Origin of the sequence: Aeromonas sp. 603757 (assembly GCF_049171255.1) — a bacterium.
GTDB classification, from domain to species: Bacteria; Pseudomonadota; Gammaproteobacteria; order Enterobacterales; family Aeromonadaceae; genus Aeromonas; species Aeromonas veronii_A.
Map to the genome: position 1 here is coordinate 287,350 of NZ_JAAKOE010000001.1, position 56,278 is coordinate 343,627.

The 56,278-nt window shown below is 58.7% G+C and carries 53 protein-coding genes, 1 tRNA gene and 2 pseudogenes (2 of these 56 running past the window's edge); 14 read left to right on the forward strand and 42 right to left on the reverse strand.

Translation table 11 applies throughout. The annotated features are described in order from the left end of the window. The 17 genes from hypF to G5332_RS01300 form a co-directional block, all read right to left on the reverse strand. A protein-coding gene (hypF, locus tag G5332_RS01220; RefSeq protein ID WP_421249255.1) for a carbamoyltransferase HypF crosses the window boundary here: on the reverse strand, positions 1 to 2,431 show its 5' portion. Its footprint begins 26 nt before the window's first position; only the first 2,431 of its 2,457 coding nucleotides appear in the window; the start codon lies at positions 2,429 to 2,431; the stop codon falls past the left edge of the window. Then, complete coding sequence (gene selB, locus G5332_RS01225) at positions 2,428 to 4,323, reverse strand: selenocysteine-specific translation elongation factor (RefSeq protein ID WP_263083739.1); 1,896 nt, start codon at positions 4,321 to 4,323, stop codon at positions 2,428 to 2,430. Before selB ends, hypF begins: the two co-directional genes overlap by 4 nt. Positions 4,324 to 4,327: 4 nt before the next feature. Next, complete coding sequence (gene selA, locus G5332_RS01230; protein WP_421249256.1) at positions 4,328 to 5,794, reverse strand: L-seryl-tRNA(Sec) selenium transferase; 1,467 nt, start codon at positions 5,792 to 5,794, stop codon at positions 4,328 to 4,330. Positions 5,795 to 6,108: 314 nt separating this feature from the next. After that, a tRNA-Sec gene (locus tag G5332_RS01235) sits at positions 6,109 to 6,200 on the reverse strand. A gap of 213 nt (positions 6,201 to 6,413) precedes the next feature. Continuing rightward, complete coding sequence (gene hycI / locus G5332_RS01240; RefSeq protein ID WP_421249257.1) at positions 6,414 to 6,905, reverse strand: hydrogenase maturation peptidase HycI; 492 nt, start codon at positions 6,903 to 6,905, stop codon at positions 6,414 to 6,416. Beyond that, the gene (locus G5332_RS01245) at positions 6,905 to 7,318 is read right to left on the reverse strand and encodes a formate hydrogenlyase maturation HycH family protein (protein WP_421249258.1); all 414 of its coding nucleotides are present in this window, start codon (positions 7,316 to 7,318) and stop codon (positions 6,905 to 6,907) included. Before G5332_RS01245 ends, hycI begins: the two co-directional genes overlap by 1 nt. Beyond that, a complete protein-coding gene (locus G5332_RS01250) occupies positions 7,311 to 8,126 on the reverse strand; it encodes an NADH-quinone oxidoreductase subunit B family protein (protein ID WP_005333324.1) in 816 nt (271 codons plus the stop codon). The genes G5332_RS01245 and G5332_RS01250 overlap by 8 nt, the downstream gene beginning before the upstream one ends. Further along, on the reverse strand, positions 8,126 to 8,704 hold the full coding sequence (locus G5332_RS01255) for a formate hydrogenlyase complex iron-sulfur subunit (protein ID WP_005333322.1): 579 nt from the start codon (positions 8,702 to 8,704) through the stop codon (positions 8,126 to 8,128). Before G5332_RS01255 ends, G5332_RS01250 begins: the two co-directional genes overlap by 1 nt. Before the next feature lie 9 nt (positions 8,705 to 8,713). After that, positions 8,714 to 10,432, reverse strand: a complete 1,719-nt coding sequence (locus tag G5332_RS01260; protein WP_421249259.1) for an NADH-quinone oxidoreductase subunit C — start codon at positions 10,430 to 10,432, stop codon at positions 8,714 to 8,716. Between the two features lie 80 nt (positions 10,433 to 10,512). Then, entirely contained in the window at positions 10,513 to 11,466 is a 954-nt protein-coding gene (locus tag G5332_RS01265) for a respiratory chain complex I subunit 1 family protein (RefSeq protein WP_421249260.1), read from the reverse strand. Between the two features lies 1 nt (position 11,467). Further along, complete coding sequence (hyfB, locus tag G5332_RS01270) at positions 11,468 to 13,339, reverse strand: hydrogenase 4 subunit B (protein WP_421311049.1); 1,872 nt, start codon at positions 13,337 to 13,339, stop codon at positions 11,468 to 11,470. Then, positions 13,339 to 14,004 (reverse strand): 4Fe-4S dicluster domain-containing protein, encoded by a 666-nt coding sequence (locus G5332_RS01275; RefSeq protein ID WP_005351526.1) that lies wholly within the window; start codon positions 14,002 to 14,004, stop codon positions 13,339 to 13,341. The genes hyfB and G5332_RS01275 overlap by 1 nt, the downstream gene beginning before the upstream one ends. 608 nt (positions 14,005 to 14,612) lie before the next feature. Continuing rightward, the gene (gene kup, locus G5332_RS01280; RefSeq protein WP_013723794.1) at positions 14,613 to 16,481 is read right to left on the reverse strand and encodes a low affinity potassium transporter Kup; all 1,869 of its coding nucleotides are present in this window, start codon (positions 16,479 to 16,481) and stop codon (positions 14,613 to 14,615) included. A gap of 547 nt (positions 16,482 to 17,028) precedes the next feature. Then, on the reverse strand, positions 17,029 to 18,321 hold the full coding sequence (locus G5332_RS01285; RefSeq protein WP_421311050.1) for an anti-phage deoxyguanosine triphosphatase: 1,293 nt from the start codon (positions 18,319 to 18,321) through the stop codon (positions 17,029 to 17,031). 119 nt (positions 18,322 to 18,440) lie between these two features. Beyond that, positions 18,441 to 18,854 carry a hypothetical protein gene (locus G5332_RS01290; protein ID WP_279496116.1) on the reverse strand — a complete coding sequence of 138 codons (414 nt, stop codon included), beginning with the start codon at positions 18,852 to 18,854 and terminating at the stop codon, positions 18,441 to 18,443. Positions 18,855 to 18,884: 30 nt separating this feature from the next. Then, positions 18,885 to 19,580 (reverse strand): HNH endonuclease, encoded by a 696-nt coding sequence (locus G5332_RS01295; RefSeq protein WP_421311051.1) that lies wholly within the window; start codon positions 19,578 to 19,580, stop codon positions 18,885 to 18,887. A 283-nt stretch (positions 19,581 to 19,863) separates the two neighbouring features. After that, positions 19,864 to 20,094 (reverse strand): hypothetical protein, encoded by a 231-nt coding sequence (locus G5332_RS01300; protein WP_421311052.1) that lies wholly within the window; start codon positions 20,092 to 20,094, stop codon positions 19,864 to 19,866. Positions 20,095 to 20,109: 15 nt separating this feature from the next. Between G5332_RS01300 and G5332_RS01305 the strand changes: the two genes are divergently transcribed. The 5 genes from G5332_RS01305 (at position 20,110) to fdhD (ending at position 26,795) form a co-directional block, all read left to right on the forward strand. Continuing rightward, positions 20,110 to 20,709: a 4Fe-4S binding protein gene (locus G5332_RS01305; protein WP_040065709.1), complete on the forward strand. Its 600-nt coding sequence runs from the start codon at positions 20,110 to 20,112 to the stop codon at positions 20,707 to 20,709. Between the two features lie 46 nt (positions 20,710 to 20,755). Continuing rightward, positions 20,756 to 22,900, forward strand: coding sequence for a formate dehydrogenase subunit alpha (gene fdhF, locus G5332_RS01310; RefSeq protein ID WP_421311053.1), 2,145 nt, complete (start codon positions 20,756 to 20,758; stop codon positions 22,898 to 22,900). 95 nt (positions 22,901 to 22,995) lie between these two features. Next, positions 22,996 to 23,394 carry a hypothetical protein gene (locus tag G5332_RS01315; RefSeq protein WP_319889776.1) on the forward strand — a complete coding sequence of 133 codons (399 nt, stop codon included), beginning with the start codon at positions 22,996 to 22,998 and terminating at the stop codon, positions 23,392 to 23,394. Between the two features lie 417 nt (positions 23,395 to 23,811). After that, positions 23,812 to 25,941, forward strand: coding sequence for a sigma 54-interacting transcriptional regulator (locus G5332_RS01320; RefSeq protein ID WP_421311054.1), 2,130 nt, complete (start codon positions 23,812 to 23,814; stop codon positions 25,939 to 25,941). Continuing rightward, positions 25,938 to 26,795, forward strand: coding sequence for a formate dehydrogenase accessory sulfurtransferase FdhD (gene fdhD, locus G5332_RS01325; RefSeq protein ID WP_421311055.1), 858 nt, complete (start codon positions 25,938 to 25,940; stop codon positions 26,793 to 26,795). Before G5332_RS01320 ends, fdhD begins: the two co-directional genes overlap by 4 nt. Before the next feature lie 105 nt (positions 26,796 to 26,900). Here fdhD and asd read toward each other — a convergent pair whose 3' ends face one another. The 4 genes from asd to G5332_RS01345 all read right to left on the reverse strand — a co-directional run bounded on the left by asd (position 26,901) and on the right by G5332_RS01345 (position 31,493). Further along, positions 26,901 to 28,013 carry an aspartate-semialdehyde dehydrogenase gene (gene asd, locus G5332_RS01330; protein ID WP_005345266.1) on the reverse strand — a complete coding sequence of 371 codons (1,113 nt, stop codon included), beginning with the start codon at positions 28,011 to 28,013 and terminating at the stop codon, positions 26,901 to 26,903. A gap of 330 nt (positions 28,014 to 28,343) precedes the next feature. Beyond that, positions 28,344 to 29,651 carry a D-amino acid dehydrogenase gene (locus G5332_RS01335; RefSeq protein WP_421311072.1) on the reverse strand — a complete coding sequence of 436 codons (1,308 nt, stop codon included), beginning with the start codon at positions 29,649 to 29,651 and terminating at the stop codon, positions 28,344 to 28,346. Between the two features lie 157 nt (positions 29,652 to 29,808). Then, on the reverse strand, positions 29,809 to 31,329 hold the full coding sequence (locus G5332_RS01340) for a cryptochrome/photolyase family protein (protein WP_421249267.1): 1,521 nt from the start codon (positions 31,327 to 31,329) through the stop codon (positions 29,809 to 29,811). Next, on the reverse strand, positions 31,329 to 31,493 hold the full coding sequence (locus tag G5332_RS01345) for a DUF2256 domain-containing protein (protein ID WP_080741246.1): 165 nt from the start codon (positions 31,491 to 31,493) through the stop codon (positions 31,329 to 31,331). Before G5332_RS01345 ends, G5332_RS01340 begins: the two co-directional genes overlap by 1 nt. A gap of 441 nt (positions 31,494 to 31,934) precedes the next feature. Here G5332_RS01345 and G5332_RS01350 point away from each other — a divergent pair. Then, positions 31,935 to 33,251, forward strand: a pseudogene (locus G5332_RS01350) (tryptophanase); the annotation flags it as partial. A 144-nt stretch (positions 33,252 to 33,395) separates the two neighbouring features. Here the strand turns inward: G5332_RS01350 and cdd are convergent. The 3 genes from cdd to G5332_RS01365 form a co-directional block, all read right to left on the reverse strand. Next, positions 33,396 to 34,280, reverse strand: a complete 885-nt coding sequence (gene cdd / locus G5332_RS01355) for a cytidine deaminase (protein ID WP_421249268.1) — start codon at positions 34,278 to 34,280, stop codon at positions 33,396 to 33,398. A 197-nt stretch (positions 34,281 to 34,477) separates the two neighbouring features. Then, a complete protein-coding gene (locus tag G5332_RS01360; RefSeq protein ID WP_227094596.1) occupies positions 34,478 to 35,164 on the reverse strand; it encodes an LrgB family protein in 687 nt (228 codons plus the stop codon). Then, positions 35,161 to 35,517 (reverse strand): CidA/LrgA family protein, encoded by a 357-nt coding sequence (locus G5332_RS01365; RefSeq protein ID WP_005333279.1) that lies wholly within the window; start codon positions 35,515 to 35,517, stop codon positions 35,161 to 35,163. Before G5332_RS01365 ends, G5332_RS01360 begins: the two co-directional genes overlap by 4 nt. Positions 35,518 to 35,681: 164 nt before the next feature. Here G5332_RS01365 and G5332_RS01370 point away from each other — a divergent pair, with 164 nt between their 5' ends. Then, positions 35,682 to 37,391 carry a glycoside hydrolase family 36 protein gene (locus tag G5332_RS01370; RefSeq protein WP_421249269.1) on the forward strand — a complete coding sequence of 570 codons (1,710 nt, stop codon included), beginning with the start codon at positions 35,682 to 35,684 and terminating at the stop codon, positions 37,389 to 37,391. Between the two features lie 78 nt (positions 37,392 to 37,469). On the opposite strand, the gene G5332_RS01375 is transcribed toward G5332_RS01370, so the two are convergent. Beyond that, entirely contained in the window at positions 37,470 to 37,970 is a 501-nt protein-coding gene (locus G5332_RS01375) for a hypothetical protein (RefSeq protein ID WP_005360277.1), read from the reverse strand. A gap of 155 nt (positions 37,971 to 38,125) precedes the next feature. After that, positions 38,126 to 39,541, reverse strand: coding sequence for an exodeoxyribonuclease I (gene sbcB / locus G5332_RS01380; protein WP_421311056.1), 1,416 nt, complete (start codon positions 39,539 to 39,541; stop codon positions 38,126 to 38,128). Between the two features lie 188 nt (positions 39,542 to 39,729). Here sbcB and G5332_RS01385 point away from each other — a divergent pair, with 188 nt between their 5' ends. Both G5332_RS01385 and G5332_RS01390 read left to right on the forward strand, forming a co-directional pair. Beyond that, positions 39,730 to 40,377: an Arm DNA-binding domain-containing protein gene (locus G5332_RS01385; RefSeq protein WP_227340633.1), complete on the forward strand. Its 648-nt coding sequence runs from the start codon at positions 39,730 to 39,732 to the stop codon at positions 40,375 to 40,377. Positions 40,378 to 40,464: 87 nt separating this feature from the next. Beyond that, positions 40,465 to 40,708, forward strand: a pseudogene (locus G5332_RS01390) (IS5/IS1182 family transposase); the annotation flags it as partial. An 80-nt stretch (positions 40,709 to 40,788) separates the two neighbouring features. On the opposite strand, the gene G5332_RS01395 reads toward G5332_RS01390, so the two are convergent. The 4 genes from G5332_RS01395 to G5332_RS01410 form a co-directional block, all read right to left on the reverse strand. Next, positions 40,789 to 40,992 (reverse strand): CPXCG motif-containing cysteine-rich protein, encoded by a 204-nt coding sequence (locus G5332_RS01395; RefSeq protein WP_005336871.1) that lies wholly within the window; start codon positions 40,990 to 40,992, stop codon positions 40,789 to 40,791. 271 nt (positions 40,993 to 41,263) lie between these two features. Then, complete coding sequence (hxpB, locus tag G5332_RS01400) at positions 41,264 to 41,923, reverse strand: hexitol phosphatase HxpB (protein ID WP_139741909.1); 660 nt, start codon at positions 41,921 to 41,923, stop codon at positions 41,264 to 41,266. Between the two features lie 126 nt (positions 41,924 to 42,049). Continuing rightward, positions 42,050 to 43,228, reverse strand: coding sequence for a formate-dependent phosphoribosylglycinamide formyltransferase (gene purT, locus G5332_RS01405; protein ID WP_216978854.1), 1,179 nt, complete (start codon positions 43,226 to 43,228; stop codon positions 42,050 to 42,052). A gap of 85 nt (positions 43,229 to 43,313) precedes the next feature. Beyond that, positions 43,314 to 44,204 carry a DMT family transporter gene (locus tag G5332_RS01410; protein ID WP_224967576.1) on the reverse strand — a complete coding sequence of 297 codons (891 nt, stop codon included), beginning with the start codon at positions 44,202 to 44,204 and terminating at the stop codon, positions 43,314 to 43,316. A gap of 226 nt (positions 44,205 to 44,430) precedes the next feature. Between G5332_RS01410 and G5332_RS01415 the strand changes: the two genes are divergently transcribed. Further along, a complete protein-coding gene (locus G5332_RS01415; protein ID WP_005352326.1) occupies positions 44,431 to 45,018 on the forward strand; it encodes an FMN-dependent NADH-azoreductase in 588 nt (195 codons plus the stop codon). A gap of 184 nt (positions 45,019 to 45,202) precedes the next feature. Here the strand turns inward: G5332_RS01415 and G5332_RS01420 are convergent, their stop codons facing one another. The 4 genes from G5332_RS01420 to G5332_RS01435 form a co-directional block, all read right to left on the reverse strand. Further along, complete coding sequence (locus tag G5332_RS01420) at positions 45,203 to 45,382, reverse strand: hypothetical protein (RefSeq protein ID WP_421172327.1); 180 nt, start codon at positions 45,380 to 45,382, stop codon at positions 45,203 to 45,205. 163 nt (positions 45,383 to 45,545) lie between these two features. Next, a complete protein-coding gene (locus G5332_RS01425; protein ID WP_019445848.1) occupies positions 45,546 to 45,734 on the reverse strand; it encodes a DUF4250 domain-containing protein in 189 nt (62 codons plus the stop codon). Positions 45,735 to 45,736: 2 nt separating this feature from the next. Further along, the gene (locus tag G5332_RS01430) at positions 45,737 to 46,201 is read right to left on the reverse strand and encodes a MarR family winged helix-turn-helix transcriptional regulator (RefSeq protein ID WP_005336856.1); all 465 of its coding nucleotides are present in this window, start codon (positions 46,199 to 46,201) and stop codon (positions 45,737 to 45,739) included. A gap of 170 nt (positions 46,202 to 46,371) precedes the next feature. Further along, positions 46,372 to 47,586: a UPF0149 family protein gene (locus G5332_RS01435; RefSeq protein ID WP_421172328.1), complete on the reverse strand. Its 1,215-nt coding sequence runs from the start codon at positions 47,584 to 47,586 to the stop codon at positions 46,372 to 46,374. 231 nt (positions 47,587 to 47,817) lie between these two features. Between G5332_RS01435 and G5332_RS01440 the strand changes: the two genes are divergently transcribed. Together G5332_RS01440 and G5332_RS01445 are read left to right on the forward strand one after the other, a co-directional pair. Beyond that, entirely contained in the window at positions 47,818 to 48,696 is an 879-nt protein-coding gene (locus tag G5332_RS01440) for a CvfB family protein (RefSeq protein ID WP_005345791.1), read from the forward strand. Position 48,697: 1 nt separating this feature from the next. Next, the gene (locus tag G5332_RS01445) at positions 48,698 to 49,009 is read left to right on the forward strand and encodes a DUF1289 domain-containing protein (protein ID WP_108614012.1); all 312 of its coding nucleotides are present in this window, start codon (positions 48,698 to 48,700) and stop codon (positions 49,007 to 49,009) included. Between the two features lie 55 nt (positions 49,010 to 49,064). Here G5332_RS01445 and G5332_RS01450 read toward each other — a convergent pair whose 3' ends face one another. Then, positions 49,065 to 49,388 (reverse strand): HI1450 family dsDNA-mimic protein, encoded by a 324-nt coding sequence (locus tag G5332_RS01450; RefSeq protein ID WP_005336851.1) that lies wholly within the window; start codon positions 49,386 to 49,388, stop codon positions 49,065 to 49,067. Positions 49,389 to 49,535: 147 nt separating this feature from the next. Here G5332_RS01450 and G5332_RS01455 point away from each other — a divergent pair, with 147 nt between their 5' ends. Next, positions 49,536 to 49,664 carry a hypothetical protein gene (locus tag G5332_RS01455; protein WP_019445852.1) on the forward strand — a complete coding sequence of 43 codons (129 nt, stop codon included), beginning with the start codon at positions 49,536 to 49,538 and terminating at the stop codon, positions 49,662 to 49,664. 3 nt (positions 49,665 to 49,667) lie between these two features. On the opposite strand, the gene mtgA is transcribed toward G5332_RS01455, so the two are convergent. From mtgA to minC, 5 genes are all read right to left on the reverse strand, one after another. After that, positions 49,668 to 50,459: a monofunctional biosynthetic peptidoglycan transglycosylase gene (mtgA, locus tag G5332_RS01460; RefSeq protein WP_410489648.1), complete on the reverse strand. Its 792-nt coding sequence runs from the start codon at positions 50,457 to 50,459 to the stop codon at positions 49,668 to 49,670. Then, positions 50,444 to 50,770 (reverse strand): HI1450 family dsDNA-mimic protein, encoded by a 327-nt coding sequence (locus G5332_RS01465; RefSeq protein ID WP_005352317.1) that lies wholly within the window; start codon positions 50,768 to 50,770, stop codon positions 50,444 to 50,446. The genes mtgA and G5332_RS01465 overlap by 16 nt, the downstream gene beginning before the upstream one ends. Before the next feature lie 197 nt (positions 50,771 to 50,967). Beyond that, positions 50,968 to 51,234: a cell division topological specificity factor MinE gene (gene minE / locus G5332_RS01470; RefSeq protein WP_005336848.1), complete on the reverse strand. Its 267-nt coding sequence runs from the start codon at positions 51,232 to 51,234 to the stop codon at positions 50,968 to 50,970. Positions 51,235 to 51,236: 2 nt separating this feature from the next. After that, complete coding sequence (minD, locus tag G5332_RS01475) at positions 51,237 to 52,049, reverse strand: septum site-determining protein MinD (protein WP_005336847.1); 813 nt, start codon at positions 52,047 to 52,049, stop codon at positions 51,237 to 51,239. Positions 52,050 to 52,067: 18 nt separating this feature from the next. Then, entirely contained in the window at positions 52,068 to 52,787 is a 720-nt protein-coding gene (minC, locus tag G5332_RS01480) for a septum site-determining protein MinC (protein ID WP_013723728.1), read from the reverse strand. 107 nt (positions 52,788 to 52,894) lie between these two features. On the opposite strand from minC, the gene G5332_RS01485 reads away from it, so the two are divergent. After that, positions 52,895 to 53,173: a YcgL domain-containing protein gene (locus G5332_RS01485; RefSeq protein WP_270904862.1), complete on the forward strand. Its 279-nt coding sequence runs from the start codon at positions 52,895 to 52,897 to the stop codon at positions 53,171 to 53,173. Between the two features lie 851 nt (positions 53,174 to 54,024). Here G5332_RS01485 and G5332_RS01490 read toward each other — a convergent pair. Together G5332_RS01490 and G5332_RS01495 are read right to left on the reverse strand one after the other, a co-directional pair. Further along, the gene (locus tag G5332_RS01490) at positions 54,025 to 55,395 is read right to left on the reverse strand and encodes an L-serine ammonia-lyase (protein ID WP_005336844.1); all 1,371 of its coding nucleotides are present in this window, start codon (positions 55,393 to 55,395) and stop codon (positions 54,025 to 54,027) included. A gap of 275 nt (positions 55,396 to 55,670) precedes the next feature. Continuing rightward, on the reverse strand, positions 55,671 to 56,278 hold the 3' end of the coding sequence (locus G5332_RS01495) for an L-serine ammonia-lyase (protein WP_421208999.1). It continues 778 nt past the right edge of the window; only the last 608 of its 1,386 coding nucleotides appear in the window; its start codon lies off the right edge, out of view; its stop codon occupies positions 55,671 to 55,673.

Consider the following 56,278-nt stretch of genomic DNA (forward strand, 5'->3'; position numbering starts at 1 on the left):
TTTTTATGGCAGCAAGAGAGGAGATGGAGGGCTGGTGCGCCGCAAGATGGTGGATGGCAAACCAGAGCTGACCGGCGGCGATGCCACCGTCATTGAGCGGCAGGGTTTCGCTGGTCAATACCTGCCGACCGGCTGCTTCGAGAGCGGGCACCAGCTGGTCCATCAGCACCCGGTTTTGAAAGACGCCGCCCCCCAGCGCCACCGGATAGCCGGGGAAGCGCTCGGCCAGAGCGATAACCAGATTACTGATGGCGCGGATAAAACCGGCGGCCAGGCTGGCGGTGGAGGTGCCTTGGCGCCGCTCGCTGACAAGGGTATTGATGAGCTCGGCCCACTCGATCTGCAGCGGCCCTTCCGCTGATTGGTTGAGATCAAAGGTAAGGGGGAAGGGCTGTTCATCGGGAGCCAGCTGCAAGGCGGCCGCCTCCAGCAGGAGCCCTGCTTCGCCCTCGTAATCGGGGGTGTCGATCACCCCCAAGAGCGCCGCCACCGCATCGAACAGACGGCCGATGGAGCTGGTGTAAGGGGCGTTGCGGCCCAGCTGCCAGAGCTGGTGCAGGTTGCTGATCCGCTCAAGGGGCAGTTTGTTGATCAACGGAATATCGAGGGCGCTGATCTGCTCAGGGCTGTGCGATTCAAACAGCAGCCCCAGCAGCTGGCGCACCGGCTCGCGGATGGCCGCTTCGCCGCCGATCAGCTTGAAGGGTGCAAGGTGGGCAACCCGCTCAAATCCCTGAACGTCTGCCAGCAGCAGCTCGCCACCCCAGAGGGTGCCGTCATCGCCAAGGCCGGTGCCATCGAAGGCAACACCCAGCACTGGGTCCGTGATGTCGTGCTCGGCCATCACCCCCAGCAGGTGGGCGTGATGGTGCTGCACCTCGAGGTGGGTGGCACCCTGATCCTGGCAATAGCCCTTGGCCCACTGATGGCTGAGGTAGCCGGGGTGGCGATCCGAGACCAGCAGTTCTGGCTTGAGGTCGTAGAGTTCGCGAAAGGTGGCCAGGGTCTGCTCGAAGTGCTCCTGCATCGGCAGGCTGTGCAGATCGCCGATATAGGGGCTGTAGATGCGCTGGCGGCCGAAAGCGAGCGCCAGCTGGTTCTTCTGCTGCGCCCCGACCGCCAAGAGCGGCACCCTGACCGCCTCTTTCAGGCTGGGGGTGCAGGGGGCATAGCCTCGGGCGAGGCGCAACGTCTGGCGTCGCCCACCCGCCCACTGCACCAGACTGTCGTCGCAGGGGTGCAGGATTGGGCGGTTGTGATCCAGGATGCCGTCAATCTCGCTGCCGAGTTCCCTGACCACCGCCTCGCACTCGATAAGGATTGGGCTGCCGCGACCATTGGCACTGGTGGCCACCAGCGGCATGGCGCAGGCATCCAACAGCAGCTGATGGAGCGGGGTATAGGGGAGCATGACGCCAAGGTAGGGGATGCCGGGGGCAATCCCCTCGGCCAGCGGCGCGATTGTCAGTTGGGATTCTGACGGTCGATCATCGTTTTTTCGCTTGCGCAGCAAGGTGATGGGTCTGGCCTGAGAGGCGAGCAGCTTCCACTCGTCTTCGCTGCCGGTGACATGCAATTTGGCCTCGGCAAGGGAGCCCATCATCACCGCCAGCGGCTTGCGTTCGCGCCGTTTGAGCATTCGTAATCTGGCAACACTCTGTTCATTGCGGGCATCACACATCAGGTGATAGCCCCCCATCCCCTTGACCGCGATAAGCTTGCCTGCTTGCAGGGCGCTTGCAGCTTCTTGCAGGGCATCCTCGCGCTCGGCCAGCGTATCGCCATAGCCATTTCGCCAGCTGAGATGGGGCCCGCACTCGGGGCAGCTCACCGGCTGGGCGTGGTAGCGTCTGTCCAGCGGGTTTTCATAGGCCGCCGCGCAGCGCGGGCACATGGCAAAGCCCGCCATGGCGGTGTGGGGGCGGTCGTAGGGGAGGCGGCGGATGATGGTGTAGCGCGGGCCGCAGTGGGTGCAGTTGGTAAAGGGGTAGCGATGGTGGCGATCCGCGGGGTTGGCCACATCCCGGGCGCATGCCTCGCACATCCCCTGATCTGGCGAGATGGCGACCGTGGCCGCGCTCTGCTGCTGGCTCGCTTTAATTCGAAACTGGCCATGAAATTGGTCATCGAAGTCGGGATCATGAGCAAGGGGCAGTTCCCGCTCGCTGAAATGATCGATACGGCTCAGCGGCGGCGCCAATTCCCGCAGTTCGCGGGCAAAGGCGGCCAGCTGCTCAGGCGATCCTTCGGCACCTATGGTGACGCCGTTGGCATCGTTCAAGACATAACCGGCAAGGCCGTGGCGCAGCGCCAGCCCATAGACGAAGGGGCGAAAGCCGACCCCCTGAACTATGCCGTCGATATGAAATTCGCGGCGCAGCCGGTTGGCCACTGGATTGGAAGAGCCAGAGGGGGCGATGGTGGTGCTCATGCCGGCTCCATCTCATCTTGAGTCTGCGGCAAACGCAGCACCCGGCGCTCGTTCTCCTCGCGCCGTACCCAGCCATCCATCTCCATGCGCAGGCAGAACGGAATGGCGTATTTGCGCGACAAACCGGTGATCTCCTTGAGGGATGCCATGTCGATCAGATCTCCCACCTGCTGGCCCGCCAGCACTTCGGCGACCATCTGGTTGTAAAGCTCGGCGTCGTAGTAGATGGGGCCATCGAGCTGCACCAGATACTTGAGTCGCGCCAGATTGCGCAGTTGCTTTTGCAACGCGCCTTTTTGCTGCAAGCCCTGCTGCAGGGCGGCGGGCAGCTTGCGGGTGATAAAGGGATCCAGCTCCACGCCGCCGGGGCCCAGTTTACCGGGCTCGTAACCCTCCTTGCCTTGATCTCGCACCACCTTGAGCACCAGCTGTGCTTCTTCCCCCAAATCATCTTCTGACTCGCCGCTGCCTTGCTGCCACTTGTCATGGTGCAGGCGTATCAGCTGCTCGCTCTTGAGCTGCTGGAGCAGGGCCTGAGTGACCGGCAGGGCGATGCCGAAGCGGGTTGCCAGCTCGGCGGCACTCAGCGGTTCGCTGGCCAGCGTGCCGAGCAGCTGGTCGCGGCTCTGGGCCAGCCAGCAGTTATCCAGCAGCCACTCACCGAGGGGGGTGACCTGCTCGGGCCGCTGGTCAAAGCGGCTGGCCAGCACATAGCCATTGAGGCCAAGCTGCAGGGTGGCCGGGTTGTAGTGCTCGAGCTCATCAGGCAGCTCACCGAGCAGGGTGTGCAGCGCCTTGCGTCTGGCGGGATGGATGTCGCCGCACCAGACGATGCGGGCGCCGTGCAGCAATTCGCTGCTGCCGTGGCGAATGATGGCGAGCGGCTGGCCAAAGAAGCAGGGGATGGGGCTGGCAAAGATCAGCCGCGCCAGCCGGGAGTCCTTGATCGGCACGAAACGGGCCCGGCCATGCCAGCTGCCAAGGGCCACCTCGACCTCCTTGTTGTGCAGAGAGGGGCGTAGTGCCTTGCCGCTCAGGCTCTCGGTGTTGAGCCGCACGATGAGGTGAGTCGCCGCCTCGCACTGGCCAGCTGCGCTGGTCAGGCAGTGGCCGCGAGCCACCTCCTTGTGGGGCACTTTTTTCAGGCCCACCGCCACCCGGCAGACGGCGCCGATCTCGTCGACGCTCTGGTGATAGGCCTGCAGGGAGCGCACCTGCACCTCCCGATCGGCGGGGTAGAGGCGCAGCTTGTCCCCCACCTTGAGGCTGCCCTGCTGCAAGGTGCCGGTAAGCACGGTGCCGGTGCCGTTGGCGGTAAAGACCCTGTCTACATACAGTCGCGGGGCGGCCTGTTCGAGGGGAGCATGATGCTCAGCCATATCTCCTAGCTGGCAGACGATGGCGGTGTGCAGGGCTGCCATATTGGCGCCGGTTTTGGCGCTGACGCTGACGATATCGGGCACCATGCCGCTCTCGTCCATCACCCGCTCCAGCAGGCTCTCTTCCAAAAGCAAAAGCTCGTTGGGGGAGACCAGATCGCACTTGTTGATGCAGACCAAGAGGCGCGGTACCCCCATCGCCTTGAGCAGGCGCAGGTGATCGCCGGTCATCGGCATCCACCCCTCGTCGGCGGCAATGACCAGCAGCACCAGATCCAGACTCCAGAGCCCCGCCACCATATTGCGGATATAGCGCTCGTGGCCGGGCACGTCGATGACGCCTATGGTGTTGCCCTGACCGTCGTCGAAGTGGGCAAAGCCGAGATCCTGGGTCATGCCGATGGCCTGCTCGTGGGCGCGGGCGGTGGTGATGCCGGTGAGGGCTTTGATAAGCAAGGTCTTGCCGTGATCCACGTGGCCGGCAAGACCGATAACGGCGCGATAGGGGGTCATGGGATCAGGGCTCCTCGGTCGCATTTGTTGCATTGAACGGGGCGGGGAGAAGCAACTCCCTGAGTTGGGCGATCAGCAGTTCCATCTCGGTCGGCAGCAGGGTCGCCATATTGAGCAGTACCTTCTGCTGGCGCACGGTGGCGATGACAGGGACGGGGAGTTCGCGCAGAGCATCAAGCAGCTGCTGGGCCGGACGCGGGTCGGTGCACTCGAGCGCGGGCGCCGGATAGAACTCGTCCGGCAATGTGCCGCCGCCCACCACCAGTTGGGCGGGAACCGGCACAAAGGAGCCAGGCAGGGCGGCCATCAGCTGGGAGGCTCTCGCCTCCATGGCAGCCGGGTTGCTCAAGGTACGCTGGGCGATACCCTCGCCGACGGGAGATTTGTTGAGCTTGTGGATGAGCAGACGTTCGAGCAGGGAGTAGACGATGCGGCTCGGGCGGAAGGTGCGCATCATGGGGTGTTTTTCCAGCCGCTTGATAAGGTCGCTGCGGCCGCTGATGATGCCCGATTGCGGGCCACCAAGCAGCTTGTCGCCGGAATAGCAGACCAGATCCGCCCCCGCCTTGATGTACTGGCGCACCGAGGTTTCATCCGGTGCAAACTCTTCGGTGGTCAAGCCCGACCCCTGATCCACCGCCAGCACCACATGCTCGGGCAGGGCGCGGGCCACCTCGCCGATATCGGGGGATTCAGTAAAGCCGCGAATGGCGAAATTGGATCTGTGCACCATCAGTACCAGCGCGGTCTGATCGGTGATGGCATCGAGGTAATCCTTGGCGGTGGTGATATTGGTGGTGCCCACCTCCACCAGTTTGGCGCCGGAGAGGGCCAGAATGTCGGGGATGCGAAAGCCACCGCCAATCTGGATCTGCTCGCCGCGCGAGACGATTACCTCGCGCCCTTTGGCCACCTCCTGCAGCAGCAAAAAGAGCGAAGCGGCGTTGTTGTTGACCACCAGCGAATCCTCGGCCTGGGTGAGGCAACGGAGCAGGGGGGCGATCAGCCCCTTGCGCCCGCCGCGCTTGCCGGTGGCGAGATCCAGCTCCAGATTGTTGTACCCGGTGTTGAGGTCACGCACCTCGTCCCACAGCTCGTGACTTAATGGCGAACGCCCCAGATTGGTATGCACCAGGGTGCCGGTGGCGTTGATCACCCGGGTTTGACACTGGCGCAACTGCTGTTGGCAGCGTTTGGCAATCAGCGCCTCGATCTGCTCGGGGGCGACCCCATGCTGGCGAAAATCTTCGCTTTGGCGCAGCTCGCTGAGGGTGTCGCGCACCGCCTGGGTCACCAGCGGGCGGCTCAGCGCTTCGATAAAACCGGCGAGAAAGGGTTGCTGCAGCAGCTGTTCCACTTGCGGCAAACGGCGCGTTTGTTGCTGGCCGGGCTGTTGCTGTGAATCGTCGGCAGCCTGACCTGATGAGGGCTGGCGGTGGGGGATGGCTGGCGCGTGAGACGAGTTCGGCATGGGATTACCAGTGCAGTGCGTGGGTTCGGGATGCGCACCGGTTTGCCGATAGAGAGGCCGAGCTGACGGGTTATGGCACTGCTGGCGATTTGCGGATGACTGCAAACTGGGTGCATCAATGAGCGGGTATAAATCAATGCTGCATCGATGCTGATAAATTAATTTTTGGCCAGCGAGATAACCTGAGTTCGGATTATATTGGCAAACGGCAAGCACCTTTTTCAAGGTATTATTTCATACATATTGAACAAACAATGGAAATAACATCCAGGCCGAAAAATTCAGCGAGAGAGTATTTGTTCAATAGATAAATTTGGCGGAAGAGGCAGGAATCGAACCTGCCAAAGCCTTCTCGGCTCACATCGGTTTTGAAGACCGAGGAGGCCACCAGACCCCATCAACTTCCGTAATGGTCGCCATTTTGTGGCAAATTTCTGTGACTGGCAACGCTTTTTTTGTCATAAAAAAGCGAGAGTTAGCGATTTTTTGAAAAAATCAAAGAACCTTGTTTTATATCAAGTTCAGCACAGTTGGCCCGATGTTTTTAATTTAACATCGGGCCTCGATCACATTGCCAAAAGCGTCAGTCAATAACGGTCGTTAACAACTCGATAAATAATCACCGCTTGGCGTTGTAAATATTCCACTGGTCCAGTTTCTCTATTAACAAGTCGGTATCCTTGGCGGCATCAAGGTGCTGATAAAGATAATCCATCGCCTCCCTCACCATCTCGGTCATCGGGAAGGAGAACGCCACGATGGCCGGTTGTACCCCGACAAAGATCACCTCGGGGACAAAGGTCTTGAGCTCGTCGATCAGGAAATTGAGCGGCATATTGTGGGTCGAGAAGATAAACATCTCGGCGATGGTCTCGGGGGGGATCACCTGCAGGGTTCCCGCCTTCTCGCCGATCTCGGCGGCATCCACCAGCACCACCCGCTCCGGTTGCAGCTCCCGCACCTTGTAGACCACATTTTCCGGCGCGATGCCGCCGTCGATATGGATCCAGCCGGGCAGGGGGGCGGCTTGCAGCTTGTCGGCGAGGTAGGGGCCGGCACCGTCGTCCCCCATCATGGCATTGCCCACGGTCAACACGAGATTGCAGCCCATCAGCGGCTCCTTATCATCAGGTACATATGGGGGTCGTTAAAGAGGGCGGTGAGCTGATCCATAAAGGTGTTGGTCCAGCCCAGCTCCTGCTCATCGAGTAGATTGTCGGCTTTGCGCAGTCGGTCGAAGGCGCAGGCCAGCATATGGCAGTGCTCGCGATAGATGGTGATTTCGCCAAAGGTGAGAAATCCCTCCATCTTGCGGCGCGCTTCACTCCCCTCTGGCAGCTTGGCCACCCAGTCGCGATAACCGATCAGCGAGCAGACCAGGTCTGCTCGCAGGCAATCAACGATGCCAAGGTGATGGCCGATGGCGAGGCTGTAGTACATCACCTCTTTGGCCTCTTCCGGCACGTCGAACTGCTCGTCGACGAACTTGCGCGAGAGTCGATAGAAGAAAACCTCGTCAGCCATGCACCGCCTCTCCCTTGCCGGCCGCCCGGTTGAGGCAGGCGTTTGCGAGGTTGTTGACGATCTCCGAGAGGCGCGGATCGTCGTGCTGATCGAGGTAGCTCTGGATGCGCAGATCCACATCCTGCTGGGTCGCCCCTTCGAGCAGGGCCATGAATTCGTCGGCAATGATCCGCCCCTGACGATAACCGGCCATGCGGCGCGCTTCGCGCTCGATCATCACCCGGATTTCATTGGGGATGCCGGTGTGGCGCAGCTCGACCCGCTCACCCGGTTGCACCTCGTGGCTGGTGGCTTTGAGTTTCTGCTCAAGCAGACCGAGCGCCACCGCAAAGCCGTAGATGGTGGCTGCCGGTGTGGGGGGGCAGCCGGGGATATAGACATCTACCGGCACGATCTTGTCGGTGCCGCCCCAGACGCAGTAGAGATCGTGGAAGATGCCACCGTCACAGCCGCAGGCGCCGTAGGCGATGCAGATTTTGGGATCGGGCGCCGCCTCGTAGGCACGCAGGGCCGGAACCCGCATCGCCCGGGTCACCGCGCCGGTAAAGAGCAGGATGTCGGCGTGACGGGGGGAGGCGACCACCTTGATGCCGAAACGCTCGGCATCAAACAGCGGGGTGATGGTGGCGAAGATCTCGATCTCGCAGGCGTTGCAGCCGCCGCAATCGACCCGGTAGACATAGGCTGAACGGCGAATGTCCTTGAGCAGGGTCTTCTTGAGTTTGGTGATCTCGGGATCCTGTGCCAGCGGCACGGCGCGGGTATGGGCATGGCCGACAACCGGTTCTATGCCTTTGATCTTGCTCATCACATCCACTCCTTTTGTGCGGCCATCGGTGTGGCTATCGGTGTGATCAGGGCCGAGTCAGGCTGGCTCAGCATGCTCTGTTTTCGTTTGCAGTCGGGGCAGTGGTGCAGCCGCTCTGGCGGCGCTAGCGGCTTGGCATCGCGAGCCAGCGGCGTGCCCGCCTGCTTGAGGGTGTCTTCCACCAGCGCCACCAGCTTGCTCGGGGCAAAGTAGGTGCCGCACAGGGTGCAGGGGGCCAGCGCGAAGCGGGCCTCCTCATAGAGATCCGCCTTGTTGGTCACCGCCAGTTCGAACTCGGGGGAGAGGGCGATGGCGCGGGTCGGGCAGACCTCCTCGCAGCGGCCGCAGAAGATGCAGCGCGCCATGGAGATCTCCCAGCGCCGTTCGCCGGTCTCCATGTCCACTTCCATCACCAGCGCATTGGCCGGGCAGGCCTTGGTGCAGGCGGCGCAGGCGATGCACTGATCCGCCTGATATTTCGGTTTGCCGCGAAAATCCCGGTTCACCTCGTAAGGGGCGAAGGGGTACTTGGCGGTCGGGGTGCCAGCCTTGAGGATGGTCTTGAACAGCTTGATCATGATGACCCCTTATTTCAGCGGAGAGTTTTTGCGATCGATGCCGTAGCGCTCGATCTCCTTGTAGGAGACCACGGTGGATTTGCCCTTCTTGGGGTCGACCAGGGTGACCCGGTCGGTACAGGAGTAGCAGGGATCCAGACTGCCGATGATGAGCGGCGCATCCGCCACGGTATTGCCGCGCAGCATGTAGCGCAGGGCAGGCCAGTTGGCGTAGGTGGCGGCGCGGCAGCGCCAGCGGAACAGCTTCTGGTTGTCCCCGGTCATGCTCCAGTGGACGTTCTCGCCGCGGGGCGCTTCGGTAAAGCCCAGTGCAAACTTGCCCGGCTGGTAGGTGAAGCCTTCGGTCAAAAGCGGCCCCTCCGGCAGGTGCTCCAGGCCGAACTCAATCATGTCGAGGGAGTCGTAGAGCTCGTGGATGCGCACCAGCACTCGGGATTGCACATCGCAACCCGCCTTGGTCTGGATCTCCATCGGCAGCTCGTGGTAGCCGGCAAAGTCGTGGACCCGGCGCACGTCGCGCTTGAAGCCGCTCGCCCGCACCATGGGGCCGACGCAGCTGAAATCGCGGGCAATCTGCGGCTCGAGCTTGCCGATACCGATGAGGCGAGAGGAGATGTTGGCGGTATCCAGCAGCATGGCCACCAGGGGTTTGAGCTCATCACGCAGCTCCCGTACCAGCTGGGCACCCTTGATGCGATCTTCCTTGAAGATGTCGCGGCGCACCCCGCCAATCAGGTTGAGACCGTAGGTCTTGCGGGCGCCGGTCAGCAGCTCGGCCAGGGTCATGGATTTCTCCCGCACCCGGAAGAACTGCATGAAGCCGGTGTCAAAACCGGTGAAGTGGCTCGACAGGCCGATGTTGAGGATATGGCTGTGCAGGCGCTCCACCTCCAGCAGCACGGCGCGGATCATCTTGGCCCGCTCCGGCACCGGAATACCCATGGCGTTCTCCACCGAGGTGGTGTAGGCGACGCTGTGGGTAAAACCGCAGATGCCGCAGACCCGGTCGGTCAGAAACGCCACTTCGTTATAGCCCATGCGGGTTTCCGCCAGCTTCTCCATGCCGCGATGGACATAGAAGAGGCGGTAGTCGGCATCGATGATGTCTTCGCCATCGACGAACAGACGAAAGTGGCCCGGTTCATCCGAGGTGATGTGCAGCGGGCCGACTGGCACGATACGGTTGGCATCACTGCCGAGCTCGTTGACGAAAGGGTAGGTCTCGGTGTCAGTGGTGGGCATCGGGCGCTGGCGATAATCCATGGCGTCCTTGCGTAGCGGGTGGATATCCTCCGGCCAGTCGTCCGGCAACACCAGACGGCGTTCGTCCGGCAGACCGATGGCGCGCAGGCCGTACATGTCGCGGATCTCCCGCTCGCCCCACACCGCCGCCGGAATGGTCGGGGTGATGGAGGGGTACTCCTGGGTATCGGCATCCACCAGCACCTTGACGGTGATCCAGCACTTGGTGTCGCCCTCCATGGAGAAGACGTGGTAGACGGCGAAGTGGCCGTTGAGGCTGCGTTCGTCATTGGCAAAGGAGAGCGGAAGCCAGCCCCCCAGCTGGTGGAAGATCAGGCTGGCGGTCTCGACCAGACTGGTGGGCTTGACGGTAATGGTGGCCTGATCGGCGGTTTGCCACTCCTCGTCGACGATGGCGTGGGGCAGTTGTGCTCGCACCTGCTGGATGTAGTCGCAGCCGATGCGATCCGAAATGGCGATGGTCATGCAGTTCTCACTTTAATGTTCGGGAATGAGCATTCACAAATGATGAAATCGGAAAAAGTTGCTGTGCTGGCGGGCATGGCTCAGACCCCGACCAGATAGGCGAGCAGCGCCAGCAGGGCTAGCCCCAAGCCGTAGCGGGTGAGCTTGTGGGTGCGCACGAACTGGGTACGGGCCATGGCGTTTTCGATGATGCCAGCCAGTAAAAAGGCCACCAGCAGCTTGCAGGCGAGGATCAGCGCCGCGCCGATGAGCGCAGGCAGACTCCAGTTGGCCGCCTTGCCGAAGGGCAGGAAAATCACCAGAAAGAGCTGCACCACCACCAGTTGCTTGAGGCCGATGGAGAGCTTGAGCAGGGCCAGGCCCGCACCGGAATACTCGGTGAGCGGCCCCTCCTGCAGCTCTTGCTCGGCTTCGGCGCAGTCAAAGGGCAGCTTGCCCATCTCGACAAACACCGCGAAGGCGCAGGCGGCACCCGCCAAGAGGGTAGCGATGGGAGCGGCCAGTGGCTGGGTCGCTACATAGCTGCTGATATTGCCCAGATCCGAGCTGCCCACCATCATCGCCATGATGAAGCAGGCGAGCACCAGAATGGGCTCCACCAGAATGCCGAGGGTCAGTTCGCGGCGGGCACCGATCCCTGCAAACATGCTGCCGCTGTCGAGTCCCGAGAGGGAGAAGAAGAAGCGGAAGATGGCGAACAGATAGATATCGGTGATGAGATCCCCGGCGATGGGGAAGGGGGACTCATGAGTCAGGGTCGGCAGCGTCATCCCCACCAGCAAGAGGGCGGCAATGAGCAGCGCAGGCATCAGGTTGAAGATGATGCCGGCAGGCTCGGGGGTCACCTCCTGACGGCGCAGGAGCTTGGCGATATCCCGGTAATCCTGCAGCAGGCCCGGCCCCTGACGGGAGTGCATCTTGGCCCGCAGCACCCGGTTGAAACCGGTGGCGAGCGGCGCCAGCGCCAGCATGGCGATGGCCTGGGTCAGGGCGAGGGCAACCATGCCCCAGCTCGGCATTTCAAGAACAGGCATATCAGACTCCTACAGCCATCAGGATAAAGAGCGCCAGCACAACACCGTGCAGCAGCCAGCCGGTCGTCCCGCTGGTATCGCTCACCCCGTGCAGGGCGCTGGCCAGATCGAGCTGCGGCTGCTTGCGATAGAGCGGCGCGCAGAGTTGGCGCAAGGTGTGGGTGACACCGGCGGAGGTAAGGCTCATGCGCTCCTCGTAGGCGTAACCACAAGCCCACGGGGTGCCAGCGTGACGACGACCCAGCTTGGGCCCCTTGAAGATGGTCAGTACCAGCAGCGGGATGAGGAACAGACCCAGCAAGGTGATGGCGATAACGGGCGGGGAGAGGATCGCTTGTGAGCTGTCGAGTGGCAGCAGGGTGGCGCCAGTGGCCACGTTCATTTGGCCGCTTACCAAGGCTTGGCCATAGCTGGCGATATGGGGGGCAATCCAGGGGGCGCCCAGACCCAGCACCAGGCAGACCGCAGCTAGCAGCAGGGTGCCTGCCACCATGGCCCCCGGTACTTCGCGGGCGTGGCTCGCGTGTTCGCTGCGCGGTGCACCGCAGAAGCAGATGCCATACACCTTGACGAAACACATCACCGCCATGGCGCCGGTTACCGCCAGCATCACTACCGCGAGCGGCGCGACGACAGAGGTGCCGAGTTTGGTCATGGAGAGCAGGGATTGGTAGATAAACCACTCGCTGACAAAGCCGTTGAGCGGCGGCAGCGCCGAGATGGCCATGGCACCGATGAGAAACGCCAGCGCAGTCCAGGGCATCAGCTTGGCCAGCCCCCCCATCTTGTCCATGTCACGGGTGTGCAGGCGGAACATCACAGAGCCGGTACCCATAAAGAGCAGGCTCTTGAAGATGGCGTGGTTGAGCAGATGATAAAGCGCGCCGAGCAGCCCCAGCACCACCAGTGCCGGTTGCTGGTTGGCGATGCCGATCATGCCGATCCCCATCCCCATCAGGATGATGCCGATGTTCTCCACCGTGTGGTAGGCGAGCAGCCGCTTGAGATCGTGCTCGGCCAGCGCAAACAGCACCCCGAGCACTGCCGAGCAGGCACCGAAGATCAGTACCACATAGCCCCACCAGAGCTGGCTGGCGCCGAGAAAATCGATGCAGACCCGCAAAATGCCAAACAGACCCAGCTTCACCATGACGCCGGACATCAGCGCCGAGATATGGGACGGCGCAACGGGCTCGGCCACCGGCAACCAGCCGTGCAGCGGCACGAAACCGGCGCGCAGGCCAAAGCCGCAGAAGCTGAGCAGGAACACCAGGGATGCCAAACCGCCCGCCAGATGGTGCTCGCGCAGCGCGGCGAACTCCAGCGAGCCGCTTTCGCGGCAGAGCAGCCAGAAGGCGACCAGCACCAGCGCCATGCCGATATGGTTCATCACCAGGTAGAGGCGGCTCTGTTTGGCAGCCTCCGGGTTGGTCTTGACCAGCCAGTAGGTGGTGAGGGTCACCAGCTCGTAGCAGAGCAAGAAACCGAGCGCGTTGTCGGCCAGCACCATGCCCACCATGGCAAAGAGGAAGAGGTTCATCAGCGCGCCGATGGCCACATCCCCCTTGCCCTGATATTCGCGGATATAGGCAAAGGAGTAGAGGGCGACGGCGACGCCGACGGTGCTAATCACCAGCAGCATCAGCGCGGCCAGCATATCCAGATGCACCGAGCCCAACAGCCAGAGCTGGCCGTCGACGGGCGCGCCTTGGGCAAAGATCTGGATGGCGGCGACCAGACCCGCGAGCGAGCCCAGCAGGGCAAAGCCGCTATTGAGGCGGTTGGCCAGTGCGGGCAGTTTTTGCAGGAGCAAACCGGCGGCAGCGCCCAGCAAAAAGAGCAGGAGCGTGGCCATAACAAGGGGGGACAACATCAGCGAACTCCCTCTGTGGTAGATAAATCGGATGCAGGGAGCGCCGTGGCAGGCGCCGAGAAGGCAGAGGCCCCTTGCGGGTTGGTGTCGGCCGCTTGCTGGCGACGGATACGGGCGGCGCGTTCGGTGTCGCCGTCATTGACCAGCTTCAATGCCTGGGAGGGGCAGGCTCCGACACAGGCCGGGCCATCGGCGCGAAACTCGCACAGGTCGCACTTGACCGCGATGCTCCGCACCCCCGGCTCCCAGCTCAGCAGATCCTCGCCAAAGCAGCGCAGGCCAGCGGAGGTGGAGGGGTTGCTGGAGCGGATGGAGCAGGGGATATAGGTGTCGTAACTGGTGGCCACGGCCACCGGACGGCTGCCACCGCTCTGGATGGCGCCAAAGGGGCAGGCCACGGCGCAGAGATTGCAGCCGATGCAGAGCGACTCGTTGAGTTGCACGCAATCGCCGGTCTGGCGAATGGCCTCGACCGGGCACACCTTGATGCAGGGGGCATCGTCACAGTGACGGCACTGAACCGGCATGGTCGCCTGCTCGTGTCGCATAACGGTTAAACGGGGGGCTTGCTGCAAACCTTGCGCCTTGTGTACCTCGCTGCAGGCCGCCATACAGGTGCCACAGCCGATACAAAGCTTGGGGTCAGCGATAACGAAGCGGTTCATAGCCTACCTTGTCGTGTCGCGAACGGAGAAAGTAGGGGCAGGTTGGCAAGATACGGGCCAGATTGGTTTTTGCTGCGAAATTGGTTTTAAGTGGCTGTTTTTAAATAAATAAAAATCTTGGTGTGGTTGAGTGAAGGTGCGAATGTGGCTGTCGAACTGTGACGTTCGTCACTTGTGACGAAGCCGCCCGGAGGGTTCGTCACCTTGGAAAACGCAGCATAAGTAGGGTGCAAAGAACGCAGTGAATTGCACCGCTTTCAAATATGTTCGCGGTGCACGGCGCTGCGCTTGTTGCACCCTACGGTTGTCTGTCTGTTCGGATAGAGCCCGTCAGTGTTGAAACCGTAGGTTCGATTAGCGAAGCGTAATCGGACGCACGAGAACGCAAATATATCGGCAGCATGCCGGGAGCAGGGGGCAATGAACGACGTGAATAGCACCGTTTGCAGCATATGGCCGCGGTGGTTTGCTCCCTTCTCCCCTCGCGGGAGAAGGGTTGGGGATGAGGGGGCCGGTAACTGAGTTAACGGAAACAAGAGAGGGAGGCCCATGCCTCCCTCTCTACTTGCTGAGGTTTTCTATGCCTTTAAGAGGCCATCAACACGCCATCAGATATCCACCTGCGAACCCAGCTCGATGACCCGGTTGGGCGGGATCTCGAACTGATCCGGGGCGCGCAGGGCGTTGCGCTGCAGCAGCATAAAGAGTTTGCCGCGCAGATAGAGATACCAGGGGCGGTCTTTCATGATGAGCGACTCGTGGGCCATAAAGAATGAGGTCTCCATCATCCGGCAGCTCAGCCCCTCGGCGTTGCAGCGGTGGAAGATCTCCTCCACGTTCGGGGTCTCGCGCCAGCCGTAGCTTGCCACCACCCGCCAGAAGGTGGGGGAGAGCTGCTCGATGCAGACCCGGCGCACATTGTGGACGTAGGGCACATCCTCCACCCGCAGGGTGAGCAGGATGATCCGCTCGTGCAGCACCTTGTTGTGCTTGAGGTTGTGCAGGAGCGCATGGGGGATCACGTTGACCACTCGCGACATATAGACAGCAGTACCGGCTACCCGGGTCGGCGGGGATTTCTCCAGCGAGGCGATCATCGGCTCAAGGGAGTTGCCGTGCTCGTTCAGGCGGCGAATAAGCTGGAAACGCTCGCTCTTCCAGCTGGTCATCACGGTGAACATCACCGCGCCCAGAGTGAGCGGCAGCCAGCCGCCGGAGAAGATCTTGGCGAGGTTGGCGGCAAAGAGCGGCACGTCGATACAGAGCAGCGCAGCAAACAGGATAGCCACCAGATACTTGTTCCAGTGCCAGCTGTTCTTGGCCACCGAGCAGGAGAGGATGGAGGTGAGCACCATGGTGCCGGTCACCGCGATGCCGTAGGCCGCCGCCAGATTGCTGGAGTGCTCGAAGCTCATGATGACGATCACCACCGAGATATAGAGCATCCAGTTGATGACCGGAATATAGATCTGGCCGGACTCCTGCTCGGAGGTGTGAACGATGCGAATGGGGGAGAGATAACCGAGGCGTACCGCCTGCCGGGTCAGCGAAAAGACCCCGGAGATCACCGCCTGCGAGGCGATCACCGTCGCCATGGTTGCCAGCAGCAGCAGCGGTACCAGCGCCCATTTCGGCGCGAGCAGGAAGAAGGGGTTGGCAATGGCGGCGGGGTTACTCAGCAGCAGCGCACCCTGACCGAAGTAGTTGAGCACCAGCGAGGGCAGCACCACGATAAACCAAGCGAGGCGAATGGGATTTTTGCCGAAGTGGCCCATATCCGCGTAGAGCGCCTCCACCCCGGTGATGGCCAGCACCACGGCGCCGAGGGCAAAGAAGGAGGTAGTCTGGTACTGGACAAAAAAGCGCACCGCCCAGATGGGGTTGAGCGCACCCAGCACCTCGGGGTTGTGGATGATGCCGCGCAGCCCCAGCACCGCCAGCGTCATAAACCAGATCAGCATGATGGGGGCAAACAGCTTGCCCACCATGGCGGTGCCATGTTTCTGGATAGCGAACAGCAGGGTCAGCACCAGCACCGAGAGGGTGACGATATAGGGGTCGAGGGCGGGGGTGAGAATGCTCAGACCCTCGATGGCCGACATCACCGACATCGCCGGAGTGATCACCACCTCGCCATAGAAGAAGCTGCCGCCAATCAGGCCGAGGATGATCAGCAGCGGTGTCCAGCGGGTGGAGGCGTTGCGGGTTGCCAGCGACATCAGGGTGAGAATGCCACCCTCGCCGGCGTTATCGGCCCGCATTACAAAGGAGAGGTACTTGACCGACACCACCAGGATCAGCAGCCAGAAGATCAGCGAGAGAAAGCCGAGAATGGAGGCCGGCTCGACGCCGAACCCGAATTGACCTGACAGGCACTCGCGCAAGGTATAGAGCGGGCTGGTGCCGATATCGCCATAGACTACGCCAATCGCCGCCAGCATGACGCCGGGAGTGGCTTGTTGTTTATCACAGTTCATGAGTTCATCTTGTCAGTTTGATGTTTACACGTTTGCCAACGCACAGCTGCCCGACCTACCAGGAGAGTCGTGATATTTAATCGGGAGAGAATTAATGGATTGCGATGGGAAAGGGCGCTAACGGAATAGTGAGCTGCTTGTCATGGAACACAGTCTGTTCATCTGTCATTAAGCTTATAATGACACACACTCTGCGGGACTATGCTCAGTTATAAATAATCAAAAGTTCAATTTGAGTAAGAGAATTAATTATCCGGCGATTGAAATAGGCCGCGACAATGCAGGCAACTGTTTGTTTTATCTAGAGAAGCGGTTTGGCTGGAATCTTTTTCCAAAACGGATAATAAATAGACGATAAAGTAATCGCAAATTAATTGCTGGCAGGATGGCAAAGGGGATGCAGTTGAGCTGCGATGGAGTCTTTATTTGGGAGGGAAAAATGTAGGGTGCAATGAACGAAGTGAATTGCACCAAATATTAAAAGAGGCAAGAGGTGCAATGCGCTGCGCTTATTGCACCTTACCACACATAATCTATGTACTAAAAATTATAACCTGTCAAATATTGATCCTGATGATGGAGTGAATATCTTATGATATAGACGAGTTGCATAATCATCAGTTGTCCCCGCTAAATAATCACAAATAACTCTCATGTTTTGACCTTCACTTTTATATCTTTCATAATATTTTGTTGGGAGCAGCCTTGAAGGATTGTTAGCAATGACATCAAATAATTTCACAATCATTTGTTGCCCTTTGTACTCTAGAGTTTGTACTTCTGGTGTTTTGATTACATTTTTAACCACAAAGGTTTTAAATATTTTAAGTTCTTCATGTGGCAACTTTTTTAATTTTGCCTGATAGTCAAGCAAATTGTGTGAGAAAACACTCTGCTTTATCATTTCTGAATTTATTATAAAATAATTAACCAGATAGCTGATGGCTCTTTTCCTTGTCTTATTTTCTCCTGAAAAAAGTTGCTGTGTTAGAATGTCAATTTGACCAGATAAAGGGAGCATCCTTAATGGATCTTTTATGATGTCAACAACCTCATTCTTCCAGCTTCGTTCACTGACCAGTCTTAGAGCAATAGAGTCTTCAAGGTCATGAACGCCGTAGGCAATGTCGTCAGCCATTTCCATAATACTGGTATCTAAAGACTTATATAGTGGTTTGCTATGATCCCCAGATACTTCCCTATAGGACTGAAATTTATCTTGATCAGCATTGAATGGTTGTAAGATCCAATCAACATGGCTTTTGTCACAATCAAAAATACATTTTGGGGGATGGTATGAATCTAAGTTGATACCATCTTCATTGTTATATTTTCCATTGTTAACAACGGAGCTGTGATATGCGGGATACTTAATCAGACCAAGAAGAGTCCTTCTAGTGAGATTTAACCCTCCACAATCTGAGTACTCACCAAGCTTTGTACAAATTCTCAATGTTTGAGCATTACCTTCAAACCCATTATGATTTCTCATCGAGTAATTAAGTGCTACTTCCCCGCCATGACCAAAAGGTGGATGGCCAATATCATGAGCCAAACCAATTGACTCAATGAGATTCTGTTCAGGTAGCAGGCCTAGTATTTCTTCATTATCAAAATATTTCCCTTTGAGAAATTCGGCAATACCACCTCCAATTTGTGCAACCTCAAAGGAGTGTGTCAATCTCGTTCTATAAAAGTCGCTTTCTCCCAATCCTAGAACTTGAGTTTTCCCTTGTAGCCGCCTGAAAAATGCAGAATGGATAATTCGTGCACGATCACGACTGAATTCATCGCGGTTAAATCCACTTGCTGTTGCTGCTTCAAATCTATCTTTCCACATATATCCTCAGTTATATATACTAGAGTCAAAGTTATTATGATTTAATAGTTGTTATTTATCTGGTGATTTTTGTCTGCCAAATTATAGTTGGAGATCCAGTATTTTCATCTATACCCTCATCAGAGGGATCCCCAAAAAGTTTTTTTTGCAAGAGCTAATGACGGTGCGTTATCTATGTCGACAATTGTTTCTATATAAAACTCTCGAATACGCCTTGGCAGATCCTTTTTAAATTGCTCGATAACCCTGTTAATAAATGTGAAGGTGAGACCTTTATCTCGTAGTTCTGGTAAAGTTCCATAAAATAAGCAGTAGCAGTGTAAGCCATTTAATGGTTCATTTTCATGTAATACGACAGTTTGTTGTACTTTTAGCTTTTCTAGTCTGGCATATGTATAACGATAAGTGTTAAAAGCTTTATCTCGAGTATAATAAAAATCATCATTGAATGGGATTCGCTGCATTCGAAATCCTTGAGAGAATGCCATTTCTAAAGTCTCAAATCCAGTCATAGGATCCTGTTCTTTTCTCATGGTATTATTAATCCTTTTAGTGGTTTAAATTTATTTGATATTTTTCTTTTCTATTATTAATAGTTTCAATTCTTGTGGGTGCATAGCTGGTGTTTTTCTATGAACCATAGCATGGCAATTAGGGCATAGAGGTAATAAATCTAACACCGGATCCAATTTATAGCTGTGTCCTATTTGAGATAATGGAGTGATATGATGAACATGAATAAATCCTTTGCCTAAATCTCCATATGTTTTTTCAAAATCAAAACCACATGTCCAACATTTATTTCCGTGATGCTCTATACATATTGATCTAGCGTTAGGGTTCCGCTCATATGCATTCACGCTGATTGTTTTTGTTGCTCCTTCAATAAAAGAGTTTTTTGATAGATCCTCTATATCATTTTGATATGGGTCAATGGGAAAATAATTTCCATTACTCCAATGTCCAACAGTCATCTCTATTTTACTACCCTTTGGTTTATGATAAACATAACCATTGAATGGATAGTTGAATCCTAAATATAAGTATGTGCCATCAGGATTTATAAAAAGGAATTTGTTTTTAAGAATTCCTGACTTGTCAATACCATAGTTGGTTCTATTGTAACAATAGTCGCTAGGTATAATTGATGTAGGTTTTATTTTATGTTTCTTAAATGCAAGGTCTTTAATTTCCTTGGATGTAAATATTGTTTTATCTTCTTCGGATAACGTGCTAGCAACACTTTGTACAATTGACATATGTTTCTCTTTGCTTTTATAACCATATATTTTTATTATCGATTCTCATCTAATAATAAGTAAGACAAGTATCAGGTATCCAATATCAGCTTTAGTTTATGTAGCATTATTTTTAAACATCCTGAAAGCGACCCCAATGGAGCATGTTGCCAACTGAAGCATGCTATCCAATCGGGTAGGGGGTAAAAAGGGCAATCGGCGCATAATCTGTCCGAGATCAATAAATTAGTCATTGATTGGTTGTTATTTGTGCGTGCAGGCTGGAAGGGTAGGGTGAAATACCTTAGTCAGCCGGTGTCGAGCTCGTCACTTTTGTCGTGTCGATCACACTTCCCATCCCGTCGTCACCCTCGTCAGAGGTGGCAATCAGCGCGCTTCCATTTCTGATTACTCCTTTATTTTCAGTTGCTTGTAATTTTTTATCGCGCCATTGCCCGTTTTGGTCTGATAAATGCTTTGTGGGGGGCTGGCCGCCTCTTTGCCTGTCGGCGGGCGGCCCGGTGTAACGAACCATTTAGGATCCCTCTCTATGAACAGCTTCGTGATTGCAGATCCCAGTCTCTGTATTGGGTGTCGTACCTGTGAGGTGGCCTGCGCCGTTTCACACCAGTCAGGGTCTTGCAGCGGGACCCTTGAGCGGGAGGGCGGCCTGCATCTTGCCATCGAGGATGGACATCTGGTCTCTAAGGACAGCTACTTTCAGCCGCGCCTGAAGGTGATCGTGGGCAGCAAGGTGACCACGCCGGTGCTCTGCCGCCAGTGTGAAGACAAGCCGTGCGCCATGGCCTGCCCGAACAATGCCATCGTCAGCGAGGATGGTTGCGTCAAGGTGTTGCAGGAGCGCTGCATCGGCTGCAAGTCCTGCGTGGTGGCCTGTCCTTACGGCGCCATGGCGGTGGTGCTCAAAGAGGTGGCACCCGCTGCCGATTCGCTCTTCAAGCGTCCGCAGACCAAGGCGCAGGCGCTCAAGTGCGATCTCTGCCGTCACCGCGAGGCGGGCCCGGCCTGTGTCGAGGTGTGTCCGACCCAGGCGCTGCGGCTGGTCACGCCGGAGCATCTTGAAACCCTGAACCGGCAGAAGCAGCTGGCCAGTGCCGAGGCACTGCTGGCGATGCCGGCGCGGGTGTGAGCGGGCTTGCCGAGCCGTTTTTCGTTAACAAACAAGAGTGTGAGTCATGAAAAAAGTCATTACCGTGTGCCCCTATTGCGGCACCGGTTGCAAAATCAACCTGCTGGTTGAAAACGACAAGGTGGTGGGGGCCGAAGGCGCCAACGGCCGGACCAACGAGGGGCAGCTCTGCCTCAAGGGCTATTACGGTTGGGATTTTTTGAACGACACCAACCTGCTGACCCCCCGTCTCAAGAGCCCGATGATCCGCCGCGAGCGCGGTGGCAAGTTCGAGGCAGTCTCCTGGGACGAAGCGATCGAGTTCGCCAGCAGCCGTCTCTCTGCCATCAAGGCGAAATATGGCCCGGACGCCATCATGACCACCGGCTCTGCCCGTGGCCCCGGCAATGAAGCCAACTATGTGATGCAGAAATTTGCCCGTGCGGTGATTGGGACGAACAACGTCGACCACTGCGCGAGGGTGTGACACGCACCCTCAGTCTCCGGTCTGGAGACAACTGTAGGCAACGGCGCCATGAGCAACGCCATTCCCGAAATTCAAGAGACCAAGTGCCTGCTGGTGTTTGGTTACAACGCTGCTGACTCTCACCCCATTGTGGCCCGCCATATCCTCAAGGCGAAGGCAAACGGGGCCAAGGTGATTGTGTGTGATCCCCGCATGGTGGAGACCGCCCGTATCGCCGATCAGTGGCTGCCGCTCAAAAACGGTTCCAACATGGCGCTGGTTAACGCCTTCGCCAACGTGTTGATCAATGAAGGGCTCTACAACAAGGCCTTTGTCGCCAACTACACCGAAGGGTTCGAGACCTTCAAGGCGACGGTGGCCAAGTACACCCCGGAATATGTCGAGGGGATCACTGGCCTCAAAGCCGCCGATATCCGCGCCGCCATTCGCACCTATGCCGAGTCGCCTGCTTCCATGATCCTGTGGGGCATGGGGGTGACCCAGTACGGTCAGGCGGTGGACGTGGTCAAGGGGCTCGCGGGTCTGGCGCTGCTGACCGGCAACTTCGGTCGCCGCGGCACCGGTTGCGGGCCGGTGCGTGGTCAGAACAACGTGCAGGGCACCTGTGACATGGGGATGCTGCCGCACCAGTTCCCGGGTTATCAGTCGGTGGCCGACCCCGCCATCAGCGCCAAGTTTGCCAAGGCGTGGGGCGTGGAGTCACTGTCCCAGAAACCCGGCTATCGCCTGACCGAGCTTGGCCACAAGGTGGAGGAGGGCAAGTGCAAGGCCTTCTACATCTTTGGTGAAGATCCGGCTCAGACCGAAGCTGACTTGGGTCAGTTCCGCCGCACTCTGGCGGGGATGGATCTGGTGATCGTGCAGGATATCTTCATGACCCAGACCGCCGAGATGGCCGACGTCATTCTGCCCGCCACAAGCTGGGGCGAGCATGAAGGGGTCTACAGCTCGGCGGATCGCGGCTTCCAGCGCTTCTACAAGGCGGTGACGCCCCCCGAGAACGTGAAGCCGGACTGGGCGATCTTCTCGTTGATGGCGACCGCCATGGGGTATCCCATGGAGTACCACAACACCGAAGAGATCTGGGACGAGATGCGTGCGCTCTGCCCGCTCTACGCCGGAGTCAGCTACGACAAGATGGCCGATCTCAAGAGCGTGCAGTGGCCTTGCCCGACCGAGGATCACCCGGGCACCAGCACCCTGTTCGAGGGGAATGTGTTCACCACCCCGAGCGGCAAGGGTCAGCTGATTGCCTCCGAGTGGCGGCCGCCGCTGGAGCAGCCCTGTGCCGAGTACCCGCTGGTGCTCTCCACCGTGCGCGAGGTAGGTCACTACTCCTGCCGCTCCATGACCGGCAACTGCTCGGCGCTGCAGACCCTGGCCGATGAGCCCGGTTATGTGCAGATCCACCCGAGCGATGCCAAAAAGCTCGGGGTGAAGGATCAGGCGCTGGTCTGGATCTCGTCGCGCCGTGGCAAGGTGATCACCCGGGCCAACTACAACGACCGGGTCAACGCCGGGGTGGTCTACATGACCTACCAGTGGTGGATCGGGGCCTGTAACGAGCTCACCATCGAGCATGTCGATCCCGTCTCTCACACGCCGGAGTACAAGTACTGCGCGGTGAAGATCGAGCGCATCGACAATCAGCCCGAGGCGGAAGTGTACGTCCAGACTGAATACAGCGCGCTCAAGGCGAAATTGCGCAGCGCAGCCAAAGGCTGATCGCCCTAAAAAAGAGGTTCTGCACAAATAAGGGAACCCGACTCGGATTTATCGAGTCGGGCACCCTTTTATTACCCAAAAAAAGGGAGTAAATGATGCAACATGAAATTGGTCGCTTATTCGGACTTTTCTATATTGGCACCTATCTGGCGGCGATATTGCTGGGAATAGGTTGCTATATTTGGCGCGACGAGATGATATTTCTGCTGGGCTTCGGTTTTTTCGGCTGTTTTATGGCAGCGCGGCTCGCCATGAGCAGCGTATTTTCTGCCTTGAGTATTTCCAGTGCCTGGCTGATCGGGTTTATCTCCACCACCTTGATCAACAGCCTGCTGCTGGGGGTGATCACCCTGCTGGTCTATCTCACGCACCAGAGCGTCACCGCCGAGCTTGCCGACAACGCCAGCTGGCTGCTGATGGCCTTCCAGAGCCTGTCGGCCCTCTTTATCTTCGGTGGCCTGAAGTGCTGCCACAGCCGGATCATCACCTCATAAACTGCCGATGGATGGGCAGCAAACGCCACCTCGAATCCCGCAGTCAGCGAAGAGGAGAGGCAGATCTGACAGTTGACGGCGGCCCACTTTTCGGGCGCCTTAATTGAGATCAAGAACTGATGAAATAACCGGTTAAATATGGCCATCAGATATATTAAATCGGATTGTAATGAAATTTGAGCTCATCTATGATGAGTCGCCATTCCAATATATCCCCCGATAACGATGTTACTTTTTGTTGTCGTTCGTTAATAACAACTCTGGAATTGCAACATGCGACAATTTTCGTCACCGCTTTTCTTATTGGCAGCCGCTTTTACGGGCTGCGGCTATTTATTTTGGTGACGAGTGCTTGTCGTGATGCGATGGCATGGACAGCCTGACTGGTGACTGAAATTGATATAACGTGAGGCCGCAATGCTAAATGTGAGTGCCATCCCCCTGGACGAGATCTCTCCCATCTGGGACGACGGTTTCCTCCTGCTCTCCAAATCCCTCCTGTCGGCCGTGACGCTCGATGATTTTATCCACAAACTCAACAAGATAGATGCCAGCTTCGGCGGCGTGACCCGGGTCAACCTGATCCTCAACATGGGTGCGGACGAGGAGGCCATCTTCTACTTCATGGGACATTCCGGCCCAAAGCATCTGGTCTGCCCCAAGGCAGAGCTGCACCTCTCCCCCCGTCCTACCAAAGAGACCCCGGAACAGGCCATCATTCTCGCTGCCGCTCGCTTTGAGAATCGCTGCCCGGCGCTGGATCGCGAAGGGGTCTACGGGGGGCTGCGCTCCTACTGCCAGCTCCCCATCACCACCGCCCGCAGCCACCTTGGCGGGGTCGAGTTTATCAACACCCAGCTCGACAGCTTCACCATGGAGACCCTGGCCAAGCTGACCCAGCTGGCGGCCATTATCGCAATTGCGCTGGAGAACGTGCAGGACAAGGAGCGCACCCTGGAGCAGGCCAACTCCCTGCGTCTTGAGCGCGACAGTTGCAAAATTCTGGTGGATGTGACCAACGCGGTGATCAAACTGGTGCGCATCGCCGAGCTGCCCAAGAGCCTGTTTACCATCCTGCATCACCACTTCGGCATCAGCAGCTTGTGTCTGGCGGAGTACAACGCCACCTCCGACAGCTTCAAAAGCTATCTGGTCAATCAGCACCAGAGCGAGCAGCCGGGCATCATCGACCACTCCTGTTTCGAAAAGAAGTGTCTGCAGGGAGCCCTTGGCCATAGCGAGCCGTTTTTTGTCTATCGCGAACATGGCCACGGCTGCAGCAATCGCTGCCGCTTTACCTCCCAGATCCTGCCGCCAGAGGCCGACAGCTCCTGCATTTTGCCGCTGCGCTATCGGGGCAACCTGCTGGGGGTGTTGATCCTCTCGCACCCCAACGCCGACTTCTTTGCCGATATCGATATCTCCTTGCTGGAGCAGGTGGCGGCGCGCACGGCCATTGCCATGAACAACGTGCAGGCACAGCAGGAGATCTCCAACACCAACGGCGCAAAAGAGAAGACCATTCGCATCAACGAGCCGCAGATGCAGGGGGAGTTCCCCCACATCATCTACCAGAGCGCGGTGATGGAGAGTGTGCTGGAGAAGGTGCGGCTGGTGGCCGAGAGCGACAGCACCGTGCTGATCCTCGGCGAGACCGGCACCGGCAAGGAGCTGATCGCCCAGGCCATTCACGCCCTGAGTGCCCGCCACGATCACGAGATGGTAAAGGTGAACTGCGCCGCCATCCCCACCGGCCTTATCGAGAGCGATCTCTTTGGCCACGAGAAGGGGGCCTTTACCGGCGCCCTGACCCAGCGTATCGGCCGCTTCGAGCGGGCCCACAAGGGCACCCTGTTCCTCGACGAAGTGGGGGATATGCCGCTGGACTTGCAGCCCAAACTCTTGCGGGTATTGCAGGAGCACGAGCTGGAGCGGGTGGGCAACAGCAACCCCATCGTGGTGGATGTGCGGCTGGTGGCCGCCACCAACTGCGATCTGCTCTCCATGGTCAAGAACAAGCGCTTTCGCAGTGACCTCTACTACCGCCTCAACGTCTTTCCCATCGAACTGCCGCCGCTGCGCGAGCGCCGCGAGGATATTCCGCTCTTGGTCAATTTCTTTATCAAGAAGATCGCCAAGCGGATGCGCCGCACCATCACCTCGATCCCCGCCGATGCCATGAAGATGCTGGTGTCGCTCCCCTGGTACGGCAATATCCGCGAGCTGGAGAACGTCATCGAGCGCGCCGTGGTGATGACCCGCGGCCATGTGCTCAATCTCTCACCCGATGAGCTGATGCCCCTCAAGGGTTATCACAAGATTGAGACCCTGGTGTATGACGAGCCCGCCACACCGCTTTTTGCCGAGGGGCCGGAGGATGAGCGCGAGGCGATCATCGCCGCCCTGCGCGACTGCAACGGCATCGTGGCCGGTGAGCGGGGGGCGGCCAACCGCCTCGGCATGAAGCGCACGACCTTGCTCTCCAAAATGAAGCGGCTCGGCATCTCGGCCCGGGATCCCGAAATCATTGACGGGGTCGCACCATGAGAGAGGCCATAGAGCTTGAGGCGCGGAGCGAGCAGAGAGAACAAAGCGAGCAGAGCGAACTGGCACGCTGCGCCATCCATCGCGAGGTGGTGCACTATCGCGCCGATACACTGACCTGCGACAGCGAGATGGAGCTCCCCTCCGAGACGCCGGTGGCGCTGGTCTACAACGGCATCGCCCACAGCGTGATGATGTGCTCGGCCTCCGATCTGGAGGATTTCGCTATCGGTTTTTCGCTATCCGAGGGGATCATCGACAGCCTGCTCGATATCCACGACATCGAGCAGATTGACGGCTGTCAGGGGATTGAGCTGCATATCACCCTGGCCAATCGCTGCGTCCATCGCCTCAAAGAGAAGCGGCGCACCATGGCGGGGCGCACCGGTTGCGGCATCTGCGGCAGCGAGAGTCTGGAGCAGGTGATCCGCACCCAGCCAAGCTTGCCCGACAGCCAGCGTCTGGCGGTAGGCCATATCGACAAGGTATTGACCGCGCTGCGCCCGCTCCAGCTATTGGGTCAGCGCACCGGCGCCACCCATGCGGCGGTGCATCTGGATGGTGAGGGCAATATTCTCGCCATTCGCGAGGATGTGGGGCGCCACATAGCACTCGACAAGCTGGTGGGTCATCTGTGCCGCACGGGTCGCCGTGACGGCGCCATTCTGGTGACCAGCCGCGCCAGCTTCGAGATGGTGCAAAAGTGCGCCAGCGCCGGGGTCGAGATCTTGCTCGCCATCTCGGCCGCTACCGAGCTTGCGGTCGAGCGTGCCGAGCAGACCGGGCTCACTCTGGTGGGTTTTTGCCGCCCCGGGCGGGCCGAGATCTACAGCGGCTGCCAGCGTATTCTGCTTTAAGTGACTGCAAGAGTGAGAGTCTGCTAAAGGGCTTATAAAAACTGGCAATAAAAAAGGGCGGGGAGTGTGACTCCCCGCCCTTGTTGTATCTGCTGCTGTGGCGGCTTAGCGCGCCAGCAGGATACGCAGCATGCGGCGCAGCGGCTCGGCGGCGCCCCACAGCAGCTGATCACCTACGGTAAAGGCGGCCAGATACTCAGGGCCCATATTGAGTTTGCGCAGACGACCCACCGGAATGCTGAGGGTGCCGGTAACGGCCGCTGGAGTCAGTTCGCGGGCGGTGATGTCGCGATCGTTGGGGATCACTTTTACCCAGTCGTTGTGGGCAGCCAGCAGGGCTTCGATCTCCGCCAGCGGCACATCCTTTTTCAGCTTGATGGTGAACGCCTGGCTGTGGCAGCGCAGGGCGCCGATCCGCACGCACAGACCATCCACTGGAATGACGGCGTTCTCGATACCCAAAATCTTGTTGGTCTCGGCCTGACCCTTCCACTCTTCACGGCTCTGGCCGTTGTCGAGCTTGGTGTCGATCCAGGGGATAAGGCCACCGGCCAGCGGTACGCCGAAGTTGTCTACCGGCAGGGTGCCGGAGCGGGTCTTCTCGGTGATCTTGCGCTCGATGTCGAGGATGGCGGAGGCAGGGTCTGCCAGCTCGACCGCCACTTCGTCGCGCAGCATCCCCATCTGTGTCACCAGCTCGCGCATATGACGGGCACCGCCACCGGAGGCAGCCTGATAGGTGGCCACGCTCACCCACTCCACCAGATCGGCCTTGAACAGGCCGCCGAGGGCCAGCAGCATCAGGCTGACGGTGCAGTTGCCGCCGACGAAGGTCTTGATGCCATCGTTCAGGGCCTGCTCGATGACGTCGCCGTTGACCGGATCCAGAATGATGACGGCGTCTTTCTCCATCCGCAGGGAGGAGGCGGCGTCAATCCAGTAACCCTGCCAGCCGGCGGCTTTCAGGCGCGGATAGACATCCTTGGTGTAGTCGCCGCCCTGGGCGGTGATGATGATATCCTGCTTGGCCAGCGCCTCGATATCGAAGGCGTCCTGCAGAGTACCGGCATCGACGCCGAAGTTGGGTGCGGCCTCACCGGCCTGGGAGGTGGTGAAGAATGTGGGTTGAATATGGGCGAAATCCTGCTCTTCCTGCATCCGGCTCATCAGAACCGATCCCACCATGCCACGCCAACCGACCAAACCTACTTTTTTCATATTGTCCTACCCTGGATTGCTGCTAAAGAAACTCGTGGTGACACCCGTAACCCCTTGTCTGGCGACGCCTGTTTACAAGCGGTTTACAGGCCATTTAAAAAATATGCGCTGCGAAAAATGCGTCTATCCACATTACGGATTGTGGCGGCTGGCGCAAGTCGAATTGCGCAATATTCTGTGCCGTTTGCTGCATTAACCGGCAGCCAGAGCACCGCCCAGGTAGACGGGGAGGGAGAAGGTCAACATCAGACGAAAAGGCCACCGTTTATGGCGGTGGCCTGTCAATAAAGCGGGTGAAAAGCGAGTGAAACAGCCCGACAGCTTGGGCGCTTAGCCGTAACGGGCCAGAGTGAGCCCCTCATCGCTGATGGCGGGTTCGCTGCCGTTGATAAGATCGCACAACAACTGACCCGAACCGGCCGCCATGGTCCAGCCCAGGGTGCCGTGGCCGGTATTGAGCCAGAGGCCGGGAATGGGGCTTGGCCCCACCAGCGGGGTGCCGTCCGGCGTCATGGGGCGCAGTCCGGTCCAGAACTCGGCTTGGCTGATATCGCCCCCCTCGGGGAAAAGATCGCCCACCACCATTGCCAGAGTGTCGTGGCGTCTCGGATTCAAGGCGAGGTTGTAGCCCGACAGCTCCGCCATGCCGCCGACCCGGATCCGCTCGTCAAAGCGGGTGATGGCCACCTTGTAGGTCTCGTCGAGCACGGTACTGCGCGGCGCGGCCTCAGCATTGATCATCGGCAGGGTGAGGGAGTAGCCCTTGACCGGATAGACCGGCAGCTCCAGCCCGAGCGGGCGCAGCAGCGGCCGCAAAAAGCCGGTGGCATAGCTGCCGAGCGCACAGACGATGGCATCGGCGCGATAGCGCTGTTCGCCCGCTCGCACCGCCACGGCGCGGCCGCGGGCTTGCTCAATCTCGTCGATGTCGCAGTTGAAGACGAACTTGACCCCGAGCTTCTCGGCTTCAAGGGCAAGGGCCTTGGTGAAGCGGAAGCAGTCGCCGGTCTCGTCGCCGGGCAGACGCAAGCCGCCGACGATTTTGCCACGCACTCGCGCCAGCGCAGGCTCTGCCGATTCGCAGCCGCTGGCATCCAGCGACTGGTAGGGGACGCCATACTCCTCCAGCACCTCGATATCGCGCTGACTGGCATCGAGCTGGGACTGGCTTCTAAACAGCTGCAGGGTGCCGAGCTGGCGCCCTTCGTAATCGATGTTCAGCTCGTCACGCAGCCGCTTCATGCAGTCGCGGCTGTATTCGGCCAGACGCACCATGCGCCCCTTGTTGGTGGCATAGGCGGTCGGGGTGCAGTTGGCGAGCATTCTGAGCATCCAGCGTAGCTGGAAGGGATCGGCAGTGGGGCGCACGGTGAAGGGGGCATGCTTTTGCAGCATCCACTTGGCGGCCTTGAGGGGGATGCCGGGGGCCGCCCAGGGTGCCGCATAACCCGGGGATATCTGCCCGGCGTTGGCATGGCTGGTTTCAAGGGCGACGCCACCTTGTCGCTCCAGCAGGGTTACGTTGTGACCCGCTTTGGCCAGATACCAGGCGCTGGTTACCCCAATCACGCCACCACCGAGAACCACTATCTCCATATCGTCTTTCCTTGACTGATCTCCTGATGTGGCCACCACCATAATCAGCCGCCACAGGATATTCAACTGCTCTGCGCAGGATTGGGATCTCCGTCTGCTTGCCGGTCACAGGCTGGTGTTTGGTGCGATGGTGAGCCTGATTGCCAGCGTAAATCGCTGCGCTCTTGTCAGTGTGAATGTGCCAGGGGACATGGCCCGCTTACAACTGCTCCAGCTTGATCAGGTAGTGCTCCGCAGTGGCCAGAATGGCCTGCTGTTGTTCCGCGGCTTGGCCATCCCAGTTGGCATAGGGGAGGGCGAGGCGGGGATTGCCGCCCAGTGTGTCCCGATTGCGCCAGAGAAAGTGCCAGTAGAGGCTGTTGAAGGGGCAGCTCCCTTCGCCGTGGCGAGCTTTGACCTGATAGTGGCACCCCTTGCAGTAGTGGCCCATCCGCTCGAGATAGGCGCCGCTGCTGGCGTAGGGCTTGCTGCCCATCAGGCCGCCATCGGCAAACTGGCTCATGCCGCGGGTGTTGGGCAGCTCCACCCACTCGATGGCATCCACATAGATGCCGAGATACCAGGCATCCACCTCGTCAGGATGGATCCCCGTCAGCAGGGCAAAGTTGCCTGTCACCATCAGCCGCTGGATATGGTGGGCGTAACCGTGCTCGAGGGACTGGCCAATGGCGTGTCGCACGCAGGCCATCTTTGTTTCTCCATTCCAGAAGAAACCGGGCAGCGGCCGGTTGGCCCCGAGAAAATTGGTCTGCTGGTAGTCGGGCATCTTCTCCCAGTAGAGGGCGCGGACAAACTCGCGCCAGCCGAGGATCTGGCGGATAAAGCCCTCCACCTGCGCCAACGTGATGGTGGCCTGATTGGCCTGCCAGTGGGTCTCGGCGGCGCGGATCACCTCAAGCGGATGAAGCATCTTGCTGTTGAGGGAAAACGACAAACGGCTGTGAAACAGACTCCAGCCCCGCTCGCTCAGGGCATCCTGATAGCGGCCAAAGTGAGGTAGGCAGTGGGCCAGAAAATGGGCCAGCAGCTCGCGACTCTGGCGCCTTGTGATAGGCCACGGCAGTTGGCTGGCATCCGCCTCGCCGATGGTGCTGACCCCGTGGCGGGTCAGCATGGCATCAATCTCGCTCACCTCGTTGGCAAAGGTGAGGGGGGCCGGGATGGGCTGGCTCGCCGGCAGCTTGGCGCGGTTCTCGTCATCAAAATTCCAGCGCCCACCAAGGGGTTGGCCGTTCTCATCGAGCAGCACTTGGTATTGCTTTCGCAGGGCGCGGTAGAAGAACTCCATCCGGCTATGGGGATAGCGCTGCCAGCCATCGCGGGGAGTGAGAAAATGCTCGCTCTCCACCTCGGTGGCAGGGATGGCAAGGCCCGCCGCCCAGCTTTTCAACTGGCTGGCGAGGCGCCACTCATCCGGGCTCTGCCAGGCAAAGCTGCTGGCCTGATGTGCTTCGAGCTGAGCCTCCAGCAAGCCGGGTAAGTCGGGCCAGCGGGCGCTCTCATCAAGGGTCAGGTAACAGACGCGGTGGCCCGCCTTGCCAAGGGCTGCCGCGAAGGCGCGCATGGCGGCAAAGAAGGCCAACACCTTCTGACGATGGTGGTGGCAGTAGTCAGTCTCCTGACGCAGCTCTGCCATCAGATAGCAGACCGCCGGATCCGGGGTGCGAAACCAGCTGTGACCGGCGTTCAGCTGATCGCCGAGAACAAGGCGCAGCTCCATCAGACTCGCTCCCCCTCAGGTTGCTGGCTGCGGTGACGAGCGTGGCGACAGCGTTCGCTGCAGTAGCGAACCTCCTCCCAGCTGCGCGCCCACTTGCGCCGCCAACTGAAGGGGCGCTGGCAGACGGGGCAGATCTTCTCGGGCAGATGGGGTTTGCGATGCATGATGGCTTCCGGCCTTGGCTGATGGGGGATGTGGCGTGTGGGTAGGGAGAATAACGAAGCGGGAGCGCGGGCGGATCAACCTCGCTGCAGGTTTGCCGCGCAGATGCCCACTTTGTGAGCGGGCGCACAGCCCGTCGGTGCGCCCCTTGTTTGCCAATTAACCAGCCGTTAACGTGGCGAGGCTGCCCGTTGGCAGCATCCATCAATGGATCTTGTTGGCCACCGACTGTCTACAACCGATATGGAGGGGAGTGATGCCAATCATGACAGCTACGCCCCGGGCAGCTTGCCTGCTCGCCCACTGGTATACCCGGGATCCCATTCTCACCTTCGACTTTCCTCACCGCTGATTGGCGGCACCCGCCGTTTGAATTTGTCAGCCGGACGACCCCGATCGCCCCGGCCTCTTTGCCAATCCCGATTTCAAACACACTGGCCTAGCGCCGCACCGCCCTCGAGGCCGCTGGCTGGAACCCCTTCCTGCTGCTGGCCGAAGATGTCTATATCGACCTGCTGACCGACAGCGGTACCGGTGCCATGTCCGACTGTCAGTGGGCTGGCATCATGATGGGGGATGAGGCCTATGCGGGCAGCCGCAACTTCGTCGAGCTGGAGCGCACGGTGCGCGAGATTTTTGGCTACCAGCATGTGATGCCCACCCACCAGGGGCGCGGGGCCGAGCAGATCCTCTTCCCCGAGCTGGTCAAGCGTTGCAAGGGCAAGGCGCCGGTCTTTATCTCCAACTACCACTTTGACACCACCAAGGCTCACGTGGAGTTGGCTGGCGCGCGGGCCATCAACCTGCTCAACCCGAAAGCCCTCGACACCACGGCGCCCTACGCCTGGAAAGGGGATTTTGATCTCCCTCGCCTGACCGACACCATCGAGACCCTGGGGGCCGACAACGTGGCCGGCATCATCATCACGGTCACCTGCAACAGCGCCGGTGGTCAGCCGGTCTCCATGGCCAATATGGAGGCGGTTTCCGAACTGGCCCGTCGCCAGCATATTCCGGTGGTGATCGACGCCGCTCGCTTTGCCGAGAACGCCTGGTTTATCAAGGAGCGGGATCCGGCCTATGCCAAGCACAGCATCAAGGAGATAGTGCGCCAGATGTTCGCGTTGGGGGACATTTTCACCATGTCGGCCAAGAAGGACGGACTGGTCAATATCGGCGGGTTGTGTTGCTTTAAAGAGGATCTCGACCTGTTCCGCGCCGTGCAGGTGCGCTGCGTGGCGATGGAGGGGTTTGTCACCTATGGCGGCCTCGCCGGGCGGGACATGGCGGCGCTTGCCATCGGCCTGCGTGAGGGGATGGATGAGGAGTATCTCACCTACCGCATCAGTCAGGTGGCCTATCTCGGCGAGCGGCTGGCCGAGGCGGGCATCCCGATCCAGACCCCCACCGGCGGCCATGCGGTCTTTGTCGATGCCAAAAAGCTGCTGCCCCATATTCCGGCCGAGCAGTTCCCAGCCCATGCGCTCGCCTGCGAGCTCTATCTGGAAGGGGGCGTGCGCGGGGTGGAGATTGGCTCCCTGCTGCTGGGGCGCGATCCCGCCACCGGCAAGCAGGAGGCGGCGGACTTTGAACTGCTGCGTCTTACCATTCCGCGCCGGGTCTACACCCGGGATCACATGGACTATGTGGCCGACTGCCTGATCGCAGTGAAAGCGCGGGCCAGCGACATTCGCGGACTCACCTTTGACTACGAGCCGCCGCTGCTGCGCCACTTCACGGCGCGGCTAAAACCGGTCTGATCAGCAATCGGTTATACGGGGTGATCAACCGCGCCAAGCCGTGAGATCAAGGGCTGCCCCCGATTAAACGGCCAAGTAAAAAGCCCCCGTACCAAGGTGCGGGGGCTTTCGTTTATCGACACAAATATCGACACAAAGCCGGGATCAAACTGCCTGATACTCCAGTTCGACCGAGCCCAGCGCCTTGAGGGTGGACTGGGCGGAGTCACGCTGGCTGATCTGGCCGCTTTTATTCTCCAGCAGCACGGCGCGGCGGATGGTGGCGAGATCTTCGCCGTTAAGCACCGCATGGGCACAGGCCATCTGCATCGGTGGCAGGCTGGGGTTGAAGGCGGCGTTCTCGGCGTAGCGGCCAGAGAAGATGCGGCCATCGGCAAATTGCAGCGCCACCGCGGCATAGCCCTGGCTATAGGGGGCATAGCTTTGACGGGCGGCGGCCAGCGCGGCTTGCCACAGCGGGTCTTCGCTTTGAAGCTCAAGCTCTGCGTGATCCTGCGGGCTCATCAGCGCATCCGTGATGTCGAGGTCCGCTGGGCCAAACGAGTGGGGCAGGAAGGATTGCAGGGCGCTCAGGTCATCGGGCAGAGAGACTTTCAGGATCTTGGCGGTGCTCAGCTCGTTCATGAACTGACGGCAGTGGCCGCAGGGGGTGTAGTTGACGGTGATTTCGCTGATCCCGGTCTCGCCACCCAGCCAGGCGTTGGAGATGGCGGACTGCTCGGCGTGAACCGAGTGGAACAGACCTTGCCCCGCAAACTCCATGTTGGCACCGAAGTACCAGCTGCCGCTCAGGCCGCAGGCGATGGCACCGACGTAAAACTTGGAAATGGGTGCTACCGAGCAGGCAGCGGCCAGCGGCAACAGGGCGAGGCGCAGGGCGCGATCGTCAAGACCTGTGGCGGCTTTCAGGGTGGCGACTTGCTCCGGCGTGAAGCGGGCGTTGAAGTCGGCACTATCCAGCATGGGCTGCACGGCTGCTTTGAGCGGGGCAGAGAGGGTATCGAATGGCTTGGCAAAACGGGGATGCATAGTGTGTCCTCAAAGGCCAATTGGGCGGCCATTGTAGGGAGCAAGCTCGGGTAAATGTGTGAGCAGGCTCACGCCCTGACGGGCAAACGGAGGGGGATGGTAATGGAAACGTTTGTCTTGTGCAAATTGTGCGGCAGGTCGCACCCCGAGAGGCCAGCAGGCCCCCCGGAATGGTCAACAGGTGGTCAATGGGGTCATCAGATCAGCCAGTGATAGATGGCAAACAGCAGCGGGGCGACGGCCGCGGTGAGGATCCCGCATACCACCATGGCGAGCGAGGCAAAGGCGCCCTGGGTGATCCCCTTCTCGGCGGAGGTGGCGGTGCCGATGGCGTGGGCACAGGCTCCCATGGCGAGCCCTTGCGCTTCCGGATCGGTCACTTTCAGCAGTTTGAGCAGTGGATAGCCGATCAGGGCACCGACAATCCCCACCACCACCACCACGGCGGCCGCGATGGCAGGAATGCCGCCAATGGACTGGCTGACGCTCATGGCGAGCGGGGTGGTAATCGATTTGGTGGCAAGCGAAGCAAGTAGTGCCGGATCTATGTCCATAAAATGACCGATCAGCAGGGTTGTGCACACCGAGATCAAGACGGAGGCGAGGGTACAGATTAGGATGGGCTTGAGCTTGGCCTGGATCTGGCGCGCCTGTTGATAGAGCGGCAGCGCCAGCGCAACTACTGCGGGCTCCAGCAGCATGGTAATGGGGCTGCTGCCGCGCTCGTACTGCTCAAGGGGCAGATCAAACCAGAGCAGCAGGCCGATGATCACCGCGGTCGGCACCAGCACAGGGTTGATGATGGGCCAGGGCAGGCGGCGATAGAGGGCACGGGTGGCGAAATAGAGCGCCAGGGTCAGAGGGATCGCTAGCCAGAAGATCATTTGTTCATCCTCTGGTAGAGCCGACCGACGGTTGCGAGGATCAGCACGATCCCGAGCACGATGCAGAGCATGATGACGCCGAAGGATTGGCGCAGGGGCTCAAGCCAGGCCACCAGTCCGACTGCAACCGGCACGAACAGCACGCCCATGTGGCGCAGCAGCAAGCCTGCCCCCAGCTCGACCCAATGCAGCTTGATCAGTTGCAGGGAGAGCAGCACAAACAGCAACAGCATGCCGATGATGCTGCCGGGAAAGGCGAAAGGCAGGATGGCTGCCACGGATTTGCCTGCCAGCAGGCAGGCGACGATGACCATAAAGTCACGAAAGTACAGCAAGGCGCGTTGCGCGATCACGTGAACCTCATCGACTGGGAAGAAAAATCGCAGTTTACCAGAGAGGCCGGGTCGCGGCATTAAAACAATAACAACTGAAATCAGTTCGTTTGAAGCTGATTTGTATGCAGATTATCTGTTGAACATTGTCTGATAGAACCCTTTTCGAACTACAAGGAGTAGTGATGACATCCCTCTTGTCCCGAGTTCGCCAGCTGGCGAATGATAATGCGTTGCCACCCCATCTGCTTCAAACCCGTCAGTGGGAAGGGCCCCTGTGTCGGGTGCGACTCGACAACACTGGCGCTGATGCCACTCCGGTTGACCGCTGGGTGCTGTTTGACGGCAAGCTTGGCCTGCCGGTGGAGAGCGCCATCTATGGCGAAGGATTCCAGATGCTGGCCCAGACCATGGGGTGCTGGCAATCACCGCAACATGTCGGCCGTTGCCCCGATGCCAGCGTCTATCGCATCACCGATGACAATGGCTACCACACCATCCACAACCTGTTGCTGGTGGAGCATGGCAAGGGGTGGCTGCTGCTCGCCTTTGCCAGCTGCCACCGTTTTGGCGGGGAGTTTCGCCTCTATCCCGATGGTTGCTTGCAGATCCTGATGAACTGCGAAGGGCGAAAACTTGCGGCTGGTGAGCATTGGCAGAGCGAGGCGCTGATCTGCCTCGAAGGGGCTGAGCGCGAAGATCTGCTGGCTGAGCTGGCACGGCTGATCGAGGCCGAGCATGGTTCGCTGATCGGTAAGGTGAGTGAGCGCCCGAGCGGCTGGTGCTCCTGGTATCACTACTACGCCGAGGTAAGTGCCGCCGACATTCGCGAGAATCTGCAGGTGCGTGCCGAGCGTTTCCCGGCCCTGCGTTACGTGCAGATCGACGACGGCTATCAGGCTAAAATGGGCGATTGGCTCACTCCATCGGCCAAGTTCGAGCAGGGCGTTGCGGCACTGGCTGCGGAGATCAAACAGGCTGGCTGCGAGCCCGCCCTCTGGGTCGCGCCCTTTATTGCCGAACCCGGTTCACAGGTGTTTCAGGAGCATCCCGACTGGTTTGTGAAGGGGGATGACGGCTTGCCGCTGCCCTCCGAGCGGGTCACCTATGGCGGTTGGCGCTGCACCCCCTGGTATGTGCTGGACGGCACCCACCCCGAGGTGCAAGCGCACCTTGAACAGGTGTTCCGAACCCTGCGCGAGCAGTGGGGCATCCACTACTTCAAGCTCGATGCCAACTTCTGGGGCGCCATCCACGGTGGCCGTTTCCACGATCCGGCCGCCACTCGGGTTGAAGCCTATCGACGCGGTATGGCGGCCATCCTGCGTGGTGCTGGTGAAGGTGCTTTCCTGCTCGGTTGCAACGCCCCCATCTGGCCAAGCCTTGGGTTGGTGCACGGCATGCGGGTGAGTGATGACGTGGAACGCAATGGCCACCGCTATCGCCAGATCGCCCGCGAGGCCTTCTGCCGCGCCTGGCAGAACGACAAACTCTGGGCCCTCGACCCCGACTGCATTTGCCTGCGGGATCTGCCAAGCCAGCAGGCAAGCAAGGCGGATTACAGCTTCCATCTGGCAGCGCTGGTGGCGAGCGGTGGCATGATGCTGGCCGGTGATCGACTGCAAGATCTCGATGAGGAGCAAGCGGCGCAACTGCGCAAGCTGCTGGCGCTTTGTGCGTCCCGTGCACCCTCTGCCCGTTTCGAGTCGATGGACTTTGCCTGTGGTGAAGTAAGCCTGCCCGAGGGCGGCACTTTGCTCTGTCTGTTCAACTGGGAGGGGCAACCACAGGAGTTTCTGCTGCCAGAAGGGGGAACTGATTTTTGGCATGGGCAGGCAGTCGGTACGGCCATGACCCTGCAAGAGGGCGAAGGGCGGGTGATCCGCTACGCCTGATCACAACCTCACCATAAACAATTCAGGCTCCATCACGGAGCCTGAATTGTTTCAATCAGCAGTTATCAGTCACGTTTTTCAGTAACGCCACTCAAAACCAACGGCGTATTTGGCAGAGCCATAGCCCGGGATATCACTGCCGGAAGCGATCGCCTTGAGGGTTAGCAACGGGGTGATGGGCACCCCCAGACCAAAACCGATGGCCAGCTGATCATTGGGGTTCCCCATCAGATCGACCCGCATCACCCGATAAAGGGACATATCCTCGCTCAGGTGCATATAGGCTTGCGAAGCGCGGTTATAGACCTGACCAAACACCTCCAGCTGGAAACCTGACTGGGCGCTGATGGCCAGCGGTACCCCGACAAACTTGTAGAGATGGGAGCCGTTGAAGTAGCTGTTGGTGATCAGGGGAGTGAAATCAGTCTGCTGATAAAGGGTATTGAAGTTCTGTTCTACGATGCGATAGGTCTGCTCGGGCAGGCGAGCAAGATAATCCGGCACATCGAACCGGTATGCGGCGTTGGCTGCCAGCGGCAGCAGGGCCAGTAATCCGAGCAGTGCGTGGTGACGAGGCATCAGCAAATGGCTTCCGTTCGGCCAAAGAGATCTCTTGCTTGTGAGACATCCGCTCAGGATGTTGCAAGATATTGGTTTTTGGGGAAATCCCCTTCGTCATTATGACCTGAAGAAGGGGATGAGCGGGGAGGATTTATTGTGAAACTACTCACAACTCATAAATCTTCCAGATAGTGATAGAGACTCTTTAGAATCGCGAAGTTCCGTTCGTTACTCTGGTTCTGCTCGGCCAGCGCCTCGAGACGGGGCACATAGTCCGGCAGACGGCGGCTGAAGTAGTCGCTGCAGTGCAGGCGCCAGCGTTTCTGCTCTGCTTCGCTCAAGGTGTGTGGCCAGTTGCGGGCGCGGTAGCGGAACAGCATCTCCGGCAGCCGCGCGTCGGTAAAGGCAAATTCCCGCTCACCCAGCAGATCCGCGGGGGTGGCACGCACCAGATCCATGGTGGACTTGTCGCCATGGCCAAAGAATCCGGCGTAGAGCTGGGTATCGGGGTCGCTCTCATTACTGCCGGCGAACTCCTGATTGAACACTTCCACCAGTTTTTCCCGTACCTCGGGGTGGGCGCGCAGCAGATCCAGGCTCTTGCGGCACTGCTCCCGATTGATGCCGAGCTCGTCGGCCCGTTCCGCCGTCAGGGTGGCGGCCGGCGCCAGTACCGGGCACTTGTTGATGTGCACCAGCTTCACCGGAATGCCCGCCAGATCCCCCAGCTCCTCTTTTTTGGTATAGAGGCGCTCGCGGATCTCCTCGCTGGTGAGCTCGATAAGCGGGGTGGGGTCACGGGTCAGATCCACCATGATCACCGCGTTCTGGTTGGTGGGGTGCCAGGCAAGTGGCGAGACCCAGCTTGCACAACCCTGCCAGGGGGAGAACATGCCGGAGACGTGCACCAGCGGCTTCATGGTCACCACGTCAATCAGCGCCTTCACCTTGTTTTTGTTACGCAGGTCAAAGAGATAACCAAACAGCTTGGGTTGGGCTTTTTTCACCAGCTTGGCCATCTCGATGGTGGCCAGCACGTCCGAGAGTGCATCGTGAGCATTGGCGTGGGCGACGCCGTTGGCGACCGTCAGCTTCTCCAGCCGGAAACTCGGCTTGCCCTCATCGTCAAACGCCCACTCGATCCCCTCCGGCCGCAGGGCATAGCAGGCTCGCAGCATGTCGAGAATATCCCAGCGGGAGTTGCCGTTCTGCCAGCTGTAGGCATAGGGGTCATAGAAGTTGCGATAGAGGGTGTAGCGGGTCACCTCATCATCGAAGCGGATGCTGTTGTAGCCAAGCACACAGGTATTCGGCGTGGCGAATTGCTCGTGGATCTGGCGAATGAAATCCGCCTCGCACAGCCCATCCTTCATCGCTTTCTGTGGCGTGATACCGGTGATAAGGCACGCCTCCGGATCTGGCAGGTAATCTGCCGGAGGCTTGCAATAGATGACCAGCGGCTCGCCGATGACGTTGAAATCCGCATCGGTACGAATACCGGCAAACTGCGACGGCCTGTCCTTGGCGGGGCTGATGCCGAAGGTTTCGTAGTCGTGAAAATAGAAGGTAGGATTTGTCTGCTGGTTCATTACGTGGTTCTGAATTGTGTCTATATGTTTGAAAAACAAGTCGTTATACGAGGTGTTATCTCAGATTGTCTCACTTTGTCCGATCTTGATTCAGTCCGTTCCAGACCAGTTTGGTACATATCTGTGTACACGTTAGGACGCGTTAATGTGTCAGTGAAAAATCAGATAACCAGTCACATGAGAGTCATATGCCACTTACTGATACGAAGCTACGGGCCCTCTATGGTAAGCCCTACTTTGGCAAGACGGAATTGTCAGACCGTGATGGATTGTCAGCTCGGATCACCGAGCGAGGCACCATCTCGTGGCAATATCGCTATCGCTGGCAAGGAAAAGCGGCGAGACTCAAAATTGGACGCTATCCCGACCTTAAACTCGCTGATGCCAGGGCGTTGATCCCTGCTATCCGTGGCGCTCTTGAACGTAATGAACATCCCAGAGTTTTTTGGGATAAACTCCACCAGAAGCATGATGTCACCCTGAAACAGTGCTGCGAGCATTTTCGTGAGCACCATTTGCCCAAGCTGCGGCCTCGTACGGTCATGCTCTATGAGCATACCATGCAGCGCTATTTCGAACCTCTGTTTATTGGTATTCCGGTGGAACAGATCCCGTTTTCGAGCTGGCTGGAGTGGTTTGATAAGATTGGCAAGAAAAAGCCGAAAAACGCAGGGCATTTATTGCGCAGGTTAAAGTCCATTCTGAGTTTTTGTATGCGACGTAATCTCATGGGTGGCTCTCCGAAGTCGAAATTACGTATCGAACATGTTGGCTTTCAACCCGAGAGAGAGCCTCGCGTGCCGACCAAGCGAGAGCTGGCTCACCTGCTGGGTTGATAACGAGGTCATGAACAACTGGTTTTACCACGACCATCATGGGCATCAGTCTCTATTCCTCCTCGTTAAAATACGGGGGTATAGGTAAAGGAGCATACGAGGAATGAGGCGGTGCAAACGGAGAGAGTGGTGCACCGAAAGAAGATATTAGGGAGGGGAAGCACCATCGCCCGTTGGCAGTGACGGTAATTTACCGGTTCAAGCAGTTGCTGGCAGGAAATAGCATTCTCAGGAAATGCAACGGTCAGGTAGGAGAAGTGGTGGCGCATATGAGTGCGATAAACAAACGGAACTCCTTGCTCTGCCTGTAAAGAAGCCCCAAGTGTTGTAGCAGCACATGGGGCTTCGGAAGTCATGACTTGCTGGCTGAGTTAGGCAACAATGCCCTGCTCGGCCTTTTGTGACTCGTAATCAAAACAGTTGCTCGTCGTCTGCATCCACAAACAACTGCAAACAGTCGCGTGCTTCGTCGCGGTGAAGCCGCAGATGGATCGGATTGCAACAGGCCATGCAATCTTCGTAAAACTCCTGATCACCCTGGCTGGCATCCAGCTCGACCCGGGTATGGTGGCCGCAGTGGGGGCAGACGATGCGCTTGCTGGTGTACTCGATCATGATAACCTCCTCGGGCCCTGAGGCCGCCTATCTACCCTGATTCTAGTCGGGCTGCAGGGGGTTAACCGCGAGCAAACGCACGTTTATGACAGAGATCAAGCCTGAGGGATGGCAAGGTGAAACCGGCTGGACTGGTCGTGTGCGATAAGCACAATCCGGTTGTGATTGACGGGTGAAAAGAGGGGAATTGCCAACGGTTGTTTGGCAATAACAGGGGGCTGGAGCCCCCTGCGGATATGAGAACGCGAGCGCAGCAAGGCGCCGATAGGCGCTATTTGACCCAGCTGGCCAACATGTCGGCATTGAGTTCGGCCAGCGAGCCGAGCTGGTAGTTGGCGATGGCCAAGCGTGGGTCGCCCACTAAAGCGGGATCCGGCACGATCAGCGCTGTCATGGAGGCCGCCTTGGCCGCCAGCAAACCGGTAAAGCTGTCTTCGATGGCCAAGCAGTGCACCGGCTCAACCCCCAGTTTCTCGGCGGCGTGGATATAGACATCCGGGTGCGGTTTGCCGAAACGCTCGATTTCCGCAGAGTGAACCGCCATAAAGCGATCGCGAATGCCGAGTTTGCCGAGTACAGCTTCTACCATGGCAAAGGGTGAGGAGGTCGCCAGACCCACTTTCAGGCCGCGGGCCTCGATAAGGTCGAGCGCCTCCAGCACGCCGGCTTTGGCCTGACCTTCGGAGAGGATCAGGGCGTTGACCCGATCCAGAATGCGCTGTACCACCTCTTCCTGAGTCGGGCCGCTCCACGGGCGCAGGCGATACCAGTGGGCAACCAGCTGATCGATGCGCACGCCGATGGTCGACTCACAATCCTCGACGGTGTGGGGGTGACCCAGTTCGGAGAAAACGGCGATTTGGGCCCGTTGCCAAAAGGGTTCCGAGTCGATCAGAACACCATCCATATCGAAGATCACGGCAGCTAACATCTTGTACTCCTGACAAATTTGAAGAGGGGATTATAAGCCTGACGGGGAAATGCAAAAGGGGCATTGCCATGCCCCTTGCGCTCGATCACATCGGCAAACGTTTGTTTTGCTGTGGCAAAAAAGCCCTTAGAACAGTACTTCGACCTTGGCGGCCACAGCTTTGGCTTTTTCCACCGCATCCTGGCAATCCGCTGCGCGGGTCAGCGCCACGCCAAGACGGCGGCGACCGGCGATCTCCGGCTTGCCAAACAGCCGCAGCTGGGCGCCCGGCACCAGCGCCAATGCCTCACCAATTCCCTGATAGCGGATGTCCTGGCTGTGCCCTTCGCGCAACACCACGGCGGAGGCACTCGGCCCGTACTGGGTGATGGTGCCGACCGGCAGTCCCAGAATGGCGCGCACGTGCAGGGCGAACTCGGAGAGATCCTGCGAGATCAGGGTCACCATGCCGGTATCGTGGGGGCGGGGGGAGACTTCGCTGAACCACACCTCATCCCCCTTGATGAAGAGTTCGACCCCGAACAGGCCGTAACCGCCGAGGGCCTCGACCACCTTGGCCGCTACCTCTTTGGATCGGACCAGCGCCAGCTCGCTCATCACCTGTGGCTGCCAGGATTCGCGGTAGTCGCCATCTTCCTGCCGGTGGCCGATAGGGTCGCAGAAGTGAATGCCATCGACGGCGCGTACCGTGAGCAGGGTGATCTCGTACTCAAAGGGAACGAAGCCCTCGACGATCACCTTGCCACGACCGGCGCGGCCACCCTCCTGGGCGTAGGTCCAGCTCTCATCCAGCTTGGCGAGATCGCGCAGTACACTCTGCCCCTTGCCGGACGAACTCATCACAGGTTTCACCACGCAGGGCAGGCCGATAGCCTCGACGGCGGCGACAAACTCCTCTTTGCTTTGGGCAAAACGATAGGGTGAGGTGGGCAGACCCAGGGTCTCGGCGGCGAGGCGGCGGATCCCTTCCCGGTTCATGGTGAGTTGGGTAGCGCAGGCGTTGGGCACTACCTTGACCCCTTCTTGCTCAAGGGCAGCCAGGGTATCAGTGGCAATCGCTTCAATCTCGGGGATGATGAGGTCGGGTTTAACCTCGGCAACCAGGGCACGCAGGGCGTTGCCATCGAGCATATCCAGCACGTGGGCTGCGTGGGCCACCTGCATGGCGGGGGCGTTGGCATAGCGGTCGGCGGCGATCACTTCGATCCCGAACCGTTGCAACTCGATGGCGACCTCTTTGCCAAGTTCGCCGGAGCCCAGCAGCAGGGCACGGGTGGCGCCGGGGCGGGTTGCGGTTCCAAACATACGATCTCTCCTGATGTCGATGGTCATTGTTGATGATCGCTATCGCACGAATAGCGGACAAAAAAAGAGGCACGCATGGCGTACCTCAGGAAACGGGTTTGTGAGCGCGCTGCTCCAGATGGGTCAGCAAGGTAATGGCGCCAATGATGATGGCGGCGCCAAGCCACAGACGGCCGGGGGGCGCCCAGCCAAATACCAGCCAGCCCGCCAGCACGTTCATCGGCAGCTTGGCAAAATCGAAAGGCTGCACGAAGGAGGCCTCTGCCACGCTGTAAGCGCGAGCGATGGACATTTGGGCCAGTGCCGTCAGCACGCCGGAGGCGGCTACCAGCAGCCACTGGCTCTCGCTTGGCCACTGCCACTCCGGCAGGGCCAGCATGATGTTGAACGGGGTACTGAAGATAAGCAGATAGACCACAATGGTGTGGGATGATTCGTTGGCCGCCTGATAGCGCACCATCAGGGAGTAGCCGGCCCAGAACAGCGCCGCCGCCACCGGCAGCAGGGAGGCCCAGTTGAACTCGTCAGTCCAGGGGGCGAGGATCAGCATGGCGCCGGCAAAGCCCGCCAGGGTGGCCAGAATGCGGGTGCGGCTCACCTGCTCCTTGAGCAGCAGGGCGGAGCCCAGGGTGGCAAACAGCGGTGAGGTCATCAGCAGGGCGATCCCCTGCCAGATGGGGACGGGGTACGCCAGTGCCCAGAGCCAGAGCTGGATGCCGATCACTGCCAGCAATACCCGCAACAGGTGCAACCGGAACTGATTGGTCATCAGGGATTGGCGCAAGCCATGACGAACCAGCCAGGGCAGCAGGCAGATCAGGGCGATCAGGTATTGATGGAAGGCGACCTGAGTCGATGGGAGGCCAAGCTTGAAGCTGACATACTGGCTCAGGCTGTTGACGGCGGCGAAGCAGAGTCCTGCCACCATCATCCAGACTGCACCGGCCAAAGGAGAGTGCCTGCGCGAGGGTATCATGGGATCCGGGTCGCTGGAAAAAAGTGCGGCGGATCATAACGGCAATCGTTTGTTCTGCCAAGGGTGGAAGCGCGGCCGCAGGGTTGGCTGGCGAGGAAGTGGCCTTGCATCAAAAAATTTGAACAAGTTGAGCATCTATTTTCGCTATCAGCAAATAAGCACAATGTTTAGAGTGACCTCCATCGACAGCAAGGCTGTTCAACCGACAACCAAATGGAGTTTCACCATGGCCAATATCCTCGTACTCAAATCCAGCATCCTGGGTCAATATTCCCAATCCAACGCCCTGATCGACGGCTTCCTGGCTGATCATCAGGATGATGCCGTCACCGTGCGTGATCTGGCGGCCCTCAACCTGCCGGTGCTGGATGGCGAGCTGGCCTCCGGCCTGCGTGGTGGTGATAACCTCAATGAGCGTCAACTGGCGGTGATCGCCCAGTCCGACGAGCTGATCGCCGAACTGAAAGCGAGCGACTTGGTGGTGATTGCGGCCCCCATGTACAACTTCAACATCCCGACCCAGCTGAAAAACTGGATCGATCTGGTGGCTCGTGCTGGCGTCACCTTCCGCTACACCGAGACCGGTCCGGTGGGTATGGTTGAAAATACCCGTGCGCTGGTGATCAGCCCCCGCGGCGGCATGCACGTCGGCAGCGCCACCGATCTGGTCACTCCCTACATGCGTACCGTGCTCGGTTTCATCGGTATCAAAGAGGTGGATTTCATCTACGCCGAAGGGATGGGGATGGGCCCGGATGCCCAGAGCAAGGGGATGGAAGCGGCCAAAGCGCAGCTTGAGGCTCTGGCTATCTAAGGGCTCTCTTTTATAAGGGCTCTCTATCCCGTCAGGGGTTATCTCTTCAAGGGGTTGCCCTGCGAGATACAAGAACGCAGCCATCAGGCTGCGTTTGTTTTTTGGTTAGATATGATTGCGACAGACGTTGCTGCTACAGAGAGTATCGCGGCAAGTGGTCGGTATAGACGCTCTGGCGGAGTCACTACTCCATCATAAAGCGGCGACAACCACGCACCAGCAGCAATGCCACCATGACCAGCAGGCCAAGCAAGAGGGTGGTTAGCCACTGTTCGGTACTTTGCGGCAAGTAGGGTGTGAAGAGGCTGATCATCAACAGGGTACAGAGCGTGATCAACAGGCTCTGTCGGGTCATCAATATCATGGGGTCATCCTTGGTTTGCTCACCTGAAACGATTTTAATGCCCTCTTGTGACAGGGTGATGTATCCGTGCATCACCCTGTTGGGCCTCTTCAGACCATATCAGGTTTTTACCGCAGAGCCAGCGCCATCACTGGCGCTGTGATCCCGATCCCGCTAGCTCTCTTTATCTGAACTGTTTCTGCGCTGGCTGGTAGTGAAAATCGCCGCTGGCGAGCCGCGCTTCCAGTGCCGCCTGATCGATCTCCTGCGCTTTGCAGAGATCATCCAGATCGTCATAGCGATCTCGCAGCTGCATATTGACGACGCTCAGCAGCATGTTGATGTCCATGGTGGCGAACTTTTTCAAATCCATGATTATTTCTCCCGATCCAGTGATTGCAACTGCTCAATGGCGGCGCTGACGCTGTGCAGATGCTGGCGGATCGCCTCGCGGGATTCGCTAGGCAGATAGTCGGTCAGGGTATGTTGCCAGCTGCCCGCTTCACTCTTGAGCTGCAGGAAGAGGGCGAGCCCGGCATTGGTGAGGGAGACCAGGCTGATGCGTTTGTCCTGCTCGCTGCTCTCGGTAAAGATGATCCCTTTTTCGACCAGACGGCGGATCTCGCGGGAGATGCGCACCTTGTCCATGCCGCTCGCCTCGACCAGCTCTTTCTGGCTGATGGGGTAGTTGGGGCCGAGCACCATCATCAGGCGCCATTGCGGCACGGTCAGCTGGTAACGCTGTTCATAAAACTGTTCGAAGGTATCCCGTAGCATCTCGGCGGCATGTACCAACTGATAGGGCGGGTAGTGAGCGAGTAACGCTATGATTTTTGACATATTACACCCTGCTGTGACGGCTGCATCAGATGCAGTTTCTTTTGATACTTTGACATTGATGATACGAAACTCAAGCTGATTTGTCTGACCCGGTTGCGATGAAATGTGCGGTGGCGCACGCCCTCAAGGAAAAACCGGGTCTGACCGACGGGATTTTAAGCCAACGTTGTTCAGCCTTTACGCAACCAGATGAGGGCGTTCTGCTTGAGCCAAGCCTCGCGAGTGTGGATAGCGTAGAGCGCGGCCTCGTCGCGGCTGCCCGCTTGCCAGCTTTGTGGCTCCTGTTTGGGCAGCTTGCGCTGACCCAGCAGGCAGGCCGGAATGTGCGGGTTGGCCTCGATGGCGACCAGCAGATGGGGCTTGGCTGCCTCGGCACCCTCGGTAGCAAAGACCATCAGCGCCTTGTTATAGAGCAACCAGCTGGAGGCTTCATCGAAGCGCACCAGCAGGGCGGCCAACGCCTGCCAATCCCCTTGCAGTGCATAGAGGGTGGAGAGGTTGTAGCGGCAACCCAGCTCATCGGCCATGCAGATTGTCAGCAGCGCCAGATACTCCGCTTTGGCCTCGTCCAGCTTGCCAAGGCGCAAAAGGCAGTCGGCACGGCCGGCTCTGGCGGCCAGCAGAGGACGCAGCTCGGGGGCACTCCAGCCGTGGCCGGCGATTTGCTGCCAGAAGGCTTCATCAAAGAGTGGAGTGGCATCGGCGATGATCTTCTCGAACCAGCCTAGGCGGGCCTGATGATCGCGGCAGCTGTCGGCCAGCTCGAACCAGGTCTGCCACTGTTGGGCCTGCTCGCTATTGAGGGCCACATCAGCGCTGGGGGCGGCCTGATACTGGTCGAGGTTGAGCAACTGGTTGAGGGCGGTTTTCATGTTCTGGCGCTGGCGTTTGCAGAACTCGACAAAGGGGAGTTCGCTGGCGGCGGCGCTATAGAGCATCTGGGCCATCTGCTTGTCGCGAAACAGGCTCAGCTCGGCGGCCAGACTGAAGCGGTACTGGGTGGTCGGGTCGTTCAAATCCTTCGGCTTGGGCCAGGTGGCAAAACCCATGCTGAAGCCATAACACCATTGACCGAGTGGGTGGCTCTGTTCGAACACCTGCTCGGGGTTATCGCTGGGCAGGCGGCATTGACTCGGCAGGGCCAGCTGGGCGTCGTCGGCCTGGGATTCCAGCTCGGCGATCAGGTGGTTGAGGGCTTCTGCGCTTTTTTCATCCAACTCGGCATCCTGTTCCAGCAGACCAGCCAACGGGCGTTGCCAGTCAGGGCTTTCCGGCCCTACCAGACGAGCACAGAGAAAACCGTGCAGGGCCGGGTAGGTCATGTCCTGATCGCTGTGGCTCTGGATCCATTGATTAAGATGGCGGGTACGAGTGGATGGGTTCATCGACAGTTCCTCTGGATTTGAACAGCCGCGGAGTCTACCTAAAAGTGGGGTTATTTGCAGCAAATGGCCGCCTGTTTGGCGATTTAATCACCATTGGCGGATAAGGTAAGGGCGAAAGAGCGGCCAGTGGTGGCTTGGGGACTAGGCCGGATCACCGCTCTTGAGGTAACATGCGCGCCCATAGGGGCCATGTTCAGTTGGCCCATCCGGGTAATGAAAAAAGAGAGCACCATGATACAGATTGGCAAGATGAACACCCTCACCGTTGTTGAACTCGAAGACCGTGGCGCCTGGCTTGCGGCCGATGAGTACGGTGAACTGCTGCTGCCCAAGCGTCAACTGCCGGAAGGGGTGAAAGAGGGGGATAGCGTGCAGGTCTTCCTCTATCTGGATGCCGATTGCGAGCCGGTGATCACCACCGACAAGCCATTTGCCATGGTGGACGAATTTGCCGGTCTGAAAGTGGTCAATGCCAACAAGATTGGTGCTTTCCTCGACTGGGGCATGAAAAAGGATCTGTTTGTGCCCAGCCGTGAGCAGAACAAGCCGATGCAGGTGGGCCACGTCTATCTGGTGCGTCTGCAACTGGATAATGAAGGGCGCATGGTCGGCACCAGCCGCATCGAGCGTTTCCTGACCCCGGCCGGCAGCAACTTCAAGGTCGGTGACGAAGTGACCGCGCTGCCGGGGGAGCACTCGCCCCTTGGCATCAAGGTGATCGTCAACGGTCAGTATCCCGGCATGCTGTTCAAGAACGAGGTGTTTGGCCGGGTGATGACCGGTCGGCCGCAAACCGCTTGGGTCAAGCAGGTTCGCGAAGATGGCAAGCTGGATCTGACCCTGCAAAAGCCGGGTCTGGCGCGGGTTGATGATGCCGGTGAGCGCATTCTGAGCCGGATGAAAAAGCAGGGCGGCAGTCTGGCGGTGGGTGACAAGAGTGAACCCGAACTCATCTACAAGCTGTTCAGCATGAGCAAGGGCACCTTCAAGAAGGCGATCGGCGGCCTCTACAAGCAGGGCAAGATTGTCATCGAAGATAACGCCATTACCCTGACCGACGCCGGTGCCGCGCAGGTACAAGCAGGCGAGCAGGCGCAGGATAGCGAATAAGATGCCGAGTCCCTGTGTTGGCCTCTGCAAGGCGAAAGACGGGCTTTGCCTTGGTTGTGGCCGCACCCTGAGCGAGATCGGCCACTGGTCGGCGATGGATAGCAAGGCCCAGCTGGCGGTGATGGCCGAATTGGATGGCTCGAAAAGCACCCACCGCTGCCCGGGTTGTGGCGAACCGGCCTATTGCGCCGTTTCTGCCGGTCAGACCATTGCGCAGTGCTGGTGCAGCCAGTTGCCGGTACTGCCGATGCAGGAGGCCAGCGCTTGCTGGTGCCGCCGCTGTCTGGCCAAGGCCATCGCGGCGCAGGATTAGCAGAAAACTGAATTAAGTGAAAATAGAAACAAGAAAGGCGCCGATGGCGCCTTTTTTATGCCTGCTGCTGGCGATGCCAGCGCACATGCACTTGATCTTCGGTCAGCAGACGGGGCAGCAGGAAGGTGGCGAAGATCACCTCAAACTCATCCTGATGATCCAGCAAACCGACCCACACTTCGACCCAGCGCTCCATATCGACCGGTTCACCCAGCTCGGTCGACCAGTCGGCATTGGGCAGGGTCGCCTCCACGGCGCCACGCTGCTCAAACTCCAGGGTGATGTCGACTATTTGTTCGGGGGCCAGCATATCGGCGGCCTGCTCAAGAAACTGATCATAGGCCCATTCGACCAGCTGATCCGGGGTACGCTGTTCCATGAAATCACTCCAGATACATCGAGGTTCGTTACTGTAACAATTATTGGCTGTGGCGGCCAGACCAGTGCGCCGGGCGTGGCTGGCCTGTCCAAGTTGCCGTTGGGGGAGTATGGTTAAGGCGCGGATCAGCTGGCAGGGAGTAAGGGGATGAAGCAGCGGGGACGGCGGCAACAGATCAAGCGACGGCGCGAGGCCTGGTGGTGGCACTATCTGCCGCTTCACCGCGAAACGGTGGGCGGCCATCTGGGCCCACCGGAGAAACCCGATGAGCCCTGAGGATCAGTCGGCCTGATGCACCCGATTGAGGGTGATCTGGCCCAGTTGTCCCATCTGGCGGCGGATCCAGACCGAGCGCTTCTGCACATAGGGTGAAGGGGGCTTGACCCGATAGCGCCACGGATTGGGCAGGGCAGCAGCCAGCAGGGATGACTCGTAGCGGGTCAAGCGGCTGGCCGGTTTGCCAAAGTAGGTGCGGGCAGCGGCTTCGGCGCCATAGATGCCGGGGCCGAACTCCACGATATTGAGATAGACCTCGAGAATACGGGCCTTGTCCCAACCCAGCTCCATCAGCAGGGTAAACCAGGCCTCCAGCCCCTTGCGCAGGAAGCTGCGATCACTCCACATAAAGAGGTTCTTGGCGGTCTGCTGACTGAGGGTGCTGGCGCCGCGCACCCGTTCGCTGTGCTGGTTGTGCTTGAGGGCCGCGTTGATGGCATCCATGTCAAAGCCGTTGTGATCGGCAAAGCGCTGATCCTCGGCGGCGATCACCGCCAGTTGCAGCTCCTTGGAGATGGACTCCAGATCTACCCATTGATGGCGCACCTGGGTGATCTTGGCGGGCGGAAAGAGGGCCCGCTCGATACGCCAGCTCCACATCGGCGGATCGATAAAGCGCAGCAAGGCGACCGAGCCGACCGAGCAGAGCAGCCCGGCCAGCGCGATCTTGCCTGCCCACCTCAACACCCGGCGCCCAAGGGATGCAGATGGGCGTACGGGGGCCACGGCGTCAGGGCTAGACTCCCACTGATAGTGGCTGGGATCATCGGGATCCGGAATTATTGGGGCAGCCATTCGATGTGGCAGAACTTCTCGTCAACACGGCGGGAGAGCAGCATGCGGGCAAACAGATGCTCATACTCTTGTTCTTCATTGCCAAGGCCAACCCAGATCTCGGCATAGTCGGTGTCGCTCACCGCAAAACCCACGTCCGCTTCCCAGTCATCGGCCGGGTCGGTTTCGGCCAGCAGGCCGCGGTCGTTGAACTCCTGATTGAAACGGGCGATCTCCTGCTCCGGCAGGTTGTCAGAGGCCAGCTCCATAAAGAGTTCGAGGGCGGTATCGAGCAGTTCCTCGACGCTGTGCATTTCGTCATTCATAGACATAAGCGGTCTGTTCCAGAAAAGAGAAAAAGGTGCCAGCGCAGATCACTGCCTGCGGGGCGGCGCTATTCTAGCGGTCGGCAGACCCCTTGGCGAGATGAGGCGAGCCGCTGTGACCTGTTTTTGTGCCAATAAAAAACCGGATCCAGTGACAGGATCCGGTCTTCATTGGGGGAAGGGGTCACGCATAGGGCGTCAGCTCATCCCTTCTTGTCATCGGCGAAGGTGATGTTGAGCTCCAGCACTGACAGCTCATCACTCTTCTGATCCAGTTGGACGGTTATCTTCTCCGGATCAATGTTGACGTATTTACGGATCACATCGAGGATATCCTGCTTGAGCTGGGGCAGGTAATCCGGCCCCCCTCTGGATGAACGCTCGTGAGCAACGATGATCTGCAACCGCTCTTTGGCCAGTTGTGCGGTGTTCTGTTTCTTGTTGGAACGAAAATAATCCAATAATGACATGTTTAACTCCCGAACAGTCGGCTAAAGAAGCCCTTCTTCTCTTCTTCCAGAAAACGAAATTCCTTGGCATCGCCCAGCAGGCGGGACACCGCATCTTCGTAGGCCTGACCGGCATCGGACTCCTTGTCCAGGATGACCGGTTCGCCGGAGTTGGAGGCGCGCAGCACCGCCTGGGACTCCGGGATCACCCCGAGCAGCGGGATGGCCAGGATCTCCTGCACATCCTGCACGCTCAGCATGTCGCCGCGGTTGACGCGGGTCGGGCAGTAGCGGGTCAGCAGCAGGTGCTCCTTGATGGGGTCTTCGCCACGCTCGGCGCGGCGAGACTTGGAGGCCAGGATGCCAAGGATGCGGTCGGAGTCACGCACGGAAGAGACTTCCGGGTTGGTGGTGACGATCGCTTCATCGGCAAAATAGAGCGCCATCAGTGCGCCCGCCTCGATCCCCGCCGGGGAGTCGCAGACGATGTAATCGAACTTCATCTCCGCCAGTTGATCCAGGATCTTCTCGACCCCCTCACGGGTGAGGGCATCTTTGTCCCGGGTCTGGGAGGCGGGCAGGATAAACAGATTTTCCGAGCGTTTGTCCTTGATCAGCGCCTGATTGAGGTTTGCTTCCCCATTGATGACGTTGACGAAGTCATACACCACGCGCCGCTCGCAGCCCATGATGAGATCCAGGTTTCTCAGACCGATGTCAAAGTCAATGACCACTGTCTTGTGACCACGCTGGGCTAAGCCGGTGCTCAGGGCCGCACTGGTTGTGGTCTTGCCAACGCCACCTTTACCCGATGTAACGACTATGATTCGCGCCATTCTCGCTTCCTTGTAACTCTATTTGATACGGTCTATTCGGAGTTGTTCATTGTCCAGCCGGACGTGTACCGGTTGCTGGATCAGGCCTGCCGGCAATGCATCGCTCAGCTGGAATGTGCCCGCGATGGAGAGCAGCTCGGCCTGTAATTGCTGGCAATAGATCCGGGCCTGGGTGTTTCCCCGGGCACCGGCAATGGCTCTGCCACGCAGGGTGCCATAAATATGAATGCTGTCGTCGGCGAGCACTTCGGCTCCTGGACTGACGGACCCCAGCACCACCAACGAGGTACCGGCGGCATAAATCTGCTGGCCGGAACGAACCGGTCCCACATGTACCTTGCTCGGGATCAAGGGGGCGGGTTCGGGCTCGGGAACCACCTCAGGGGCGGCTGGCGCGGGGGCAGGCTCGGGTTCCGGTTCGCTCTTGCGACTCTTGCCCGAGGCCATCACTGCCAGTCCCACCGCCTTGGCGGCCGTCTTCATCTCTTCACTGCGCGCCCCCGTGATGCCAACCAGCACAAACTCTTCGGACTCCACCAGCTCCTTGAGCTGTTCGAAATCGGGAATATGTTCCAGTCGGGAAACATTGATCACCAGCGGCGCACAATTAAAAAAGTAGGGTGCCTGGGCCACTTTTTCGGCCAACAACTGACGTATCCGCTCAGGCTCGCCATCGCTGATATGCAACACAGAAATAGTGAAGGTGGTCCCTTTCAATTCGTTATCGCGCTCAACCATGAATCTTCCCCGAGGCAGAGATGCTAATCCGTTATTGTTATTCAATTCCTGATGTTATAGTTTGCCCCCATCAGAGGCAATAAACTCGTCGGATTATATCAATTTCCATGTTGTGTGCAGTCTATAAAAGTCGCAAAAAAGCCGAGACCTACCTTTTTGTTGAAAAAAGAGAGGATTTTTCCCGCGTTCCCGAGCCACTACTGAGCGCATTCGGGCGTCCCGAGCTGGTGCTGATGACCAAGCTGGATCCGGCCAAGCCCTTGGGGCTGGCTGATGTCGGCAAGGTGATGGCCGCGCTGACCAACCAGGGGTTCTACCTGCAGGTGCCGCCGCCCCCTGAGAATTTGCTGGAGCAGCACAAGGCCAGCCTGAAAAAACCAGCCTGAATATCCAGCCCCGTTGTATGTTCTGCCCAGCGGGGCTAATTCTTTGTGACTCTGCATGACGCATTCCGGCCCCGGAGAGGTGGCCTGCGATAATCCCGTGACAGGATCTGGCCAAATTAACTCCCCCCTTTGGTGATATTCACTTTTCGCTGTTTAAATAGAAAGTCAATCTGCTCCCGACACCATATCCTCAACCTTTGCTGGCGCTCACAAAAATAGCGAGTGGCGCGTACTCATATCCTCCATTTCAACGGCTATTAGCCCATTCATCGATTATTTTCAGCCTCTTCCTTGGGCGCTTTTGGCCTCCACTGCTCGATGCGTTTTACATCAAATAGGGCGTAAAGAGGGCGGTGATAACTGTGCTAAAACCAGTTTGAACGATGCGCTGTGGCCAAAATGATGAGCTAACCCCCTGTTTGTGTACTTGATTGTTTGCCCTGATCACGAAAGTGCCACATAGGAGGCAATCAATGTGGCGGCGTGATAATCCGCAGGGTGAGCGGTAACCACGTCTTGCCAAACAAGGGTATGACCAAAGGGGGATATTGAGATGAGGGACCATCTCGATATCGATTAGGTGTGAAAGCGTGGCTGGGGCAAGATAGCAGGTAAAGGTTTCATGTCGGGGCGTAATGTCTCTCTCAATGCATTGAGAAGAGTTAATCAAGGCATGTAATTAGAGAGGTATGCAGACAAGGCAATCCGCATTGCGGTGGCGTAGCAGGGTATATCAGCGACGCCCAACAGTGAAATGGTCGGTATGCCGGTATAAGTGCTCAGCATCCCATTCGGGCAATAAAAAAGGCGGGATATCCCGCCTTTGTTCAGATGAGGGTCGCAACCCTTATTTATTCGCAGGCAACCTGCATCACCTTGATGGCCAGACCGCCACGGGAGGTTTCACGGTACTTGGAGTCCATATCCTTGCCGGTGATGTACATGGTCTCGATCACCTTGTCCAGGGAGACGCGCGGCTTGGAGGTACGACGCAGGGCCATACGGGAGGCGTTGACTGCCTTCATGGCGGCGATGGCGTTACGCTCGATGCAAGGCACCTGTACCTGACCGGCAACCGGATCACAGGTCAGACCCAGGTTGTGTTCCATACCGATTTCAGCGGCTTCGCAAACGTGCTCCGGGCTACCGCCCATCAGCTCGGTTAGACCGGCAGCGGCCATGGAGCAGGAGACACCCACTTCACCCTGACAGCCCACTTCGGCGCCGGAGATGGAGGCGTTCATTTTGTAGAGGATGCCGACGGCACCGGCAGCCAGATAGAAGCGGGTGTACTCGTCGCGGCCAACCGGCTGGATGAACTTGTCGTAGTAAGCCAGTACGGCCGGGATGATACCGGCAGCGCCGTTGGTCGGGGCAGTGACCACGCGGCCACCGGCAGCGTTCTCTTCACTCACGGCCAGAGCGAACATGTTGACCCAGTCAACGATGTTCATCGGATCGCTCGAGAGGTTCTCGTTGGTGTTGAGCTGACGGTAGAGCGGCGCGGCACGACGGGGTACGCGCAGCGGGCCGGAGAGCACGCCTTCGGTACGGCAGCCGCGCTCGATACCTTCGCGCATGGTGTTCCAGATCTTGCCGAACTTCTTGTAGATCTCTTCCGGAGTGTTGAAGCACTTCTCGTTTTCCATCATCAGGGCAGAGATGGAGAGACCGGTCTGGCTGCAATGGGCAACCAGCTCAGCGGCGCTCTTGAACGGATAGCGTACGGACATGTCGCCGCTGTCAGCCTTGCCGAAGTTCTCTTCGTCAACGATAAAGCCACCACCGATGGAGTAATAGGTCTTGCTGTAGACCACTTCATCTTCGATCAGGGCAGTCAGCTTCATGCCGTTTTCGTGCAGCGGCAGGGCTTCGTCGTGGAATACCATGGCGTCGCGCGGGAAGCTGACGGTGTGGCAGTGCAGGCCGATCGGCAGGCGCTCGGTCTGCTCAACACGGGAGATAAACTCGGGGATGGCATCGATATCGACATTTTCCGGCAGGTTGCCAGCCAGGCCCATGATGATGGCAGTGTCGGTATGGTGGCCTTTGCCAGTCCAGGAGAGGGAGCCGTAGACATCGACATTGATCCGGGTTACATCGCGGATCTTGCCGCCCGCGCGCAGCTCGTCAACAAACTGCTTGGCCGCTTTCATCGGGCCAACAGTGTGGGAAGAAGAGGGGCCTACACCGATTTTGAAGATATCAAAAACGCTGATCATGTCACTATTACCTCAGGGTAGAAGGGGGCGGCATGCCCACTCACAGAAATTTGGGAGATCCATGGAACGCGCTTGTCAGCGCAGGTCACAGAACCAGATAACCGTAGTGTAACGGCTCCAGACCTAAAAAAAGTTGAAATAGATCTATTTTTGTTGAATCTGAGGCGCGAGTATAAAATTTATTTTTGTGCTTATCCATTTTGTTAAGCGTTTGCCCATAAAAATACCCGGCGATGCCGGGCATTTCGGAACCAAATGGATTCACTTTCCGTTTTTTAACATTCGGTAATGTTAACGGCGAGGCCACCACGGGCCGTCTCCTTGTATTTGGTCTTCATGTCGTTGCCGGTCTCCCACATGGTCTTGATCACCTTGTCCAGCGACACCTTGTGCTCGCCGGTGCCGCGCAGGGCGAGACGAGCTGCATTGATCGCTTTCACTGCGCCCATGGCGTTGCGCTCGATGCAGGGCACCTGTACCAGCCCGCCAATAGGATCGCAGGTGAGCCCGAGGTTGTGCTCCATGCCGATCTCGGCGGCGTTTTCCACCATGGCCGGGCTGCCACCCAAGAGTTCGGTCAGCGCGCCGGCCGCCATGGAGCAGGCCACGCCAACCTCACCCTGACAGCCCACTTCCGCTCCCGACAGGGAGGCATTCTTCTTATATAAGATGCCGATGGCAGCCGCGGTGAGGAAGTAGCGGATCAGCGTCTCGTCATCCACCTTGTGCACGAAGCGATCGTAGTAGTGCAGCACGGCGGGGATGATGCCCGCAGCGCCATTGGTGGGGGCGGTGACCACCCGGCCACCGGCGGCGTTCTCTTCATTGACCGCCAGCGCAAAGAGATCGACCCACTCCATCACCATCAGCGGATCCTTGTTGA

Bases quoted from the DNA above. Each gene is read 5' to 3' on its own strand.
- G5332_RS01455 (WP_019445852.1), top strand. From the start codon at position 49,536: ATGAAGCAGCGGGGACGGCGGCAACAGATCAAGCGACGGCGCGAGGCC.
- G5332_RS01370 (WP_421249269.1), top strand. From the start codon at position 35,682: ATGACATCCCTCTTGTCCCGAGTTCGCCAGCTGGCGAATGATAATGCG.
- sbcB (WP_421311056.1), bottom strand. From the start codon at position 39,541: ATGAACCAGCAGACAAATCCTACCTTCTATTTTCACGACTACGAAACC.
- kup (WP_013723794.1), bottom strand. From the start codon at position 16,481: ATGAACTGTGATAAACAACAAGCCACTCCCGGCGTCATGCTGGCGGCG.
- minE (WP_005336848.1), bottom strand. From the start codon at position 51,234: ATGTCATTATTGGATTATTTTCGTTCCAACAAGAAACAGAACACCGCA.
- selA (WP_421249256.1), bottom strand. From the start codon at position 5,794: ATGCCGAACTCGTCTCACGCGCCAGCCATCCCCCACCGCCAGCCCTCA.
- G5332_RS01415 (WP_005352326.1), top strand. From the start codon at position 44,431: ATGGCCAATATCCTCGTACTCAAATCCAGCATCCTGGGTCAATATTCC.
- G5332_RS01255 (WP_005333322.1), bottom strand. From the start codon at position 8,704: ATGATCAAGCTGTTCAAGACCATCCTCAAGGCTGGCACCCCGACCGCC.
- G5332_RS01445 (WP_108614012.1), top strand. From the start codon at position 48,698: ATGCCGAGTCCCTGTGTTGGCCTCTGCAAGGCGAAAGACGGGCTTTGC.
- G5332_RS01305 (WP_040065709.1), top strand. From the start codon at position 20,110: ATGAACAGCTTCGTGATTGCAGATCCCAGTCTCTGTATTGGGTGTCGT.
- minD (WP_005336847.1), bottom strand. From the start codon at position 52,049: ATGGCGCGAATCATAGTCGTTACATCGGGTAAAGGTGGCGTTGGCAAG.
- hyfB (WP_421311049.1), bottom strand. From the start codon at position 13,339: ATGTTGTCCCCCCTTGTTATGGCCACGCTCCTGCTCTTTTTGCTGGGC.
- G5332_RS01340 (WP_421249267.1), bottom strand. From the start codon at position 31,329: ATGGAGCTGCGCCTTGTTCTCGGCGATCAGCTGAACGCCGGTCACAGC.
- G5332_RS01265 (WP_421249260.1), bottom strand. From the start codon at position 11,466: ATGCCTGTTCTTGAAATGCCGAGCTGGGGCATGGTTGCCCTCGCCCTG.
- asd (WP_005345266.1), bottom strand. From the start codon at position 28,013: ATGAAAAAAGTAGGTTTGGTCGGTTGGCGTGGCATGGTGGGATCGGTT.
- G5332_RS01250 (WP_005333324.1), bottom strand. From the start codon at position 8,126: ATGAGCAAGATCAAAGGCATAGAACCGGTTGTCGGCCATGCCCATACC.
- G5332_RS01450 (WP_005336851.1), bottom strand. From the start codon at position 49,388: ATGGAACAGCGTACCCCGGATCAGCTGGTCGAATGGGCCTATGATCAG.
- hycI (WP_421249257.1), bottom strand. From the start codon at position 6,905: ATGGGCTGCAATCTCGTGTTGACCGTGGGCAATGCCATGATGGGGGAC.
- G5332_RS01420 (WP_421172327.1), bottom strand. From the start codon at position 45,382: ATGATATTGATGACCCGACAGAGCCTGTTGATCACGCTCTGTACCCTG.
- mtgA (WP_410489648.1), bottom strand. From the start codon at position 50,459: ATGGCTGCCCCAATAATTCCGGATCCCGATGATCCCAGCCACTATCAG.
- hxpB (WP_139741909.1), bottom strand. From the start codon at position 41,923: ATGTTAGCTGCCGTGATCTTCGATATGGATGGTGTTCTGATCGACTCG.
- G5332_RS01315 (WP_319889776.1), top strand. From the start codon at position 22,996: ATGCAACATGAAATTGGTCGCTTATTCGGACTTTTCTATATTGGCACC.
- minC (WP_013723728.1), bottom strand. From the start codon at position 52,787: ATGGTTGAGCGCGATAACGAATTGAAAGGGACCACCTTCACTATTTCT.
- selB (WP_263083739.1), bottom strand. From the start codon at position 4,323: ATGACCCCCTATCGCGCCGTTATCGGTCTTGCCGGCCACGTGGATCAC.
- G5332_RS01345 (WP_080741246.1), bottom strand. From the start codon at position 31,493: ATGCATCGCAAACCCCATCTGCCCGAGAAGATCTGCCCCGTCTGCCAG.
- G5332_RS01485 (WP_270904862.1), top strand. From the start codon at position 52,895: ATGTTGTGTGCAGTCTATAAAAGTCGCAAAAAAGCCGAGACCTACCTT.
- fdhD (WP_421311055.1), top strand. From the start codon at position 25,938: ATGAGAGAGGCCATAGAGCTTGAGGCGCGGAGCGAGCAGAGAGAACAA.
- G5332_RS01430 (WP_005336856.1), bottom strand. From the start codon at position 46,201: ATGTCAAAAATCATAGCGTTACTCGCTCACTACCCGCCCTATCAGTTG.
- G5332_RS01465 (WP_005352317.1), bottom strand. From the start codon at position 50,770: ATGTCTATGAATGACGAAATGCACAGCGTCGAGGAACTGCTCGATACC.
- G5332_RS01285 (WP_421311050.1), bottom strand. From the start codon at position 18,321: ATGTGGAAAGATAGATTTGAAGCAGCAACAGCAAGTGGATTTAACCGC.
- G5332_RS01385 (WP_227340633.1), top strand. From the start codon at position 39,730: ATGCCACTTACTGATACGAAGCTACGGGCCCTCTATGGTAAGCCCTAC.
- G5332_RS01425 (WP_019445848.1), bottom strand. From the start codon at position 45,734: ATGGATTTGAAAAAGTTCGCCACCATGGACATCAACATGCTGCTGAGC.
- G5332_RS01490 (WP_005336844.1), bottom strand. From the start codon at position 55,395: ATGATCAGCGTTTTTGATATCTTCAAAATCGGTGTAGGCCCCTCTTCT.
- G5332_RS01375 (WP_005360277.1), bottom strand. From the start codon at position 37,970: ATGCCTCGTCACCACGCACTGCTCGGATTACTGGCCCTGCTGCCGCTG.
- G5332_RS01290 (WP_279496116.1), bottom strand. From the start codon at position 18,854: ATGAGAAAAGAACAGGATCCTATGACTGGATTTGAGACTTTAGAAATG.
- G5332_RS01275 (WP_005351526.1), bottom strand. From the start codon at position 14,004: ATGAACCGCTTCGTTATCGCTGACCCCAAGCTTTGTATCGGCTGTGGC.
- G5332_RS01435 (WP_421172328.1), bottom strand. From the start codon at position 47,586: ATGAACCCATCCACTCGTACCCGCCATCTTAATCAATGGATCCAGAGC.
- purT (WP_216978854.1), bottom strand. From the start codon at position 43,228: ATGTTTGGAACCGCAACCCGCCCCGGCGCCACCCGTGCCCTGCTGCTG.
- G5332_RS01300 (WP_421311052.1), bottom strand. From the start codon at position 20,094: ATGGTTCGTTACACCGGGCCGCCCGCCGACAGGCAAAGAGGCGGCCAG.
- G5332_RS01320 (WP_421311054.1), top strand. From the start codon at position 23,812: ATGCTAAATGTGAGTGCCATCCCCCTGGACGAGATCTCTCCCATCTGG.
- G5332_RS01440 (WP_005345791.1), top strand. From the start codon at position 47,818: ATGATACAGATTGGCAAGATGAACACCCTCACCGTTGTTGAACTCGAA.
- G5332_RS01360 (WP_227094596.1), bottom strand. From the start codon at position 35,164: ATGATCTTCTGGCTAGCGATCCCTCTGACCCTGGCGCTCTATTTCGCC.
- G5332_RS01260 (WP_421249259.1), bottom strand. From the start codon at position 10,432: ATGACCATCGCCATTTCGGATCGCATCGGCTGCGACTACATCCAGCAG.
- G5332_RS01335 (WP_421311072.1), bottom strand. From the start codon at position 29,651: ATGGTGGTGGCCACATCAGGAGATCAGTCAAGGAAAGACGATATGGAG.
- G5332_RS01245 (WP_421249258.1), bottom strand. From the start codon at position 7,318: ATGGCTGACGAGGTTTTCTTCTATCGACTCTCGCGCAAGTTCGTCGAC.
- cdd (WP_421249268.1), bottom strand. From the start codon at position 34,280: ATGCATCCCCGTTTTGCCAAGCCATTCGATACCCTCTCTGCCCCGCTC.
- G5332_RS01295 (WP_421311051.1), bottom strand. From the start codon at position 19,580: ATGTCAATTGTACAAAGTGTTGCTAGCACGTTATCCGAAGAAGATAAA.
- G5332_RS01395 (WP_005336871.1), bottom strand. From the start codon at position 40,992: ATGATCGAGTACACCAGCAAGCGCATCGTCTGCCCCCACTGCGGCCAC.
- G5332_RS01410 (WP_224967576.1), bottom strand. From the start codon at position 44,204: ATGATACCCTCGCGCAGGCACTCTCCTTTGGCCGGTGCAGTCTGGATG.